This window comes from Burkholderia cepacia complex sp. TUM26381 (genome assembly GCF_057439935.1).
In genome coordinates, this window is sequence record NZ_CM172008.1 from 513,263 (window position 1) to 570,933 (window position 57,671).

Here is a 57,671-nt window from a genome sequence, read left to right on the forward strand (position 1 = left end):
TTGACCTGCTCGATATCGCGAAACTGCGCGGCCGGATGCGTATCCGGCAGCCGCGCCGGGCCGCCGAACAGCTTCTCGCGCAGCGTACCCGGCGCATAGGCGGTCGGATACACGCCGCGCCGCTGCAGCTCCGGAACGAGGTGGCGCACGACATCCTCGAAGGTTTCATGCGCGACCGCATACGCGAGATTGAAGCCGTCCACGTCGGTCGCGGCCACCCATTCCTGCAGGATGTCCGCGACGGTTGCGGCCGACCCGACGAACACCGGGCCCATCCCGCCGATGCCGCCCCAGGTCGCCAGCGCCTCGATCGTCCACGCGGTGTCGCCGCCCGACAGGTGCTCGACCGCCGACACGATCGCATTCGTCTCGACGCGCCGCACCGGATCGGCCGGCGCATACTGGCCGAAGTCGATGCCGGTCCAGCCCGACATGAATACCAGCGAGCCGTCGTACGACACATAGCGGCGGTACTCGTCGAACTTGGCCTGCGCTTTCTCGTCGGTTTCGTCGACGATCACCGTGACGAGGTTGTAGATCAGCACGCCGGCCGGATCGCGTCCGGCGGCAGCGGCCTGCGCGCGCACGTCGGCCACGTAGCGCGCGAGCTGGTCGCGGGTCGGCGCGGCGACGAACACGCATTCGGCGTGCCGCGCGGCGAACGCCTTGCCGGGGCCGGACGCACCGGCCTGGAACAGCACCGGCGTGCGCTGCGGCGACGGCTCGCACAGGTGATAGCCGGGCACGTCGAAGAAGCGGCCCTTGTGGCCGATCTCGTGCACCTTCTCGGGATGCGTGAACACGCGGCCGTCCCGATCGCGCACCACCGCGCCATCTTCCCAGCTGCCTTCGAACAGCTTGTACAGCACCTCGACGTATTCGGCCGCGACCGCATAGCGGTCATCGTGCGTGCGCAGGCCGTGATCGCCGACGTTCTTCGCACCGCTCTCCAGGTACGACGTGACGATGTTCCATGCGAGCCGGCCCTTCGTGTGATGGTCGGCCGTCGACAACCGGCGCGCGAACGTGTACGGGTGTTCGAACGTCGTCGACGCGGTGATGCCGATGCCGAGATGCTCGGTCGCCATTGCGATCGGCGCGGCGAGCTGCAGCGGATCGTTGACCGGAATCTGCGCGGCCTGGTGCAGCGCGTGATAGTTGCTGCCCTTGTAGACGTCGTAGTAGCCGATCACGTCCGCGATGAAGATCGCGTCGAAGATCCCGCGTTCGAGCACGCGGGCGAGGTCGGTCCAGTAGTCGAGATCCTTGTACTGCCACGAGCGGTCGCGCGGATGCGCCCACAGGCCCGGCGACTGGTGGCCGACGCAGTTCATCTCGAACGCGTTGAAGCGGATGGGCTTGCTCATCGCGCGACTCCGGCTTCCGTTTCCACGTCGGCGCCCGCACCGTTGCCGACGCGCCAGACGAACGGCGGCGTGCGGCCGTTGATGACCCAGTCGCCGACGATCCGCGCCTTGTAGACGAGCGGATTGTGCGACGACACCGTGCGCGCGTTGCGCCAGTGACGGTCGAGCGCGGTCGTGGTGCGGGTCGCGGATGCGCCGAGCGCGTCGAACAGGCGCGTCGCCGCGCGCAGCACGAGTTCGGACACGACGAGCTGGCTCTGCGCGGATTCGATCTCGGCCGCGACGTTCGCCGCGTGCTCGGCTGCGTCGTCGCCGCCGAAGCGCGCCTCGTACGCGAGCTGAAGCGGCTGCGCGGCGCGCAGCGCGAGCGCGTCGGCCGCGTACGCCCACGACGCGATTTCGCCGATCACCTGCTGCAGCTGCGCGTCGTCGCCCGCCCGCGCCGCGTTGCCGTGGCTGTACACGCGCGTGCGGCTGCGCACGAGCTCGCCCGCGTCGCGCACGATCGCATGGCCGATGCCCGCCAGCGTGGCGACGTGGAACAGCTGGTAGAACGCGGTCTGGTACTTGAAGCGGCGCGCGAAGTCGATCACGTTGCCGGCGTCGACGGCCGCATCCTCGAAACGCGTCGTGCCGCTGCCGGTCGTCGTCTGGCCGAAGCCGTCCCAGTCGTCCTCGCGGATCACGCCGGGCTGCGCGGTCGCGACGGCCACGATCACGTCGCTGCCGTCGTGCGCGCGCTGCGCGAACACGTCGATCCAGTCGGCGAACAGGCTGCCCGTGCTGTAGAACTTCCGGCCGTTCAGCACGAACCGGCCGTTCTGTTCCGATACCTTCGTGACGGTCTGGCCGAGCGGCACGTCGCCGGCCTCCGACCAGGCATTGCCGACGAGCTGGCCGCTCGCGAAGCGGTCGAACCAGGTCGTGCGTTGCGGCCCGGCCGGCGCATTCAGCCAGTCCTCGACGAACGCGAAATGCCCGCGCAACGCCTGCGGCAGATTGGAATCGGCGGTGGCGAGTTCGGTCAGCAGCCGGAACAGCTGCGGCAGCGACGCAGCGGCGCCGCCGGCGCTTGCGGGCAGCCGCACCGCGCCGAAGCCCGCCGCTTTCAGCCAGCCGATCGCCTCGTGCGGCAGTTCGCGGCGGCGTTCGCGTTCGGCGGTGCCGGCGGCGATGCGCTCGAAGATCGGCCGAAACCGGCTCGCGAGCGTGTCGTAGTCGGTGCCGGTGGAAAGGTCGGGGGCTGCGTGCGTCGAAGTCATGCGGGGTTCCTCGAAGAGCGGGGCCGATTGCGCCGGGAGGCCAGTATAGGAAGCGCGACGCGAGCGTTCCAATAACGGATTCGCAGATGGTTATCGCCGCTGCGTATTACCGGAACCGGGCGGGGACGCATCGACGTTCGTACGTCGATTGCGACGCACAAGCGCGGCATCGCGTGTGAAGATCGACAGGTCGTTTGTTATCCAAAGGAATATCGATCCGAGAATCGCTCGGTTTTAGCGCTCGCGCCGCGCTGTTAGATTGAACGCTTTCGTCATTCGACAGGAGGGGCAGATGTCAGACACGAGCGCCACGATTCAGGAGCGTCCGGCCGATGCAGCGCATCGCGCGGCCCACGTGATCGCCGACGACGCACAGGCGATCGCGGCCGTGCACGCACTCGCGCAACGGCTCGCGGAAGGCGCGGCCGAACGCGATCGCACGCGCCGCCTGCCGCGCGACGAAATCGAATGGTTTTCGCAGTCGGGACTGTGGGCGATCACGGTGCCGAAGGCGTACGGCGGGGCAGGCGTGTCGCATGTGACGCTGACCGAAGTCATCAAGATCGTCGCGGCGGCCGATCCGTCGCTCGGGCAGCTGCCGCAGAATCATTTCGGGCTGGTCGACGTAATCACGCTGACCGGCACCGACGCGCAAAAGCGTCACTTCTTCGCGGAAGTGCTGAGCGGCAAGCGCTTCGGCAACGGGTTCTCGGAGAAGGGCACGAAACACGTACTCGATCTGAAGACACGCGTGCGCCGCGACGGCGACGACTATCGGGTAGACGGCACCAAGTTCTACTCGACCGGCGCGCTGTTCGCGCACTACGTGCCGGTGCTGGGCCTCGACGACGCGCACCAGGCATGGCTCGCATACGTGCCGCAGCCGACTCCGGGGCTGGCCGTGATCGACGACTGGTCGGGATTCGGGCAACGCACGACCGCGAGCGGCACGGTCGTGCTCGATGCGGTACGCGTTCCGGCGTCGCACGTGCTGCCCGCGCAGCGCGTGTCGGACGTGCCGACGCTCAACGGCCCGCTGTCGCAGATCATCCAGGCGGCGATCGACGCAGGCATCGCGAAGGCGGCCATCGACGACACGCTGGCGTTCGTGCGTACCCGCACACGGCCGTGGGTCGACAGCGGCGTCGAGCGGGCCACGGACGATCCGCTGACGATTCGCGAGATCGGTCATCTGCATATCCAGCTGCATGCGGCCGAGGCGCTGCTCGAACGTGCGGCGCGCACGCTCGACGAAATCGCGGCGCGCGGCAACGTGACCGAAGACGATGTCGCGCGTGCGTCCGTCGCGGTCGGCGAAGCAAAGGTGCTGACGACCGAGGTCGCGCTGCTCGCGGGCGAAAAGCTGTTCGAGCTGGCCGGCACGCAATCGACGCTCGCCGAGCACAATCTCGACCGGCATTGGCGCAACGCGCGCACGCATACGCTGCACGATCCGGTGCGCTGGAAATATCACCTCGTCGGCAACTACTACCTGAACGGCGTGCGCCCGGCACGCCATGCGTGGAATTGAGCCGCGCGCGGCCGGCGGGCCGTCCGGCCGCCGCGCATCGCGCTAGCGGCCGGACGCCAGCAGCGCCCGGGCCAATAGCCGCGCGAATCCGTCGAGCGCGAAGCCCAGCGCGCCGATGACGACGATGACCGCCATCAGTTCGGAATACGCGAGCCGGTCGCGCGTGTCGAGGATCAGGTACCCGAGGCCCGCGCTGACGCCCAGCATCTCGGCCGGCACCAGCACGATCCACAGGATGCCGATCGCGAGCCGGATGCCGTTGAGCAGCGGTCCCGCGATGGCAGGCAGCACGATGTGGATCAGGAGCTCGCGGCGGGTGGCCGCAAGGCTTGCGCCGAGCTGCAGCCATCGCCGGTCGATCTGGGTCACGCCAGCGGCCGTGCTCATCAGGACCGGCCACAACGCGGCGAACCCGAGCAGGAAGTAGATCGCACGGTCGCCGATGCCGAACGACATCACGGCGAGCGGCATCCACGACAGCGGCGACACCATGCGCAGGAACTGGAACGTCGGCGACAGCATGCGCTCGATCCATTGCACGCGGCCGATCAGCAGCCCGAGCGGCACGCCGGCCAGCAGCGCGGCGCCAAGCCCGACGCCGATGCGCCGCAGGCTGACGAGCGCGTGCTCGAGCAGGTGATCGTCCGCGCACAGCGACCGCAGGCTCGCAAACGCGCTGTCCGGCGCGAACTGCCGGCCGAGCGAGCCGGGCTCGGTCAATGCGTGGATCGCGGCCCACCAGACGGCGACGGTCGCGACGAGGCCGGCCACGCCGAGCCATCCGGCGGCCATGCGCGCCGGGGAACGGAAGCCGCGGGCCGCGCGCGTTTGGCGGGCGGACGAACGGCGGGTGGCAAGCGCATCAGACAACGATGATCTCCTCCCGCCGGAAGGCGGCCGGCTGACCGAACGCCGCGAGCCCGCCGACCGCATCGATGCTCTTGCGCACGAACCGGTCGTCGACGAGATCGCGCGCGGCGAACGCCGGGTCGAGCGACGCGAGGAATGCGCCGTCGCCGTCGACCACGGTGCGCTTCAACCGCTGAACGAGCGCCTCGGTGTAGCTCGGGAACGGATACGGCTGGAAGTCGATCCGCTTGCCGCGCCAGTCCGCATGACGGATCGCGCCGCTCGCACGATAGGTGTCGGCCAGCGACGCCGACGGAACCAGCACGCGATCGAGTGCCGCGAGCGTGTGCGGCGTATAGCGGTGCGTGCCGTCCTTCGACAGCAGTTGCGCGGTTTCCTGCGGATGCGAGCGCGCCCACAACTGCGCCTTCACGATCGCGTTGACGACCTTCTGCGACCACGCGGGGCGCTGCGCCAGATCGTTCTCGTGCATGAACACGACGCAGCACGCATGGTTCTGCCAGACGTCGCCGGTGAAGCGCAGGATCTTGCCGATCTTCATCAATTCCGCCGTCGCGTTGAACGGCTCGGCGACGATATACCCGGCGATCTGGCGCGCGGCGAGCGCGGGCAGCATGTCCGATGGCGCCATCACGACCAGGTTGACCTCGTTCGGCCCGGGCGTGCCGCGCCGCTTGAGCACGGGGACGAGCCCCTGCTGACGGAGCATGTCCTGCAGCACGACGTTGTGGATCGAGTACCAGAACGGGATCGCGACGGTCTTGCCGCCGAGATCGCGCAGCGAATCGACGCCGGGCGCGACCGTCAGCCCGGAGCCGTTCACGTGGTTCCATGCGACGACCTTTGCCGGCGCGCGGCTGCCATAGCGCGCCCAGAGCGTCATCGGCGACAGCAGGTGCACGACGTTGACCTGGCCGGACAGGAACGCTTCGACGAGCTGCGCCCAGCTGCGCAACAGCTTCGGTGGCTCGACGTTCAGCCCTTCGGATGCGAAGAGGCCGTTGTTGTGGGCCACCAGCAGCGGCGCTGCGTCGGTGATCGGCAGATAGCCGATGCGAACGGGCGCATCGGGATCCGTTGCGGCATGCGCGTTCGCCATGGACAGCAGCGGGGCGGCGCCGGCCGCGGTGAACAGGGTCGCAAGCTTCAGCCATTCGCGGCGCGACATCGGTATCTGGCACATGGGAGGCGGGACAGGTCAGTGAGCGGGGTGGAGTTCGGACGCGTGCGGGCGCTTCATGCCGGCCTGCAACGCCTTCAGGATGTCGATGCGCATCGTGCCGAGTTCGCTGACGAACGCGTCGCGCGGATGCGGAAGATCGACCTGCCAGGCATCGATGAAACGGCCTTGCGTGCCGAGCAGCACGATGCGGTCGGCCACGAGCAGCGCTTCGTCGATGTCGTGGGTCACGAGTACCGTCGCGCAGCGCGTCGTCGCGACGATGCCCGCCAGCAGCTGTTGCATCGCGGCGCGCGTGACTTCGTCGAGGGCGGAGAACGGCTCGTCGAGCAGCAAGGCCTGCGGTTGACGCGCCAGTGCGCGCGCGAGCGCCGCGCGCTGCGCCATGCCGCCGGAAAGCTGGGCCGGGCGTAGCGCTGCGGCGGCTTCGAGCCCGACCGCGCGCAGGGCCGACCGGACGCGTTCGCGTTGCTGATCGCGCGTGAGGCGATCCTGATGCTCGAACGCGAGCCCGAACGCGACGTTCCGTTCGGTCGACAGCCACGGCAGCAGGCAGGGATCCTGAAACGCGATCGCGATCTTCGGATGCGGACCCTGCAGCATCGCGCCGTTGACCGACACGGTGCCCGATTGCGGCCGCTCGAGGCCGGCCAGCGCGCGCAGGAGGCTCGACTTGCCGGTGCCGCTCGGGCCGATCAGCGCGACGATTTCGCCCGGAGCGACCGACAGCGAGACATCGGCAAGCACGATCGTGGGCGACGGCTCGCCGTAGCCGAGCGTCAGGTGGCGGGCGTCCAGCAGCGGCGGCGTCATGCGGCGATGCTCCGCGACTGCGCCGCGAGTTGCGCCTTCAACTGCACCACGCTGGGCGTGACGATCGGAATGAACGCCGCTTCGCGCCAGCGTCGATCGAAACCGAGCCCGGCATCGCGCAGATAGCCGCGGCCACCGCTCGCCTCGAGTTCGAGGTTCACGGCGGTCGCCACCAGCGTCGCGAGCGTGATGCGCAGCTCGAACAGGCGATGGGGGTGCATGCGCAGGCTGCCGTCGGCAAGGCCGCTCGAGAGCTGCGCGCATGCGGCGGCCAGCCCGGCCGCGCACGATTCGACTTCTGCGCCCAGGATGCCGCGCGACGTCTTCGCCGCACGCTGCGCTTCGGCCAGCGCGCGACGCGCAAGCCCGATCGAGAGCCCGCACTGCAAACCCAGGAACGCCGGTCGCACCGCCGGCAGGAAAGTTCGCGCATCCGGATGGATCAGCCACGCGGCATCGGTCGGCACGTCCTCGAGACGCAACGCGGCGGTGTTGCTGCCGCGCAGCGCGATCAGGTCGAGATCCGTGCTGCGGGCCAGCCCGGGCGCGTCATGCGGGATCGCGACGATCGCGGACGGGCGGCCATCGGGAAACGCGACGGCGGCCGCCACCACGAACTGCTCCGCGCGCAGGTTCGTCACCCAGGCCATCCTGCCGGTCAGCCGCCAGTCGCCGGCCGCTTCCGCGTGCTGCGTGGCGTCGATCTGCAGCGATTCGATCCCGCACAGATACTTCATCGCGTTCGACAGGCCGCTGGCACCGGCGCAACTGCCGTCGAGCAGCGCCGGCAGCCAGCGCTCGCGCAGCGCGGTATTGGGGCTTTGCAGCAGATACTCGATGAAGCTGCGCTGGCCCCACAGAACGAAGGCTGCCGCCAGCGAATGCTCGGCCACCGCGGCGATGCCCGCAATGGCGTCCGCGGTACTGCCGCCGGCGCCGCCGAGGCTCGCCGGCACGCCGCTTCGGAACAGCCCCGCGGCCGCGAGGCGCGGCACGACTTCGGCTTTCAGGTCGGCGCTCGTGTCGAGCGGCGTGGCGTTCGCGTCGAGCCAGTCGACGAACGACGCGTCGAGTGCGGGCGCCGTCAGGCGAGCTGTGTCCGGGGTTCCCATCGGTATGCCGCCAGTTCGGGGTTGAGTTCGTTGCGCGCGAGGTTGTTCGCGAAGTTGCACAGCGTTGCGAGGCTGACGCCCAGCACCACCTCGAGCGCGTTCGCTTCGGTGAAGCCGGCGGCAACGAAGGCGTCGAGCGCGTCGTCGGCAACGGCGCCGCGCGTCGCGATCACCGCACGCGTGAATTCGGCGACGGCATCCAGCCGCGCATCGGCGACCGGCTCACCGTCGCGCAACGCGTTCACGTCCGCGCGATCGACATGCGCCTTTTTCAGCGCCGCCGCGGTGTGGCCGGCCACGCAGAACGCGCAGCCGTGGACGGCGGCCGCGGTGATCTGAACCGCTTCGCGCTCGGCAAACGTGAGGCCCGCGCGGCTGTTGATCTCCGAGACGGTCAGATAGGTTTCGAGGGCGACCGGCGCATTCGCGAGCGAGCGCACCAGGTTCGGCAGGAAGCCGTTCGCACGCAGCGATTTCTCCAGGAACGGCTGGCTCGGCGCGGGGGCCGTTTCGATGGCAGGCAAGGGCAGGCGGCTCACAGGATTCTCCGGAAGGGCAGTGAGAACATTGTCGAGGCGGCGTCGCCACCGGACAATGCGCGAACATCCGCGATTCCTGTGCGTTCGTCCCGCGGGGCGGCGGTGCGCCGTCCGGTTAGTGGAGGCGCGCCGCAGCGTGCGACGCGTTGTCGCGATCGCGACGCCATGCGCCGGGCTGCATGCCCATCGTGCGCTTGAATGCATGCGCGAATGCCGACTCCGACCGATAGCCGACGATTTCGCCTGCACGCGAAATCGGCAAGCCCTGCTGCAACAGGTCTGCCGCGAGCCTCATCCGCACCATCGTGACGAACTGCATCGGCGGATGTCCCGACGCTTCGCTGAAGTGCTTGCAGAACGCGGTGCGCGACATGTTGGCGAGCGCGGCCATCGACTCGGTGGTCCACGCGTCGCCGGGCGCGTCGACGATCGCGGCCAGGAGCGTGCCGAAGCCGGTCCGCTGCATCAGCGATGCGAGCCCGCTGGTCACGGTATCGTGCCCGGCGGCGTCCCGTACCGCATAGAACAGCAGCAGTTCGACCAGCTTGTCGATCAGCGGCGATGGCGCGTCGACGCCATGACGGCCTTCGGCGCGTATCAGGTCGAACAGGCCGTGGATGCCGCGATGGGCGTCGTCGCCGCGCCGCACGATCAGGTACTCCGGGAGGAGCGACACGATTGCGCGCGAGACGGTGGAGTGGAATTCGATGAAGCCGCAGGCAAGCCCGACACTGCCGTCGACCGACGGGTCGAGCGTCTGCATCGTTCCGCGTCGCTCGATCCGGCCGTCACCGGCGACGGTGCAGGCGTTCGGATTGACCGGGCTCGGCGACAACCCGTGCGGCACGTCGCGCAGCAGGAACACGGCTTCGCCTTCGGCAACCGGGACGCTGGCGCGCCCGTCGGCGAAGTGAAGCCACGCCGATCCATGCAGGATGACGTGGAAGCTTGCCTTGGCACGGCCGGCGGTCGACGCCTGCCAGTCGCCGCAGTACTGGCCGACGTGAAAGAGCTGGCTTCTGGGCGCCAGGCTGGACAGCAGCCAATGGACGACCTTGTCTGTTTGCGCGGACATTCCGATGCTGGAAGGAGGTTGACGCGCCCATGCTACGGGCTGCGTCGCGCCGCTCAAACCAACGATTCGTAAAAAGCTTTTTCCTGGCGTGGCGAAGGGATCCCCGCGTACGCGTAACGCCTACGACTCCCGGCGAACGCGTGCGAGCCCCTCGCGGAACGTCGTCACCGCGAACCCGGCCGGACGGTTGGCCCTCGCGCGGGGCCCCGGACCAGTCTCTTCCGCAGCCGGCCGTGACACGCCCGTCATGTGAAGCCGGAAACGCGCGGGGCGTTCTGCCGTTCGAGCGTTGGGTAGCGCACGCGTTGCCATTTCGCTCCCGCCTTTCCGTATCGCGACACCCCGCCGTGCAGCAACGCCCCGGCGGTCGCTCGCATTTCGGAACGCATCTTCGTGTTCGGCTCGTTCCTTGACGCAACGCTGGCGGATCATGTGCCTGCGGCTTCCCGGCATCGTTGTCCCGGCATGGCCAAGCGGCCTGTCGAACGGCAATACGCTACGTCGTTCAATGCCGTGAATCAACGCGTGGCGCGATCGCCTCGACACGCCGGAATCTCGGGCGGCGCCCGCATACGCTGCCTGAAAAATCCATCCCGTCCATGGAATCGACATTGTCAATGTTCATGCAGGAGGCCGGCATCCCGTCGTTGACCCAGGAACGGTATCTGCTGGAAGCGCGAGGGCGCGGCGCAGGCCGACACTGGCATGTGGACGATGAAGCGCTGATCCGTGCATACCGATACGCGTCGAATACCGCGCCGAAAACAGCCGAGAGCCACGCGAGCCTGCTGCGCCAGTTGGGTCATTGGTTGCGCGCCAACCCCGAGGCCGACGGCAGGCCGCGCCCGACCTTGTCGGTGTTGTGCGCCGAATTGATCGAGTCGCACCGGCCGGCGCGCAAAAATCCGCATGTCCAGGCGTTCCGCGAAGCGGTGGGAAGGCGCAGCAGTACGGGTAAAAATACGCCCAGTGCACTGGATGCGCTGGTTCGCGGCGATACCGCGCGGAAACGGCAGCCGGTCCAGAGCGACGACGAAGCATTGATCCGGCGCTATCAGCAGACCTCGGCCACGCTTCGCAGGACGGCGCTGACGCATGCGAGCCTGCTGCGCCGACTGGCGATCTGGCTACGCAGCCATCCGGAAGAGAGCGGGCAGCCGCGGCCGACACTCGCCGAACTGCGCAGCATGCTGTTCCGTTCAGGACAAGCGGCCCGCGCGAATCGCCATCTCCAGGCTTTTCGCGATGCGGTGGGACCGCAGAGCAGCGCCGGCCAGAACGTGGCCAGCGCACTGAATGCCCTGGTGCACGGCAATACGACGCGAAAGTCGCGGCGGGCCCGGGTCGACGCAGAAGCATCCGTCAAAGCGCGTCGAATGGCCTCGGTTCCCGCTCCGTAGGCGGCCCGGCGTCGTGCGCGCCAGCTGCGTCGCGTGGCTGGATGCTCACGCGTGATCGTGCCGCAAGATGTCCAGGTAAATCGCACCAAAGGTTTCGATGTCTTCAACCAGGGTTGCCCGCGCCGTATCGCCATCGTCACTCTCCAGCGCCGCGATGATTCGGTCATGTTGTGCCGCGCCGAAATCGTGTCCGCGTTTGGCGGGACTGGCGGTCATCGCACGTTCGATGCTCGACAGGTACGGGCCGCTCTGCTGCCAGAGATTTTCGATGATCTGCAGCAACGCAGGCGATTCCGCACCGCGATAGATGCCGAAGTGGAAGGCCTGGTTCGCCTCCATGACGGTCGGATGATCGCGCTTCTTCGCTGCAGCCTTGAGCCGGGTGTTGGCGGCCTTGACATCCCGCAGCGCATCGCCGCCGATCCGCTTGGCGGAGAGATAGGCGGCATACCCTTCCGCCGCGACGCGCGCCTCGATCAAGGCCTGATACTGACCGAGCGTGAGCAGCGGCACGCGAACCTGCCGGTTCGGCAAGGTTTCCAGCGCACCTTCGCTCACCAGTCTGGAGACGGCATCCCGCACCGGCATCATGCTCACGCCGAGCGTGCCGGCGAGGTACCGCAGGGTCAACGACTGGCCCATCTCGAACTGACCTTGCCGCAGTGCCTGGCTCAACTGTCGATAGACCTTGTCATACAGGGTCTCGCGCTCGACAGGTTCAAGAAGGCCGGGGCGATCCGCCTTGGCGACGCCACGCTCGGATGCAGGCAAATCGCGGATTTCCGCCACCTTCTTGTCGTTCATACGAATCCTCGTTCGTGATGCGTGATGCCAGATATTTTATCACGCAGATCTGGCGCCGATCGCGCCGCCCGGCCCGTGCCCGTTGCGGCGGCGCGTGGATGAACCGCGGCCCGGCTCCGGCTGGGCGGCAGGTTTCGGCTTGCGCTTTCGGAGACCTGAGCCTATGATTTGTTATATGTTATCACAGATAACAAAAGAGGTGCGCTGCAAAGCGCCGGACTGGAATCGAGCCTGCTCATTTAAGTGGATGGAGCCATGAGAATCGCTGTCGACACTGGAGGTACTTTCACGGACCTGATCGTCGAATACGACGACGGTCAACTGAGAATGGCAAAGGCGCCGACGACGCCTGGCAAGCCATTGGAAGGGGTGCATGCCGCGCTGCAGGTGGCGGCGCAGGACGGCGGTTTCACGGTGGAACAGTTGTTGGCGCGCACCAGCATGTTCATCTATGGCACGACGCACGCGCTGAACGCAGTCGTGACCGGGCGGACGGCCCGAACTGCCTTTCTCACGACGGAAGGCCACCCGGACATCCTGGTGCTCAGGGAGGGCGGACGGCCCGACGTATTCGATTATTCGCTGTCGACGCCGGCCCCCTATATTCCACGGTCGCTCACCTGGCAGGTCGCCGAGCGCATGCTCGCGGATGGCTCGGTCGGCACGCCGCTGGATGAAGCGAAGTTGCTGGCCTCGATCGAGGAGATGAAGGCCGCCCGGATCGAAGCCGTCGCCGTGTGCCTGCTTTGGTCGAACGTCAACCACCGCCACGAGGAGCGGATCGGCGAACTGCTCGCGGCCCATCTGCCGTCGGTTCCCGTGTCGCTTTCGCACCGTGTGTCGCCGACGATCCGCGAGTATCGGCGCGCGTCCGCAACGGCGATCGACGCGTCCCTGAAGCCTTCCATGATCAAGCATCTGGAAGGGTTGCGACACTTCCTGCGCGAGGCAGGGCTCAAGGGACGGTTGCTCGTGCTGACTTCCCGGGGCGGCATCCTGGACATCGCCGACGCCGCGGCAATGCCGATCCAGATGCTCAATTCGGGGCCGGCGATGGCACCCATTTCCGGCCGCTATTTCGCGTCGGTCGACGAGCCCAGCGAATTCGCCATCGTCGCGGATACGGGCGGCACCACGTATGACGTGAGCCTGGTGAGACGGGGCAGAATTCCGGTGACGCGCGAGACGCACATCGAATCGCCGAGCGGATCGCACATTACCGGGTTTCCGTCGGTCGACATCAAGAGTGTCGGTGCGGGCGGCGGTTCGATCGCGTGGGTGGACGATGGCGGGATGCTGCATGTCGGTCCGCAAAGTGCGGGGGCCGAACCCGGCCCGGCCGCCTACGACAACGGCGGCGATCTTCCGACCGTCACCGACGCCTGCGTGGCCCTGGGTTATCTCGATCCCGACTTCTTCCTTGGCGGGCGGCGCAAGCTGAATGTCGATGCGTCGGTGAAGGCGATCCGGGCGCATGTCGCGGAACCGCTCGGCAGAACCGTCGAGGAAGCGGCCAGCGCGATCATCCAGATCGCAACGGAAAACATGGTCCAGGCGATCGAAACGATCACCGTCAATCAAGGCGTCGATCCGAAGGACGCGGTCCTGATCGGCGGGGGCGGCGCAGCAGGGCTCAACTCTGCGTGGATCGCCCGGCGCCTCGGCGCAAAGAGCCTGCTCATTCCGCAACTGGGCGCCGCGCTATCGGCGTGCGGCGCATTGATGTCCGACCTCACCGCGCAGTATCGCCGCACGTTCTTCACGCGGACCGATCGCTTCGATTTTTCCGGCGCGGGACACGTGCTCGAAGACCTGAACGGCGACTGCCGGCGATTCCTCGATCAAGCCGGGACCGAAGGCGCGACCGAGTTCCTGGTCGAGGCGCGCTACCCGGATCAGGTCTGGGAAATCGAGGTGCCCGTTACCCCGGACGTCTTTACGCACGCTGACGGCATCAAGGTGTTCGAAGCCGCTTTCCATCGTGCGCACGAGGAGCTTTTCGGCATCCAGGACGACACGTCGCCGGTCGAGATCGTCGGCTGGTGTGCAACGGTTTCCGTGCGGGTGCGCGGTGCATCCGAGCCATGCGTCGGCCATGCCGGCGATAGCGCGGGCGAGCCGGCGGTGCGGGTCCGCCGCGCGTATTTCCCGGATACCGGCTACATCGATACGGCGGTGCACCGGCTCGGCGACATCGGCGTGCAACACCGCATCAGCGGACCTGCCATCGTCGAATCCCCCTTTACGACCATCGTGGTGCCGCCTGGCGCCGAGGCAAGCCGGACGCCGTCCGGAAGCCTGGTGATGACCGACGTTGAATGAGAGGACCACGGACCATGACTGAAAACACGACCAAAGGCCGCCGCGACGGCGTCAAGCTGGCGCTCGTCAACAACCGGCTCCAGGGCATTGCCAGAAAGATGTCGAATACGCTGGCCCGAACCGGCCGCTCAGGCGTGCTCAACATTGCACGTGATTTTTCCTGCTGCATCGTGTCCGCCGACGACGAACTCGTCGCGGCGGCCGAGAGCCTGCCCATTCACGTGCTGTCCGGGCCGGACCTGATGTCGAAGTCGATGAAGGAACTGCACCCGGGCTTTCTGCCGGGGGATGTGTTCCTCCACAACTCGCCGTATCACGGGTGCTCGCATCCTGCGGACCATACGCTGCTCGCGCCCGTGTTCGACGGCGACGGCAAGCACCGGTTCACCATCCTGGTCAAGGCGCACCAGGCGGATTGCGGCAATTCCCAGCCGACGACCTACATGGGGACTGCGCGCGACGTGTATGAAGAGGGCGCGCTGATTTTCCCGTGCGTCCAGGTGCAACGACAGTATGAACGTGTCTCCGACGTGATCCGCATGTGCGAACTGCGGATTCGCGTGCCGGAGCAATGGCGGGGGGATTTTCTCGCGATGCTCGGGTCCGTTCGCATCGGCGAGCAGGAACTGCTTGCGTTGGGACAGGATCTTGGGTGGGACGCACTCGAGGCCCTGACGAAGGATTACCTCGACTACAGCGAAGAGCGCATGATCGCCGCGCTGCGCCAGCTGCCGCGCGCCAGTGCGGAGCGCTCGTCGACGCACGATCCGATCCCGGGCACGCCGCCCGACGGGATCACCGTCAAGGTGACGGTCCGGATCGATCCTGACGACGCCCGTGTCCACGTCGATCTGACCGACAACGACGATTGCTACCCGTGCGGGCTCAATCTGTCGGAGTCCTGCGCGCGGACCGCCGCGATGATCGGCATTTTCAACAGTATCGACGCGACGATTCCAAAGAATGCCGGCGCGTTCCGCCGCATCGATGTCCAGCTGCGTGAAGGATGCGTCGTCGGTGTGCCGCGTCATCCGACCTCATGTTCGGTCGCGACGACGAACCTCGCGGACCGTGTCACGGGCCCGGTTCAGGTCGCGATGGCGGACATCTCCGCGAGCATTGGCGCCGCCGAATGCGGTCCGTTCCAGCCGCCGTCGGTCGGCGTGCTCTCCGGGGTGCGCGGAGACACCGGGGATGCGTATGTCAATCAGGTGTTTCTGGGTTTCACCGGCGGCGGCGCCGGGCCGCGCGCCGACGCGTGGCAATTGATGCTGCATGCCGGCAACGGCGGCCAATGCCTGCTCGACAGCGTGGAGCTGGACGAATTGCGCATGCCGGTGATCGTGACCAGACGGCAATTCGTGATCGACAGCGAGGGCGCGGGGCAGTATCGCGGCGCGTCGAGCCTCGTGACCGAATTCGGCCCGCTGTCCGGCAAGATGACGGTTGCGTATGTCGCGGATGGTTCCGTCAATCCGGCCCAGGGCGCCCGCGGCGGCGGTGCGGGCGGCGCGACGTCGCAGGTTCTGATCGACAAGGACGGGCAGTGCCATGACATTCCCGTGGCGGGACATGTCGATCTGGTTCCGGGCGAGACCATCCGCTCGGTATGCGCGGGCGGTGGAGGATACGGGGTACCGAAAACCCGAGCCGTCGCGGCCGTGATCGACGACGTGCGCGAGCGCTGGATTTCGCGTGAGCGCGCGTTGTCGGTCTACGGCGTCGACGTTCATGCGGATGCCAGTGGCGGGGTGGCTGTCGAGGTCCGGAAATGAGCCGGGGAACCGACGCCGGCTACGCCTTCGACAAGACGATGACCGAAGCCATGCCGGCCGTGCATGACGAGGTGGCTTGCGACATCGTGCGCGCCGTTTATTCGATCGAACCGCGTTCGCTCAGGAGACTCACCGGCGAGCGCGATCTCAATTACCTGGTGGAGGACGCGGAAGCGCGCCGGTACGTGCTCAAAATTACGCACCCGTCCGAGCTTGCGCAGGTGACGGAACTCGTCACGAAGGCCCTGCGTCACATCGAGGCGACCGACTCGTCGATTCCGGTTCCCACGGTGTTGTCGACCAACACCGGGGCCGACGCCGGCTGGTTTTGCCTCCATGACGGCCGGATGGCGCCCGTGCGATTGTTCAGTTTCCTTCAGGGAACGCCGCTGCACCAGATCGAGGTCGACCGATTCTGCCGGCGCTCGATCGGGCAAACGCACGCCAGGATCGGACGTGCCCTTGCCGATTTCGCGTACCCGGCGCCCGATCGCGACCTGCTGTGGGATCTGAAGCGCATGGACCGGGTCAGGGGGCTGCTGGAATACATCGACGGTCCGGATCGGCAGCGATTGGCCATCGAGTCCTTCGAGCGCTTTCAAGCGGGCATCGAACCGCTGTCGGGTGCGCTACGGGAACAGTACATCCACAATGACCTGAATCCGTACAACGTGCTGGTCGATCCTGCGACCCACGGCGTGTCCGGCGTCATCGATTTCGGGGATATCGTCAAGGCCCCGTTGATCAACGACCTGGCGACCGCGGCTTCGTATTTCATCGCGGACGCCGACGATCCGCTGGCGCCCGTTGTCGAACTGGTGGCTGCCTACCACGGCGAGATGCCGCTGGACACGGTGGAGCTTCACGCACTCTTTCCGCTGATCCTCGCGCGACTGGTCATGACCGTCGCCATCACGGAATGGCGCGCGTCGCTGCATCCGTCGAACAGCGCCTACATTTTGCGAAACAACGCCAATGCATGGATCGGTCTGAAGCGCCTGGCGCGAATCTCCGATGCACAGGCGAACACACGTTTCCAGGCCATTCGCGATCTTCGCGGTTAGCCTCAACCCTATCGTGGGAAGTTCAATGGATACAACCGATTCGATTGCGCGTCGCCAGAACAATCTCGGCCCGGCTTATCGCCTGTTCTACGATGAACCCGTCCATGCCAAAAGCGCCGAGGGGGTGTGGATTGTCGATGTGGACGGAAAGCGCTACCTGGACGTGTACAACAACGTGCCGTCGGTCGGGCATGCGCATCCCGGCGTCGTGGCGGCGATCTCCAGCCAGATGGCCGTGCTGGCGACGCATACCCGCTATGTGGAAGAGCGGATACTCGAGTATTCGGATCGCCTGCTCGCGCTGTTTCCGGCGGCGCTCGACAAGGTGATGTTCACCTGCACCGGCAGCGAGGCGAACGATCTTGCGTTGCGCGTTGCACGTGCGGCAACGAACGGAACGGGCATCATCGTGACGAAGCTGGCGTATCACGGCGTCACCAGCTCGATCGCCGAGATCTCTCCGTCGTTCGGCGCAGGCGTACCGCTCGGCCAGCATGTGCGCACCGTCCCGGCCCCCGACACCTACCGGACCTACTCGGCCGGGCAAGTCGCTTCCGCGTTTGCCGAAAGCGTTGCCGCGGCGGTCGCCGACATGAGGCGGCACGGTATTCAGCCTGCCGCGCTGATCGTCGACACGATTTTCAGCAGCGACGGCATTTTCGGCGATCCGGCCGGCTTTCTGGGCCCGGCGGTCGATCTGATCCGTCGCGAGGGCGGAATTTTCATCGCCGATGAAGTTCAAGCCGGCTTTGGCCGTACCGGATCCGCGATGTGGGGTTTCGAGCGCCACGGTGTCGTTCCGGACATCGTCACGCTCGGGAAGCCGATGGGAAACGGGTATCCGGTTGCCGGCATCGTCGCACGGACGCCGCTGATCGACGCGTTCGCCGGACGGACCCGATACTTCAACACGTTTGGCGGCAATCCGGTGGCAAGCGCTGCGGGCCTTGCGGTACTGAATGCGATCCGGGACGAAGGGCTGATGCTCAACGTGCAAAGCACGGGACACTATTTCCGGTCGAAGCTGCTCGAGCTTCAGGACGCGTGCCCGCTGATCGGGGACATTCGTGGCGCAGGTTTCTTCCTCGGGGTCGAACTCGTGAAGGACCGGCAATCCAAAGCGCCATTGAGCGACGACACGCCGAAGGTGGTGAATGGCATGCGCAGGAAAGGCATCCTGATCAGTGCCACCGGGCCGTACGGAAACGTTCTCAAGTTGAGACCGCAACTGATTTTTCAACCGGACCACGTCGATCTGTTCATGACGAACCTCGAAGCGGTTTTGTCAGACGTAACGCGCTCGCTCGCCTGATATTCCGGGTTCCACGTTCGGCGCCCGGACGGCGGCAATCCGGTCAACAGGGACGGCAGCCACCGCCCGGAGCCGGCACCGCCGACGCTTCCGGGGCGCCAACGGAACATCATCTTGATATGTGATAACAGACCCGCTATCATGAATCGAAATTTACGTATCCGTAAATTCAGGCGTGACCCTCGCGAAGCGCCAGCGGATGCCTGGGGGGAAAGGGCCTCGGGGCGCCAGTTCAAGGGGATACCGGTCGCAGGTGTCGGCACCGTCGGCAAGCGACCCGCAAGAAACAGAATCAATGAAGACGGTTGGTCGTATCTGGGTTAGTCAAATCAATCATGGAGAGAGACAGAAGATGGATGCGAAGAACGTAGCACCCGGTCGTTACGAGAAGAATGGCTGGGTTCAATGGCCGGGGCAGCCCGAGCTGAGTTTTCAGTTTGCGCGCACGCTGGGTGCCGCGCAGGAAGGGGCCAGCCTGATCAGCGAGTGCTTTCTCGCGGCATCGCGGATGGCGCCGGGCGATACCGAGAGCTGGTATCGCGAATGGCAAGCCCTCGCACGGACGAGCGAGACCCGTGCGAACGAGGCGTTTGAATTGAAGCGCTTTCGTACGGCGAGCAGCAACTGGCTGCGCGCGGCCAACTACTATCGTTCGTCGGAGTTCTATCTCGGGCATGACGACCCGCGACGCACCGACACCTTCGAAAGCGTGGAGCGCTGCTCGAAGCGTTATCTGGCGGGTCTCACGCCTGCCGGCGAAGTCGTCAAGGTTCCGTACGAGAACGGGGCGCACCTGGATGCCTATTTCATCCCGTGTGCAGGCAGCGACGTTCGTTCGCCGGTCGTAATCGCTTTCGGCGGGCTCGACGAGTACAAGGACGAACTCCTTCACGAGATGCCCAAGCACGCGCTTCCCCGCGGCATGTCGTTGCTGCTGGTCGATCTGCCCGGGCAAGGCGGAACGCTGCGCAGGCAGAAAATCGTCAACCGCCCGGATACGCAGGTTCCGGTCGGCGCATGTGTCGACTATTTGCTGACGCGTGCGGACGTCGATTCGACCCGGATCGGGCTGTACGGTGCCAGCGTCGGGGGTGTCTACGCGGCGCTGGCCGCAGCGGCCGAGAAGCGGGTCGCTGCCGTGGTGTCGGATTCGGTGATGTTCGACATGTCGTCGCTGTTCGCCGAGTGGCTCGACTTCCCCGACAAGCTGATCTGGGGCCACCTGAAATGGGTCTTCGGATGCTCGACACCGGAAGCGGTGGTTCAGCGGGCCAAAGTGTTCTCGTTGAGCGGCGTCATCGACAACATCAGCGTGCCGTATCTTGTCCTGCAGGGAACCGAGGACTGGCTCGGCCTCGAGACGGCGACCGATACCTACGACTATGCGAAAAAGAGCGGTGTAAACGCCGAACTCAAGCTTTTTTATCCGGAAGAAACCGGCGCGGCGCATTGCCAGATCGACAATCCGACGCTCGGTCAGGAATTTGTCTGCGACTGGCTGGCCGAGAAGCTCGGTGTCGATCAGGCAAGCGCGCGGGCCCGATACCCGGCACTGGCCTGAGTCCGGTGCATCGGCGCGGATCGATCGTCTGATCAACATTTTGTTGTCCTGAACAGGAGTAGGTTGATGAAACTGAAGGGAAAGGTAGCGCTCGTGACGGGCGGGTCTCAAGGCATCGGCGAAGCGGTCGCCCGAGCCTTGTCGCAAGAAGGCGCGATCGTCGCCGTCGTGGCGTCGAGCAGCGTCGAGAAAGCCGTGGCCGTCGCGAGGACGCTGGGCGCCGCGGAGGGCAGGGCGAAAGGCTATGCCGCGGATGTTCGCGATGCGGATGCGATGACGCAACTGGCGAAGGAGATCGTCGCGGATTTCGGCCGGATCGACATTCTCGTGAATTGCGCGGGCGTGTTCGTGCCGACACCGATCGAGTCCGACGACAAGACCAACATGAACAACACCGTCGACATCAACGTCAAGGGAACGTGGAACGCCATCAGCGCCGTCGTGCCGGAGATGAAGCGCAACCAATACGGCAAGATCGTGAACATTGCGTCCGTATGCGGGGTCATGGGATTCGGCTCCTTTGCGGCCTACTGTGCGACGAAGGCAGCCGTCATCATGCTGACCAAGACACTGGTGTTCGAGCTGGCGCCACACGGCATCAACATCAATGCGATCGGGCCGGGGAATACCGCCACGCCGATCAACGAATATATCCGCAAGGATCCGGAGTACGCATCGGTCCTCAAGGAGATCGTGGATCAGACGCCCAGCGGGAATGCCTACTCGTCACCGGAAGACATCGCGCAAATCGCGCTGTTCCTCGTGTCCGACGCCGCGCGCGCGATGCACGGCAGTTTCGTTCTTGCGGACGAAGGGTATTCTGCCGGGGCGGATTTCACGTCGGACTGACCGGACGCATCGACGGGCGTCGGCGCGCATTGCATCGTCGCTGTCGAGATTTCGCACAAGAATCCGGAAACGATCATGAAATGAGAAATCTGCGACATATGTTTCGGAGTCCATCATTTGTGATCGTTATCGCCTCGTCGGCGCCCGTGTCGACCAGGCGATGGCAGCGCGAGTTGAAATGGCGTCCGGCATGGACCGATCGCACCTGCGTTCTCCGGCAGGCCCGGCAGTTTCGTACGACCTTGTTCCGGTCCACTGCCAGGCCTGCCGGGAACCTACTCAGAAAGACCGTTCCGTCATGCAGATTGCATGGAAGCGCTTCGTGCTTCGCAAAGGGAACCGTCGCACCATTCAGGAGGAGACTCGATGAACTCGACCTTTGACGAATTCAAGCGGAACTGGCTACTGGTCGTGGTCGCCATGTTCGGATGCGGGCTGGGGATTTCTTCTCTGCCCCTCTATACATCGGGCGTTTTTTTCCCGTACATGACGAACGATCTCGGATGGACCCGTAGCGAACTGTCCTTCGCGGTATTGCTCTCCACGCTGATGCTGGCCGTTGCGTCACCCACCGCCGGGCTGCTGATGGACCGATTCGGTGTGGCCAGGATCACGGCCTGCTCGCTCGTGATGGCTGCGGCCTTGTTTGCGGTGCTTGGGCTGCATCGCTTTTCGCTGGCGCAGTTTTATGCGATCCAGCTCGCTATCGCCGCGTTGGGGGCAGGGGCCGCCCCGGTTGCGTACACACGGCTGGTGGTCCATCAGTTCGAGGCGACCAAAGGGCTTGCCCTCGGCATCACCCTGCTGGGACCGAGCCTGGTTGCAACCTTTGCGCCGCTCCTCGTCGCCACGGTCATTTCCACGCATGACTGGCAGGCTGGGTATCTGACGCTCGCTGCGCTGACAGCGGCCATGCTGCCGTTACTCGGTGCGCTGTTGCTCGTGCAGCCGGCGGCACTCCGCGCGTCGAAATCGACCGCGGTTGCCCCGGACGACAGCCTGTTCAATGCGACCGAGCGGCGCGCGATCTTCTCGCGGTTGATGCTCGGGCTCGGATGCTACTCGCTCGCGGTGGGCGGCATGCTCGTGCATTTGACGCCGATGCTGGTCGATGGCGGGATGACCACCGTCAATGCCGCGAAGATTGCCGGACTCGTCGGGATTTCCGGCATAGCGGGCCGACTGCTCGGGGGCTGGAGCGCCGACCGCATCTTCGGTCCGTATATCCTGGGCACGATTGCGGTAGTCGCCGCGACTGGCTATGCCGCACTCGCGACGTTCGGCATCCCGGCAGCGCCTTTTTCCGCGATCGCGGTAGGCTTCGCGCTCGGCACCGAGGGCGACCTGCTGGGATACCTGGTATCCCGTTACTTTGGAAAGCGGTCGTATGGCAGGGTATTCGGGTGGATCTTCGGCGCATTCATCGCATGCCTGGGCCTCAGCCCGATGATCATGGCGTTTCTCCATGCGCGATCGGGATCGTACAGCGTGCCGCTTTGGGTCGACTCGGTCCTGCTGGTTGTTTCCGCCCTCGTGCTCGTCAGGCTTCCGAAGTATCGCCGTAGCCGGCACGACATGCCCGGTGACGAAAGCAGCCCGCAGGGGAGGCCCGCGACGTATCCGGAGGGGCCTCAAAAGACGGATTTTTTCGTGCGCTGAAGGGGGGATTGATCGTTGCCGAATTCAGGGCGACCGGGTGTGGAAAGACTGTTGAGCAGATCAACACGAAAATCATCCACTTCCGCAGGTGTGTCATTCGACCTCTGCATGAGGCGCTGGCCGCACCACGTCGGTTCGCAAGCGTCCAAGTATCTTCGCGGTTCTGAAAGCATGTTGGCTGAATGGCAAGAACAATTATCGTTTTTTGCGGAAGATTTTGCTCCGCAAGTGCGAGGCCAAGATGGAATTCAAGACGAACCGATTGCGCGTTTTCGGCGTGGTCCCGCGGCAGGCCGCACAGCTTTGTGCGTCGCTGCTCAAAGACGACGAGGTGGCTGCTCTTGTCCCCTGGATGAATGGCAAAGACGCAAAGGAAGCGGGGCAGGAGACTTTGCGTATCGAGCTTTTATGCGGGGCCGGCAGCTTGAACGTCTGGGCAATTCAAAGACTTGAAGATCAAGTTCTGGTGGGCGCTGTCATGGAGACACCGTCGCTGGTGGGCAGCCGTGTCGAGGCGATCCTTGGCCGTCAGTACTGGAATCTCGGATACTCGGATGAAGCCATCGCACCGATCCTCGAATGGATAGCGTCATAGGGTTGAGCGATTCGGGCGAATGACCAGGTCGGCGCGCGCGACGACAAGCGCATCGCGAATCAGGTGATTGTGTCGCGACCTTCCTCCGCCTTCCGCGACGGTACGATTTGCTCCCGGGTAGCCGAGATCCGGCGCCACAGCAGCGATGCACGTTGTTGCCGGGCTTCGTGCGCTGCGTGCTCGAGCGCGGCGTGCACATGCTCGGCGGGCAGGCCCGCGTGGTGCTGGATGACCGCATACACACGCCACGCCTCGGGCATCAACCACCTGCGTCCGCCGGCCGACAGATTGGCGATCATCTGCTCGAACTGAGGGACCAGCATCGAAACGTCCACCTTGCTCAACACCAATCCGCGAAACCGTTCCAGCACGACCAGATCGACGATGGTCGTATGACCGCGGGCCAGATTGCCCAGCGCCAGTCGAGTCAGCTTGCACGCTTCGTCGTGTGTCTCGTCGATTGCGTGCGTCCACTGCAGGAAACTGCACCCGACGCTCGTCCAGCCTTGCAAGCCGTTGCGTTGCGCGATTTCCAGCAGCAACCGGGCCTGCTGTGCGACACGCTGCGTGTTGCCTTCCAGCAGGAACAGGACGCAAGCCATCATCGCGGCAGCGCAACGCGCGATCGGATCGGAGGGGTGTCGTGCGTCCTGCAACGCGCGCAACAACAGCGGATGCGCAATCGTATGCGCGCCGGTCAGCCACAGCGACATGGCCAGCGCGTTGTCCGACACCACGGCGACATAGTCGGGCGTGCCGGTTTCCGGCCACTGGCGATCGGGCCGTTCGCCAACCGGCGGCGCATGTCCGTCCGGTGGAGCAAACAGGCGGATGGCCTCGTCGTGCCGGCCATCGAAGGTCAGCAGCGCACCGTGCAGCAGCGCAAAGCCCTGATGTGACGACGAACTGGCACATTCATGCAAGATCCGCGCCCGCACCTGCATCAGGAGTTCGGGCGAATCGTCATTGAAACCGGCTTCGAGCGAGCGCATCAACAACAGCGATAGCGCGAGCACGCGGTTGTCGTCGTCGGCGCAGGCCGTGGCGAGTTCATAGACACGCCACCACGATGCAACGACCTCCGCTGTCGACGTGGCGTGCTGCATGGACTGCGCCACGGACAGATACAGCAGCATGTGGTCGCGGATCTTGAGGACCGGGCGCGACAGATCGTGCTCCAGCACACGGCGAATCCATGTCAGCCATTCCCTGGCGAGACGCGCGCCGATCCAGATCGCTCCCGAATGTTGCAGCAGCTGGATGGCGATCCGCGGATAACCGGCGTTGCCTGAAAAACCGAGTGCGCGTCGCAGGTCGGCAAGCGTCGGCGCGCTGTCGCGGCGCTTGTCGGCAGGCCTGCCATCCCGCCCGGACGGCGGGCTGATTTTCCGGACGACCCATTTGGCATGACGCGCGGACAGGTCTGCATGGTCGAAACGATGCGTCAGGATCCCACGGATGAATCGCCGCACCGGCCGGGGGACTTCGAAGTGGCCGCCAGGATCGGCGGACGGGCCTGCATCGACCAGGCCGGCGTCGATCAGGTTCGCCACGATCGCGGGCAGCCGGTCTTCCGTATCCCCGGTGCCCGTTTCTTCCGGTCGGATCGAGACGGCACATGCGTCGGCCAGGTCGAACGGTCCGCCGATCAGACTGACGCAACACAATACGTGCTGCGCAGCGGTGTCGAGCGCGCCGTAGGCCAGTGCGACCACGGACGACACCAGCGTAGCCGGTTCCGGTGCAATCTCATGACTTCCCGTTCGATGCTGCATGAGCCGGCGCCACCGCGCGTTCCAGTCCTCGGCCGCGCTGTCGAGCGTCGTGCGACCGCGCACCGCGCGTGCGATCTGTCGTGCCGCCAACGCGAGTGCAAGCGGATTGCCGCTCAACGCGCGGGAGATCGATTCCAGCGTCGCGTCGAGCGGCCTGTCGCGCGTGCGATCCGGCGTTGCGTCGACGCGCCCGGCGCTCGGCCGTCCCCCGTTCGATTCGAGTTGCGCGACGAGCAGTCGGCAGGCATCCGACAGGGGCGTGTCCGCCGTGTCGAGCGCCGCAGCGGATGCCGGTCGCCCGCCGAAGCGCAGCGGCGCCACTGGCAGCACACGCTCTTCGGCGATGAACAACGGTGCTTCCGCGCATACGATCACGCACACCTCGGTCACGCTCAGCCATGTCTCGACGAGACTGGCGACCTCCTGCGCGAGATGATCGCAATGATCGATGACCAGCAGCATGCGGCGATTCGTCAAGTGCTCGATGAGCCCGCCCGGTCCCGACGACGCATGCGACGACACGGGCAGGATTTTTGCCGCAATGACATCCGGGACGAGTTCGGGCAGTGTCAGGTCGGCGAGCTCGACGTAGGCGACACCATCGGGGAACAATGCCGAGGTGCACAGCGCTGCCTCGCGAGCGAGCCGGGTTTTTCCATTGCCGCCCGGGCTGGTCAACGTAATCAGGCGATGCTTCGGCGCCAGCATCAACAACTCGGAGAGTTCCGCATCGCGCCCGATCAACGGCCGATGCTCGATATCATCGTCGAGCAAACCCGCGACACGCTCGTCGTGCCTGCCGGCATCGCGCATGTCGTGCCATTCGCATCTCGGCGGATCGACTGCCGCGCGCCTGCCGTCGGGACCGGCCCACTCGTCGCGAATGTCGCACCACTCGGCGGCGAAGCGATAGCCGCGGCGCGGCACGGTCTCGATCACGTCCCGATCGTCGCCCAGCACGTTGCGCAGTTGCGATACCAGCGCCTGAACGCTATTGGCCGACACGGATGAACCCGGCCAGACATGCTGCTGCAGTTGTTCGATCGAGACGATCCTGCCGCCCGCGTCGATCAATGCGATCAGCAATTCGGTGGCCCGTTCGTTGGATGCGAGCGCTTTTCCCTCCGCCCACAAGCGGCGGGACTTGCGCCCGATGGCAAAACGGCCGAACAGCGTGAAATGCTCATCGGAAGGAAGCTGCGCTCGGGCATCCTGCAGGGGCATGGCTTGTTCTCGATATTTACGGATAGGTAAATCCAGGGTTGCCGAATCGCGACGCCGAGCTTCTTCAACCTTTCGTTACTGAATAGTGAACCCCGACCATCGAGGCTGAACTGGCAACAATTCAACCCGGAATTTACATATATGCAAATCAAGGTGTTTAAAAAAACCGTGGCCGTGAAGATACCGCGGTTTCGTCATGCAATTGTGAATTCAGTGTACGTCCTTTGTCGTGTTGCGACAAGCCTCGTCCGCGGGGGCGGCGATGCGGTATATTCAGTTCACTCATCCGTCTATTCAATTTACTCATCCGCAACGTTTTTCAACTCCGATGAACGGCAATGAACAAGAAGACCCGCGTCGCCTCCATCACTTCGGCACTGTCGATCAAGCCGCCGCGCCGCGGCCGCCAGCAAGTACCCGCCGACAAGATCGGCCAGCGGTTGCGCGCGCTGCGCCAGTCGCGGGACCTGACGCTGAATGAGGCAAGCCGGCTGACCGGTGTTCCTGCCGCGACGTTTTCGCGTATCGAGACGAACAAGATGTCGCCGACCTTCGGCATGCTGCTCCGGATCATCGAAGGGATGGGGTTCGACTGGAGCGAGGTGCTGACCGTCCAGCCACGCAAGGTCACCACGCTGAGCGTCTGTCACGCAGAAGACATCGTCACGACGCGAATCGCCAACATTCCGTATGAATACGCACTGCTGCACCGCGACAGTTCGACCGGGATGATCACGTTGCGCATGCAGGTCGAGGCACGTACGCTCGACGAGGCAGGGGGGCTCGCCACGCACGACAGCGAGGAATTTTGCTATGTGCTGTCAGGCGAACTGGAACTGCATTTCGAACAAGGGGAGCCGACGCGGTTGCGGGCGGGCGAAAGTGCATTGTTTTCGTCGCATCGGCCGCATGCATACGTGGCGCCGGCCGGCGCGACGCTGCTCGTGGTGCTGACCCCTTCCGGATACGCGCAACAGAAACCCGTTTCACCGTAGCGCGTCCTGGCATGTCCGCAACGCCGGACGTCGTCGTGCGCGGACGCTCGCGGCAGGTCGTGGAATATGGAAAAGTACCGGTCAGCGCCGATTTCGTCACCAACCGGCAGGTCGGCGCAACACGTGAGCAACCGGCTCGGAACGGGCATGTGTTCCACGCGACAATGCCTGTTCCAGGGTGCCGGTCCGGCCAGCGCGCGGTTGCCGGCGCGGTCGTTCACTGGTTCGCGTCCCGCGAGTACCACTCGTTTGGCTAATTCCCGTTCATCTCGATGAGCGGGAACGGGGTCGATTCATCGCTTGACGAATGGATCGATATCGTCATCTTTTGCGTCCCGATTTGAAGATTTCTCGAAAGAAAATGTTTCATTTCCTTTGAATGGTCCGGAGATTTCCACATTCGCAGTACTTCTGCGAAATGCGTATTCATGGTAATTGACGACCCACATCGCAATATGTTTTTTATCTTCCTCAATTTCATTTCTTCCGAAATACTCGGGAATCAATTGCGATAGGCGATCTCGGCGCTCCTCGTCCTTGTCCTTGATTGCTTCCCGTTCCAGCAGGATATCTTCGTGAGGCGCCGTTACCTGCCCGCTCGACGAGCGTCGCGGCGGCATCGCTTGACTCAGTCGTTGCAGTCGAATCGAAGGTGCCGGATTTGCCGGAGCGTGATCTGCGGCATGCTTGCCAGTCGGAGATTCGGCTGACTGGATTCCCGCTCGGCGCGGTTCTTCGCGAAGCCCCGTTGCCTGTTCGCCCCTCGAGTGTCGCGGTGCCCTCATCCGGCTCAGCTGCTGCAACTGAACCGGTGGTGTTGGACTGGAAGGGACCGTGTCATTGACACGTTCACCAAGCGGATTGTCGGTGTGGGGCAAGTCACGCTCGCCCGGCTCACGGCTAATGGTGCATCCCATCGAGCGCTCCATGTGGATTGCAATTTGGCACCCGCCAGATTACCGGTCAGGCGCGGTGCGATCTGTTCGGCTTGCGAAGCGTTGGACGATGATGCGAAGACATGCCGTGCCGTCCTCAATGACGTTGTCCGGTGCTGGCCAGCAGATGTCGATGCAACTTGGCGGGCATCGACGACGCGAAGGGATCAAGTGATCCGGAGGGTTTTGCCGGCGTGGCGAAGTCACGGCGACGCACGCGAAGCGTAAAAATCCGGCATGATCGAACGAGGTGTATCCGAACGTTTCGCACCGGGAGTGCAGCGTTCGATGTCACGCGAGAGGTGTTTGCATCGCGCTCCACCCGGCGCGAATTCATGTGCTTCGCGCCCCCGATGGTATTTTCGCGTTCGGGACCGCGCGGTTGCCGCGGAACCGCGACCCTATCGACCTCTGCAGCGCATGTCCGTGCGGGGTCCGTTGCAGACAGGCTCAATTTTTCCCGCCTCGTGACATTCGTTGGCTGAACGGGCGCCGCCAAGCGGTCGCGCGTCAGCGTCGCGTCATCCATCCCCGTCCCGACGTCAACGTATCGGGCCGTCGGCCGGTACTTGGCGAAGGGGGGGGCATCGACAGCGCGCTGGATCCGGAACCGCGCCGCATTGACCACGCTCGCGGCGTATCGGCAGGCAAGCGGGAGCGGGGCGACCGGCGTTCGACGACCCCGCGCTTCGTCGACATCAAGACGCCGAGTCTGCATGCGGCGTCAGGATCTTCGGCGATCGGTACCGGCGTCGATCGCGAGGCATGGCTCGAAGGCGCATACAACCATGCAGGATCGCTTCCCGTACCCAACGGACGCGTCGATCGAGGGCTTGCCGAAACGGTGAAGATCGATGAGTGGTCGGGCGATCGGGCGATCCACATGATCGGACCCATTCCGTGGTTCCGTACAAGCATCGACGCGCGCCTCTCGACTCTTCGCGCGGCGACACAGGCATTCTGGAGACGTCATGACGAACATCGCAAAATCCGGCGGATTCAAGCCACCGGTTACGAGTGAATCGGGATCCGATGAGCGCTGCATTCAAAAGACACGTCAACAGCCGCAGGATGCCGAGCATTCTGCCCGGCATCCCACGCTATCGATACTGCCTCGCAAACCGGAGGCGGGCACCCGGGCCGGCGACGACGGCATTGCCACGCTACCGCGCATCAGCTCCCTGCGGTTCGCACAACCGGAGCGAGAGCTGGATCCCGTCCTGACCTACGACCGCACGCCACCGCCGGAAGACCAGCCGGGTAGCGCGGAACATTTCCGGTACTTCCGGACCACCAGCGACTTGAGCGCCCTTCCGGCGCACTTCAATCGGGAAGGACTTGACGACTTGCGACTATCGGGAAGCGAGACGATCTCGACGACCGGGCAGGTTGAACGTATCGCGCGATCCGCGAACATTCAGAATCGGGATCAATTGCATATCGTCGATGTCCGCCAGGAATCACACGTCGTAGCCGGCCGCTACGCACTGACGTTGCGCGGCCTGAAAGACTGGGCCAACGTCGGCCTTTCGCACGAGGAAGCGTTGCAGCGCGAAGCCGACTGGATCGGCGACCTTCGTCGAAGCGAGCATCTGACGATCCATAGCGCGGAAGACATGAAGTCGGGCGTCAGGCCGATGAGGTCGGTCACGCTCCATCGTCCGGAGATCGTCAGCGAGCAGGCGCTCGTCGAACGCACCGGGGCAAACTATGCCCGTCTGACGGTCACCGACCACCTGCGGCCGGGCAACGATGCCGTCGACCGGTTCGTCGATATCGTCCGTCAGATGCCGTCCGGCGCAGCATTGCATGTGCATTGCAAGGGTGGCAGAGGGCGCACGACCACGTTCATGGCGATCTATGACATGTTGCGCAACGCTCGACGGGTGTCGGCAGACGGCATCATCGACCGGCAAGGGGAGCTGGGTCACTATCAATTGAGAAAGATCGATGGGCAGAACGCCGTCTTTCGACAGGATCGATTGTCGTTCCTCTATGCGTTCCATGAGTACGCGAGACAAAACCCGGACGGACAGCCGCAAACCTGGAGCGCATGGCTCGCGTCGCGTCCGGGCGCCGGCGCCAGAGCTACCGATGGCGTGCCGGCTGCCAGGGATTGATCGCCGCGGCATGGTCAGGTAATCGGCGGCACGTCGAGAGAGACAGTGGAATCGTGACTGTCGATGCCCTCCACCTCGCGATGGACTGACATGCCCTGGGGCAAGGCAGACAGGCGCGGGTCGACGCAACGCAAGCCAGATCGGCAAAACGGGGCGTCGCCGCGCTGAACCGTGCAGGTCCGGCCCCGTCCGTTCCATTCCGGACAACGCCACGCGCCGCGTCGACGCGCCACATTGCCCGAGCGACCGGCCTCCGCTTCGCCACGGCGCACGCTGCTTCGCGTTCACCCGCCACCCACGGCAGCGGGAACCTACGATGTGTCATCAAGCAGTCATACATGGCGCCGGCGAGCGGTGTTGTGCCGGTTCCCCGCCTTGCCGCTGGAGCACAAAGATGAAGCTAACGAGCATGATGGCGCGGATCAGGCGTACCGATGCCGACGAGGGGCACGGGGTGCCGCAGCGGTTACAGGAGGCCGGGCAACGCGCTCAAGCCAGCACGTCGATTCCGGGGGCGCTGCGCAATCTCGTCGACACGGCGACGGCACGCAGGCAGGCCGCCGCCGCGCGCGGCATGAGCGACGGCGAGTTGAACGCGATGCTTGAAAATCCGGGGTTGAATGGGCGTGGCGTACGTACGGCCTATCGCGAAGCGCTCGCGCGGAACAACGCCACGAGAACGCGCGACGCAGCTCGGCAGTCCGTCGACGTGACGGCGGCGGAAAACGAGCCCGTCCACGCAATCGAACTCGAGGTGCTGGCGGCGCCCGGGACGGAAACGCCGCCGCCGGCCGTCGCGCGCCCTGACGGTGCCGTCATTCATCCCGACTCCGGCGCACTCGATGCAACCCGTCTGCAGCAGACCGTGAATGCGCTCGTGGCTGCGCTGCCCGACATCCCGGCTGACATCGCGAACGGGCACCCGCGCGTCGCGGCATTGCGCAACCGTCTCGCGCAGCAACTCTCGGAGATCGGCAATGCCGCCGAAGCCACTCGCGCGCATCCGGAGCGGCAGCATCTTGCTGTCCGCGATGGTTTTGCCAGGGCGGCGGACACGTCGCGCAAGCTGGCGCGTGACCTTGACTCCAGCGCCGTGAAGCGCAATGCCGGCGACGGAGGGGCCGCGTCCGCACGCGAGTACGACCTGTTTTCGGCCCTGATGACGGAGCTGAAGCGCACCCACTTGAGCGCGGCGGCGCCGGATCTGATGGCGCATTACACCGGCCGGGAAGCCGAGCGGCTCGAACGTGTGGCGCATGGCATCGGCCAGGGCGTATCGGGCCCGAACGTGGTCACGAGTACGGGCGCGAGCCTCGGCTATTCGAACGGCATCGGCAACGTCACCGGCAGTGCCTCGGGCGGCCATACCGTGTTCTCCGATGACGATCGCGACGTCCTCTTCTTTCCGTCGGCCGGCGCCACCGTCCAGGGCGGCGTCGGCACCGAAATATCGGGTTGGGCCGCGCGCATCAATGGCCAGGCCTCGTACTCGGGCGGCGGCACCTATTTCGAGCACGCCGACCTGAAAGACTTGCTGGCGCTGGTTGCGAACCGGGACGCGAATCGCTCGACGATCACGTCTGCCGGTCCGAATACGCGCAAGCTCGAACATGGCCGGCAGCGCATCATGGCGGCGGTGTCGCAGCTTTTCGGTCGCAACTACGTGTCCGAACCCGGTCGGCCGTACTTCCTGGCGGATAAAAAACTCGAAAAGGGCTTCAACGGCGTGAAGCTCGCGCTTCTCGCGACGGAGCTCGACGAGGCACTGCACCGCAATGACGACGCACTGCGATTCGACGAGATCATCCAGGCCGCCTATCCGGCTGTCGGCGACGTCGTGCGGCAGCGCGTTGCAGACCGCGAGCGGCTTCCCCTTGCCACCCGCAGGGACGTGCCGGTTTCCGTTGCGTACGCGGACCGGGCGGTGGCGTTTCGCAACGCGACGCTCGGCGTCGACGCGCGCCTGGGCCGGTCGACGGGCGACAGCGAGAATATCGGCGCAAAGGGTGCTTTCGATTTGCTTGCGCGCGGCGAACTGATGCAGTTCTTCGTTGAATCGGCCAGCGCACCGCACCAGATTCTCGACCTGTCGCATTACAAGGACCTGAAGGCGACGCTTGCCGTGCACCGGCAGCTCGACGCGCTGTGCAGCGACGTCCCGCCGGCAGCACTCGAGCTGTACGGGATGACGCGCGAGCGGCTGCAAGGCGAGCACGGTACGGACCCGCTACCGGCTGCCCTGGCTCACGACGAGGCGCTCTACGGCGATGAGGCGTCGATTCCGTCGCAATTCCACGACGTGATCCGTCACCCGACCGCCGCGCACCTCGAGCGCGCCGGTGCCGAGGCAGAAGCGCTGCAGCAGCTCTATCTGACCTTTATCGAGGACGCCGCGACGGTGCTGGCACGTGGCGACCGCTTTCTGCCGCGCGCCGCGACCGAGCGGCTCGAAGCGGAGCGCGGCCACGCATTTGCACGGATCAACGACGAGATCTGGCACGGCCGCTATCCCGAGGCGGACGCGCTTGCCCATCCGGACACATTCGTGTCCGCGAGCTACGCGAGCATCAGCCTGGCGTTGGGCGCGGTGGGGACGCATATCGGGATCGCAAAGGAACGCCTGTCGCTCGACGCCAGCGAGAACAACCGGGCCGCGGTCACGCGGGCGGACGGCAGCTATGCCCGGACCCGGGAGCTGCTGGACAATGTTTATCTGCCGATGAAGCACTACGACGTGCAGAAGAACGGCCCGCTCGAGGAACAGGGGAAGTGGCAACGCTGGCATGGGGTGGTGCGCGGTACCGCGGCGGGCGGCGCGACGATCAACGCGATGGGGGCGCTGCTCGGTCACTGGAACAAGTCCCTCGGTCCAGTCGACGTCACGAACGAAACGGGCAGCTTGACCCTGAGTGCGGAAGCGAAATTCCTCTATGCGGACCATCAGATCAATCCGATCCGGGCCGGCAAGTTCTGGCAGATCACGCTCACGGCGAACGGCGGCAAGCCGCTGGCCGGCGCGGCGCTCGGGATGGCAGTGCGAAAGGCGCTCAACCAGCTGAATGAAGCGCTCGCCACGGAAGAACCGAAAGTCGACAGCGCCGAGATCGCACGCCAGATGCAAGGGCTCGTGTTCGACGCGTCGGAAGGCAGCACGATCGTGATGAAGTTCCGGCAGCCGCCGGAGTTGAGTGCGAAGTCGACCCATTTGCAGTACGTGCGCGTGCTCCACAACCAGAATGCCGGCTTGAATGAATCGTTGACCATACCGACCCCTGCTGGCCTGTTCACGCCGGGTATTTCGCATGCCGATTCATCACAGGGATTCGTCGGCGAGATCATGGGCTCGGATCTCAGCTATCTGATCCTTCAGCACCCGAGACTCGCCGCCGTGCTCGACCATCCGGATGCAGCGACACCCGAGGGATTGAAGGCGCGCTTCGATGCGAATCCACGGGTACGAAACGGCTACTTCGCCACGCCGTCGACCGTCGTGGATACGATCGAACGCTACGCGGTCTTTCTCGACGCGAAGGCGCAGGCGACGCGCCACGGCACGCGCATCGAGGACGCGCCGAAGGTGAACGAGTTCTTCCGCATGCTCGCGTCGGAGCCGTTCAGCCGCGTGGCAGACCATGCACGGCGGACGCAGCTGAATGCGCCCGGCGCGGCGGCGAACGGGGGGTGGCCGTCTCCTGATTCGGACGCGTCGTGGGCGGACGACGTGGATCTGACCGGCATCGACCTTGCGGCGGCGAGGGCGCGCCTCGCCGCGGCGGGGTCAATCGATGAACGCACGACCTATCTGTGCGGAGAAGGGCGGCCGCTCCTCGATGCGTACGCGAAGATCGTCGGCAACATGCGCGAGATCAATGCGGGCACGCTGTTCCACGCCGAGCCACGCCCCCACGGATTCCGCACCGTGTTGCGCGATACGATCAAGCCGCTGCGCGAGAGCGCCGCGATTCGGACGGCGCCTCGTCGCGACACGCAGCACGACGTGACCGACCCGCCACCCGCACGGTTGCCCCCCGTCGACGATACGGCGTCCGTGTCGTCGGTCGCCAGGACGGAAACGCCGGCCGGAACGGACACGTCATCGGTGCCGCAGACGGACACCCGGGCAACGGCACGCGACGAGCCGGAGCAGTTTGTCCGCGACTTCGGTTACCTGGGCGGAATCATCCGGGCCTGAGGGACGAGCGTGGCGCATCCGGGGCTCGCTCGCGCCGCGCCGGACAGGCGCGGCCAGGCGGGATCCGAGGTCGATCGAAGCGGTCAATCTGCGGACGGCATGAAGATCGACTGTCCAGACACGATTGGCGTTCAAGCGAACGCCATCGGCAGAATTTGCGAATGTCCACACCGGCGTGCGCCGCGACCGTTACGGCATCAACCGATCCAGCAGCGGCGAGCGGAGGATCCGGTGCGGGTCGTAGCGTTCGAGCGTCGCGCACGCCGTATCCCACGTGCTCGACGCCGGCTGCCCTTCACGAGCCTGTTCTCCGATGCCATACCGCAATCCGTCACATTCCCGAACCGATCGGACCGGCAAGCCTGCCGCTGCAACTGTCTCTGCAGGCGTTGCCCAGCGTGTATCGAGCGGCGCTGAGTGAGCCGGGCGGGACGCAGCGCCGACCAACGACGCGTCGCCACCGCCCGGAGAGAGGTGCCTAGACTAGCGTGTGACTTCCGCTTCCTCCATTTTGAGTATCACCGTCCCGTCCGTTGCATTCGCAGGCATGACTGCCCGCCGCGTGCGCAGCTTCTCCTGCCCCAACTGCACTTGGAGATCCTCCATCAGAACCTCGCCGTTTGGCCGCACATTGATGGACTTTGCCGAATAGCGCGTGACGCCGCTCACTTTTGCAACGACATTCCCGCGATATCGAGCCGTGGACCCGTTGTAGTCGGAGTAATCGGAGCGAACCTCAACCTGGGGCGCAGCGTCTCCAGCTTGTTGGCCGCCGGCGAAAGGGGGGGCGGCGGCTTTCTGAGCGGCCCAGGCACTGCTGCCGAATGCCCCGATCAGGGCGACGGTGACGATTTTCCACACCGCAGATTGCCCTTTCGACGGAGAAAATGGTTTCAGAATCACGACGTGCTCCAAATAAAAGACAAGGGGATACCCAATGGCGGACCATTAAGCGTGCATTACCTGCCGCTCGCGCAATGGCAAAGAGCAGGCACGAACTTCAAAATGCGCAATCGAGGGTCGATGTCCGTAGTCACAGAGGATTTGTCTCCACGCCACACCGGTGTAAAGGAGCGCATATACGTGGCTATACGGTCAGTACGTCGACGCTGGTCATCGACGACGGACGGATCAGCGCCGGCATCCGTGATCAACATGTCCAGTTATTCGACGCGAGCGCATGCAGGCCGTGACGCGCCGTGACGAGCGACATACCGAAACGCTCGGACAGTTCGTCGACGGCGACCTTCTCGCGCTCGCGAATCAACTCGCGGATCAGACGGCGCCGCGCTTCGACAAGCAAGGGCGCGTGATCAACGGCGGACGACGGAGGCACTCTTTGATCGGGCATGGACATTTCGGCAGGGCGGAAGGCTGAATTGATATCCAAAACCCTGGCTGGAACCGGGCACGCGTCATGCCGAAGGGGCGAGCGGCCGACCTCCAAGGTGCACCGCATGAATGACGGTGCCGAGATGAGGCGCCAGATGCAGCGGTACAAGCACGACTTGTGCGTTGAAATACCAAAAGCAGTACGAACGACTGACCGGACGTTGCGGACCCCTGGACCGAATGACAGTCGAACAGCGGCAGCGAACAGAGTGCGATCCCGATCACGCCGAGCGTGCCCGTGCGTTCGCGCGGCAGCAAAAATGACAAAGCGATCGTCAGCACCGGTGACAGCGACACGATTGGAAACACGAGATACCGCGATCCCGATTCGTCTGCGCGGATCAACCCCATCTGTACGCCTCTGCCGACCGGAGTGCCCGAGCGCCATCCGCCCGGGCGGCATCATCGTGAGTGCCCGGATCACGTAGATCAGCGTGTCCGGGAAACCCCGCTCGGCACGCAACCCCGTGAATGCGCGCAACGCACCCTGCAGCGTCGTGACGCATGTGTGAACTGGCCGGTTGATTTGCATGGTTCGCATAATTCGAAAGTGATGATGTGTATCGAAATCTTTTGTTTTGTCGCGGAACGTGTTGCCGAGATACGAAACAATCACACAGAGGCACACAATTTCATTGCCATCAGCTTGATCGAGAGCCCGGGAATCCATGATACTTCGTTTTCTTTCGTTATTGCAGAGCGTCTAAAACGAAAGAACTCGAAGATTCAATGGGATTACCGACCTGCGCGACATGGGCCGCTTGGCGCGGCCGGGCAGCGTCGGGGGCTATCGATGTGCGGCGGCCACACGCCGGACGGTTGACACGCAGTTCTCTTTCATGAGGAACAGCGGATGAACACTTGTCTTTTCTTTCGATTTTCTCGGTCTGCCTGGGTCGCCTGGCTTGTCGAGAGGCCCTGCCGCGTCGTGTCGGCGCGCCGTGCCATTGCGGAGTGTGGCCATGACCGCGCGACGCAGGATTCCGTGGTGGTCGGCAGCCGCCCGATCCTGGTCGACGTCGGCGGGCGCGATGCACGCGGTGAACCGCTTCGATACGAACGAGACGCTTGAATGGCTGACCGGTTCGATTCCGGCGAAATCCAAGAATGGCCCGATGCTCGATAAACGGCCGGCTCATCAGGCCGACCGCTTCGCGATTGTCGACGCCGCGCATTGCGCTTCGGGCATGCGTCGCTAAGGCGCGCGGATCCTCTCGATGCCTGACCGGGGCAGGCCGCACGGCAACCGTTCGTCGTCGTGGCGTATGGGGGCGCCACGGCGCCCGGGAGCCTGCATGCCACTCGCCGTTCGATCGCCGGTTCCGCAGCGCGTATCCGATTTTTAACGTGTATCACCCGAGTCATCCAGATTCACCGAGCAATCCGCGTATCCGCCAGATGGCGACCCTGCACCTTTTCAATGTCAACCCGGAGATTCACCCGATGAAAATCGCACGTTCCCTGTCCGTTGTCGCCGTGATGCTGCTGTCCATCGCGAGTTTGCAAGGCTGTGGAGATGGCGCCTCCAGCGCCCCGTCCGCGCAGGCTCTGGCGGCCCAGAGTCATGTGGCCGCTGCGGCGCCTGCGTCCGCCAAGGTCCGCTGGGTGCCGGTGGCCTCCGATACCTGGCAATGGCAACTCAGAGGCACGATCAATACTTCGTATGACGTGTCGATCTACGATATCGATCTGTTCGACGTCGATCCCGCGACCATTGCCAGTCTGAAAAATGCGGGGCGCAAGGTCGTCTGCTACTTCTCCGCCGGAAGTTCGGAGAGCTGGCGTTCCGACTTTGCAAAGTTCGAGGCATCGGACATGGGTAAAAAGATGGAAGGATGGAAACGGGAAAACTGGTTGGACATCCGCTCCGAAAATGTCCGGAAGATCATGCAGGCACGTCTCGATCGCGCCGTGGAAAAAGGTTGCGACGGCGTGGAACCTGACAATGTCGACGGCTATGCGAACAAGACAGGATTCCCGCTGACATCCGATGACCAATACGCATACAACGAGTTCCTCGCGTCGGAAGCGCATCTGCGCAATCTGGCGGTCGCTCTCAAGAATGATGTCGACCAACTGAATCGACTCGAGCCGTCGTTCGATTTCGCGGTCAACGAGCAATGCAACGAACATGGCGAATGCGGGAAGTATTCGGTATTTACGTCTAAGAACAAGCCGGTTCTGAATGCGGAGTACGCGAGTCAGTATCACACTCCGGATGGGCAGCGCACGCTTTGCGACGCCGCGAGCGCGAACAATCTGCGCACGATGGTGCTGGCGCTGGAGCTGAACGACACGTACCGGTTCAGTTGCGACAAATGATGCTGGTGTATCGCGGAAATGCCCGGGAGGCGGCTCAGTGCCAGATGCGTTGCGAGTGTGCGTCACCGTATCGCGGCGCACTCCGTTTCCGGGTTTGCGTGGCCGTCGTATCGAAGCGCCATTCGCCTCTCTACGCCCGAAGTCGGCAAGGGTGACCACGCGCGCAGGCGGGGCGGGTCTCCATGTCGATGGGCTGGCGGGCGGGTGCGCAGTATGCGGTCGGGGCAGGGACCGCCGACGCGTCGTTCAGCGTGGGTCAATATTGCCTTGAGCGCGAGTCGACGTTCTCGCTGACGCCTTCCCATCGCAGCCGATCTGCATTCAATCGAAACCGACGCGCCTGAAAGAGCACCCGACCTGCTGCGCCCCTCTGTCCCGATGCCGTTTGTGATCGTCATCAGGGCAGGGGGGACTTCCGTAAAGGCGCGTTCGACGCCGGATTGGATCCGAATCGTGCGGCACTGCCGGCGTTGCTCGGCGGTGCAATCGCGGATGGCAGCGCCAGCCCGCCATCCCGTTTTCGGCGGCCCGGACAGCGCTGCGGGAATGGCGTCGCGAAGCGCCCGTCAGCCGTGGCGATGAAGGTCGCCTAGCCGGACACGATCGGCGTTCCAGCGAACGCCGCCAGCAGAATCCACGACCTTCAACACCGGCGTGCGCCGCGACCGTTACGGCATCAACCGATCCAGCAGCGGCGAGCGGAAGATCCGGTGCGGGTCGTAGCGTTCGAGCGTCGCGCGCGCCGTATCCCACGTGCTCGACGACGGCTGCCCTTCACGTTGCAGGTTCGGAATCGTGGTGGTGAGCATCGTGTCGTCTTGCCAGGCAGCCGTATCGGTATAGCCCCAACCCTTCGACCATTCGGGGCGCAGCGTCGCATACGAACCGGTGTAGTTCGCGAGCATCCATTGCTCGATCTCGCGATAGAAGCGATCGGCGGACGGCGTGCCCGGTAACGTCAGAATATCGAACCACACGGCCACGTCCCACTCCGGCCGGTCGGGGCGCGGCTTGAGTGCGGACAGGCTGGGCACGGCCGCGCCGGCGCCGGCATCGGCCGGCTTGTCGAGACCGGTGATGCGGATCTCGACGGGACCGTTCATCGGATACTCGCCGCGCGCCTTGTACGTGTCGACGCGGTTCTGATAGAACTGCACGAACTCGCTGATCACGCGCTGCACATCGGCGCGCCGCGCCAGTACCGCGTAGCCGTTCGCGGTCACGCGCAGCGTCGTCGGTCGAATGTACTGCAGCACGGTGCGCGACCAGCCCCAGATATCCCCGCTGAGCGTGAGCGCGAGACCGGCGGCCGTGATGGCCAATTGCGTCTGGCCGAACAGCGGCGTCAATGCGCCTTCGCCGCCGATCACGATCCGCTTGACGAGATCCGAGATGGACTGCGAGATCGAATCGGAGAACGGATAGTTGTACGGCTGCGTGACGGCGCGCGACAGGAACGGCTTGCTGGGCGTGGGCGTCCAGACCTTGAGCCACGGGCTGGACGTAAACGGAAACCAGATGGCTTCCACCCGGCCCGCGCGATCGAGAAACGACGTGATCGTGCGGCCCGACGTGCCGGCCGGCGCAAACAGTTCGGAGGCCGGAATGTCGACGTAGCTCTGGCAGCGCAGGCGCTGGTTGGGGCCTGCCGTCAGCGTGACTTCGACGACGAACGCCCGCCCGATGTGCGCGAGGAACGCGCCGATCTCGGGATCGCTGCGTTCGAACCGGCGCAGCACGTATTGCTGCCGGGCCGGATCGTACACGACCGCGGTGAGCGCGACCACGAGGTTGCTCAGCGAGCCGTAGGTGTGTCCCGGTTGCAAGGTTTCACCGACCGCCGGCACGGCAGTGCCGTGCGCATCGATCGCGAGCGCACCGCCGAGCGTGATGTCGCCCGGCGCAGGCGCGGCAATCACGCCGAGGCCATACTGTTCGAGCGTCGCGAGCAACGACTCCAGCGAGATGCCCGTTTGGGCGGTGACGCGCGCCGGACGTGCCGACGTGTCGACCGAGACGGCCGTCAGCGATTTCGTCGTATCGAGCAGCACCACGTTCGCGGCGCCGGCGCCCGGATCCAGCGTGAGCGGCGACCAGTTGTGCATGTAGCCGCGCGGGCGGATCCGGTAGCCGTTCGCGCGCGCCCAGTTGACCGCCGCGACGACATCGTCGGCCGAGCGCGGCGCGGCGGTCCATACGTCCTGCACGGCGATTTCACCGCTCCAGTTCTGGAACGCCTGCTTGTAAAGCGGGATGTCGGCCGGGAAGCCGGGCGGCGTCGCGTCGGCGGTTCGCGCATTCGCCGCAATCTGGTAGAGCGGCGTCCAGCCGGTGACGACGCCTGCGGCCGCGAGCTTCGCCATGTCGGCGAGGAAAGCGCGGCGCGACGCTGGTTCGTCTCGGAAGTCTTGACTCATGGTGTGCTCCAGTTTTTTCGGAATGGTTTTGACGATCGGAAAGACGACAGATAACGCGGTGATACCGGGATACGGCAATACGAGCAGCAGCGATGCGAGGTAAAGCGTTGGCCGGTCAGGATTGAAAAGACGACCGGTTCGGCGATGCGCGGACGCGCATCATCGCGCGCCTCTGGAAGTCAATCCAGAAGCCGTCCGGTTTCTTTTTCAACCGGCCGCCCGCCTGCCCTGCCGGCAGGCGAGTAGGGAATTCGACTGAATATCGCGTGACGAAGCGCTAGCCGCGACGATCAATAAAGGGAGATTGCACGTGAATATTTATTCTCATGTTTCACATTTTTAAATAAAGTCACCCGCAATTCATGATCGGTTGATGATTCACCCCTTGCATCGCCGAAAGGGTATCAATCTGTTCGATGAGTGACAAGCGGTGAAATGAATTGGCGGCATCGTATCTAATGTTTCCGTTTTGTGACTGGCAACGGTTTTGTTAATTATGAATCTTTTGCGACGGCTTTATTTATCGGCGCCTGCCAGATTTATCAGGGATGATTTTTATAGAAAAAAGGCGTATTGGCGGCGGGGCAATTGGACCCGCGACGACAGCCACGCTGCGCCATCGCGCAGGCGCAATCGATCGTCGAACGAGTCGAAACGATGATCGGGAAAGCTATGTTCGATACCAAAGCCACGGGAGAGAACAAGGAAGCCTGGACGAGATCCCCCTAGACTTCTCTCGAACGACGTTTCGCAAACAGAAACGGAAAAGATTATTCCCGTGCGCAACGCATGACGGGATTGTTGCAAAATTTCGCAATGAATAGCGGCTAATTCCGCCATCGAAAACTGGCATATCAATCGGATTCCGTTCTGCGGAGCGAAACGACTGAAGATAAACATCCAATCGACTGCAAATATCTTAAATCGTCGCTATCATACGCAGCTGGGGTATTCGGCATCAAATCAATCAAAGGAATCGTTTCGCCTTTTTGTCGCGTTTCCTTCAGTAAACACGCCAGGAGCGCGCCTTTATTCAGCAACGCTCAATGACCGAAATGAATTATTCAGCTTATGGCGGGGATCGCCAGCAATCGTCAATCCCTGCGCCGCCGTCCTCAAGCACGCACAACAAGGAGAGTCAGATGGTCGCAATCTTCGCGAAGCTCGGGAAGGTGATTTCGAGCGCCGGCAGCGAGCGCTTCGCATCCGACATGCATGCCTTGCTGGCCGGATCGATTCCGCTCGCCACCACCCGGATGACGGAATGGACGCTCGACGAGCCGGCTGGCGAAGTGGTTCACGTGGAATCGCTCGGCGCGTTCGGTGCGACGCGCGACGACGGACGCGGCGGCGCGCCCGTCGTGCACGGCGAGCGGGAACCGGCGCCGCATCCGCTGCGAAACCGGATCGTGGCCGCCTGCGACCGGCAGCTCATTCACGTCGATCCGCTGATGCGGCGCGGCCACGGCGGCGAGGTCGCGCCGCAGCGCGGGGCGAGCGCGGGATTCCAGTGCCACCTCGTGTCGCGCAAGGCGAATCGCCGCTACGTGATTTCGTTGCATCGCACGGCGTCGCACGACGACTTCTCGTTGCAGGAGATGGCGTTCCTGAGGAATTTCGCCGATACGCTGCTGCCGCTCGTCGAGTGGCATGCGTCGACGCGGCGGCAGGGCGCGCGCGAATCCGGGGCGCCGGGCGGTGGGGTGGCGGGCGTGCCCGGTGTCGAGGCGCTGCGCCACGAGTTCGAGTCGCGGCTTGCGCGCGCCTCGGTCGTGTTGTCGGCGCGCGAAAGCGAAGTGTGCCTCGGCCTGCTCGCGGGCAAGATGCTGCGCGAAATGGCCGGCGAGCTCGGCGTCAAGGAGAGTACGGTCGAAACGTACATCAAGCGCGCCGCGGTGAAGCTCGGCATCAGCGGCCGGCACGGGCTCACGAAATGGATGATCGACGATTGCGTGCCGCTCACATCGGCGGCATGACGCTGGTTTCTTTCGCGAATCGGATCGCGGCCCCGGCTTCGGCTGTTTCATCGACCTTTTGTTCAACGCCGTCGGAAGACTCCTGACGAAGTGTTGAAGCGGCGCGTGCGCGCGAAGCGCGCCGACATGATCCGAACATCGTGCCGCTCCCCCGTCTGTCGCGGATATCCGGGACAAACCGACGAAGCACCGGCCATCGAATCCGGTGCGGCGCGCGGCACCGCGGGCCAGAGCGCCGCATCCGGCGCTTGATGCGGTCGCCGGCCCGGGCGATCCGCCGCCCGTTAAAAACGGGATCGTCACATGACGAAGCGGCATCGTCCGGACGCCCGCTCGTTGCATCGACGGTTCGGCAACTGCGCGCGCGAACACCCGCATCGCATCGTTGCCGCCGCCGATGAAACCCGGCGGCCCGGGGCATCGGTCATCCTGCCATGTCGGCGCTGGCGGGACACCGGGCCGAGTCCGAGAAGATGCGGCCGCTATCCAGGCGAATGACCCGGCCGGCCAGCCTGAAATACTGATCGTCATGGGTCACGATGATCACGCATTTCCCCCGCGATTGCAGATCGGGCACCAGCACTTCGTAGAAGAATTTCTTGAAAACCGGATCCTGGTCGGCAGCCCACTCGTCCAGGATATAAATCGGGCGATCCTCGATGTAGGCGCAGAGTAACGCCAGTCTCTTGCGCTGCCCCGTCGACAAGGCCCTGGTCGTCGAGTAAGTCTTGTCATGAATCTCGATCTTGCCCGCCAGCTTCAGGGTTTCGAGGTATTCCTGCGCAAGCTCGATGCTCGCACTTTCATGGTCCGGCCCGATGATGCGATTGAACAGATGGAAATCGGTAAATACGGCGGAAAACAGATTCCGGTACCGCTCGCGCGCATCGTCGTCGATGACTTTTCCGTCCAGGGCAATATGGCCTTCGGTTGGCACATAGAGGCCGCTGAGCACCTTCGCCAGCGTGCTTTTGCCGCTGCCGTTTCCACCGATCACATAGACCAGCTCGCCGGCGTGAATCGTCAGGTTGACGGGGCCCAGGACGAAGTCGACCGACGACGCGTTGTCACGGTAGGTCATCTTGACGTCGCGCAACTCGATACGCTGCCATGACCGGATCGGCGCGGATTCCCCCATGCCGGGCGACGGCGGCTTGCCGAATGAATCCGGCGTGTCGTCGATCAGGAAACCGAATTCCGCCAGTCGGGCGAGGGCGGTCTTGCCCTCGGCCACGATCGGCAGAATGTTGATCAGCATGGTCAGCGGCCCCATCATGTAGAGCACGGCCAGGATGCTCGCCGTGAGTACGGCGGGGTCCACGACGCCGAGAGACGGCACGCCGAACAGCAGGAATCCGAGCAGGACCGCCACGGTGACCTGGCCGATGCTGTCGCCGGTCATGAACCAGAAGCGTTCGATGTAGTTGTAGCCCGCCACGCGCCGCGACGATACTTCGATCGCCGCCTTGGTGAACCAGCGTCGCCGGGCCCGGTTGAGCTTGAGCTCCTTGATGCCGAACACGAGGCTGTGCGTGTATTCGTTGAACTGGACGAACTCGTCGCGCACCCGTTCCGTGAAATTGGCCGCCTTTCGATAGAAAAACAGGTAGAGCACCAGGCCGACGATCGTCAGCGTGAGCGTCGACACAAACACGATCCACGACAGATAGGCGAGATACGCAACGCTGCACATCAGGACGACGGATTGAACCAGGATCGTCGGTATGGTGAGCAGGGTCTGGCTCAGTTGCGGAATGTCTTGCGTCAGCATCGTCAGCACATGCGGCGCGCCGCGCCGGTCGATGTCTTCCAGCGGCGTCGCCAGGATGCGCTTGCACAGGTTGACGCGCAATCGCGTCATGATCTTCATGCACGCGTAGGACGGCATCGCGGCAGCGCCGCTCCGGCAGATCACCGCGACGACGTTCACCGCGATGAAGAGCATCAACAGCATCGGCCGATCGTCCTGGTCGTGAAGCACCCGGCTGATCAGGCCGACGCCCGCGATCGACGCCACGCCGCTGATGAGGCCCGTCAGGACCGTGCCCAGGGTCAACCAGGGATGACTGCGCCACATCAGGGTGACGGCTGAGTGCCACGGCGGCGATTTGCTTTGCGCGGAGTCCATGAGTCGCTTTTCGGAGAGGCGTGAAAACGGGAAGGGCTCAGTTGACCAGGTGACTGAGTTCGATGGTGTGTGCCGCCGATCTCAATCTCGACGACGCCTCGTGCCTTCCGAGAAACGTGATGCTTTCGACGATTTCCAGCGGCGAATCGGAAAACAGGATGCAGCACTTCAGCAGGCGCTGCGCACGGTCCCAGCCGACGTTCATGGAATCGGCCACGCCCTGCAACGCGGCCTCGACCGACGCGGCCGTCCAGCTGTCGTTCCGGATCAGCTGCGACTCGATCAGCCGAAGAAATTTCAGGAGCGTGCGGGGATTGCTTTCGATGCTGTACATGAGGATGTAATCGATCCGCAGTTTCTTCGTGATCAACGGAAAAATCAGGTCGATCACGCCGGCGGTCGATTCGCATTTCCCGTAAGCCAGCGAAATCGCCTCGCCGAGCTTGCGGTCCCGGTGAAGCGCATCCAGCGCGGCCTGTACGAACGCCGCCTCATGGTCAACGGTAGTGATTTGCATGATGTTCAATGGCCTGTCGAGTGATGGATTGCGGCGAGCGTGGACCGCAGGCGTTACCAGCCATCCGGAATGGGCATGGAATAGGTCAGCGGCTTTTCCGGCATGACTTCGTCCATGATGTCGGAGTAGCCGGACTCCTGGCCGACCAGATTGGGCTCGAAGCAGTAGCAGTTGAACGTCTTCTGCAGGACGAGGTTGTTGCGGTCGTTGATGGCCGGCGGATGCTCGTTGATCGCGATGAACGCGTCGTAAAGCGAGTTCCTGACGACGTACGCATGCGCGGTCAGCGTCTCCACGGTCTTGACGACGTTCGGCGCGACGGGAATGGGCGGCGCGAAGTGATACGCGCCCAGAAACAGCATGTGCCAGTCGTCCGGCACCTGCGCGATGAAGTCGGGGAAGCGCGCGGCGAAATCGGCGGCGAAGAACGCGTCGTCCTCGAAGATCAGGACTTCGCTCGCGCCGGCGGCCTTGGCCTGTTGCACGGCGGCGAGATGGCTCATCGTGCAGCCGTAGTCCTGCGGACGCATGTGGCTCAAGGATTCCGGAACGCTCACGAGTCTTGCATCGACCGCGGGCAGCCGTTCCACCGTGAGGATGTTCTGCTCGGCGAATTTGCGCTGCATCGCCTCCCAGCGATCGGGACGCCGGTCCAGGTTGATGCAGACCTTGCGGGCGAAAGTGTTGTCGATCGTCGGCGTTGATTTCATGAGGGCTTTTTTTCAAGGAACTGATTGACATGGGCAGCGAGGACACCGGCATGCGGATCGAGCAGCATGGTCAGGTGGTCGCCGGGGACGTCCGTCACCTCGACGGGAAGCGCCGAGAAGCGTGACCACCCCCAGGCCGGGTCCAGGCGAAGCTGCGCGATCTCGGGCGACGGATCGTAGTCGCCGGGATCGCGCTCGGTACTGCGGAACAACGCGATCGGCACGGGCAGCGGGGAGGCTTGCGGCACGTAGTGCGACTTGAAGTTGGCCTGATAGACGCGCAGGTAGGCGCGCAGGCGGTCGGGTCCGGCGTCCGCGAACCAGCTGCCGCGGGCGCCGATCCGGTCGAGGATCAGGCCGGCCTGGCCGTCGGGATCGAGCGGGACGAGATCGTCTTGCGTCACCTGCAGGTCGGTCCCGAGGAAGGTGCCGATTTCGTGAGCGATCGCGACCAGCCAGTCGGTGTCGTCCCAGTCCCGCCAGTAGGTGGCGGCCGGGCAGTCGATGGGTGCGGACGCATCGAAGATCGCCAGCAGCTTCACGACGGCGCCCTTGGCGACGAGCTGCCGGCTCATTTCGAGCGCCACCTGCGCGCCGAACGAGTGGCCGGCCAGGTAGTAGGGGCCCGCGCCCACCAGCGGCCAGATGCGTTCGATGTGGCGGGCCGCGATGTCTTCCACGCGGGTGAGCGGCAGGCAGGCGCCGTCGAGGCCGAGCGCTTCCAGCCCGTGAATCGCGTGGGCGCCGCTCAGGCGGTTCGCGAGCGGGTGGAAGTAGACCACGTTCCCGCCGGCGCCCGGCAGGAGGAACAGCGGCGCGGCGGGACCGCCGTCGCGGATCGGCACGAGTCCGCCGGCGTGCGCGGACGGTTCCTGCGTGGCCAGCGCCGCCGCCAGCTTCTCGATCGTCGGGTTCTCGAAGAGACAGGAAATCGGCAGCCGGCGATCGAACGCCTTCTCGACATTGGCCATCAGCTGGATCGCGATGATCGAGTGACCGCCGAGATCGAAATAGTTGTCGCTGACCGTGATGTCGTTTCGCTTGAAGATCCGCTGCCAGATCTCCAGCAACGTGCTTTCGTGCGCCGTCGGCGCGACGGCGCGGGCCGCCGTAACCGGACCGGCGGCGGGCTGGACGGCAGGGGCGGCCACGCCGCGCGGCGCGCCCGGCTGGCCACCGGCAGCCGGCGCATCGGCGAGCTGGCCGGTCGGCTGGTCAGGCTCGGCGGCGAATCGCTCCAGCATTGCGCGGAGGGTGTCCAGCATCTGCCGCACCACGTCGGGCGCGACGCGGTGTGCGTCGTGCGAAATTTCGAAGCCGACGCGCTCGTTCGGGTGCACGGTCAGGGTCAGCGGGTAATTCGATTCCGCGAAGGCGCGGGTGTCGAGGATCTCGATGTCGTCCGGCCCGAGATCGGGAGCAGCGGCAACCGGGAAGTTCTCGAACACCAACAGGCTGTCGAACAGGCTGTCGCGGGCGGGCAGTTCGCTCCACGACTGGATATCGACCAGCGAACTGTACGAATGCGGCTCCATGGCCGTCTGGGCTGCATGGATCTCCGCCAGCCATGCGGTGAAGGGGCGCTCCGGCGCGATGCGCAAGCGCAACGGCAGCGTGTTGATGAACAGCCCCGCGACCGACTCGACGCCGTCGAGCATCGGCGGGCGACCGGACACGGTGACGCCGAAGACGACGTCGTCCGTGCCGGCGTGGCGCCGCAGTACCAATGCCCAGACAGCGCGTACCAGGACGTTGAGGGTGACGCGATGGGTGCGCATGAGCGCTTGCAGCCGCGCGGCCAGGGTCTCATCGAGCAGGAACTGCTGTGTCCGGCGCGTAGCCTGCCGCGCGGCGTCGCCGGCGGCCTGCCGGGCCGGACCGGCCGCGATCGGCGTGGCGGCATGGAACCCCGCCAGTTCGGCGCGCCACCAGGTCTCGTCGGCCGAGCGCGGATGGCGCGCGAGCCAGTCGATGTACGTGCGGTATCCCGGCGCCGATGCAGTCACCGCGGGCGCGCCGGTGCGGACGAGCGACAGGTAGTCGTCGAACACTTCCTTCATCAGGATGGCGGTGCTCCAGCCGTCGAGAACGATGTGGTGTGCGCTCCAGCAGAAGCGATGGCGCGTGTCCGTTTCCTGGATCAGCGTGCAGCGGAACAACGGCGCGCGCTGAAGATCGAAGCCGCGCCGCCGGTCATCGGCGAGGAAGGCGTCGAAGTCCTGCGCACGGCGGGACGCATCGCGGGATCGCCAGTCGAGGAATGTCCACGGCAGGTCGACCGCGTGCAGCACGGTCTGGACGGGCTGATCGCGATCGGCCCACGCGAACGCGGTGCGCAGCACGGGATGGCGCGCGAGCGCATTGCCCCACGCTTGCCGGAGCGCCGGCACCTGGAGCGGGCCGCGGACGACGAAGCTGAACTGCTGGAAATAGGCGGCGGGATCCAGGTCGTACAGCGAATGGAACAGAATGCCCTGCTGCAGCGAAGAGAGCGGGTAGCTGTCCTCGATGTTGTCCCATGCGGCGTCCTGGACCGACGCCGCGAAGTCGAGCAAGCGGTCCTTGAAGTGCGCGGCCAGGTTCTCGACCGTCTGCCGCCGGTGCAGCCGCTCGCCGTAGCGCCAGTCCACCTGCAGCCTGCCGTCGACCACGGCGGCGACGATCTCGAACGCATGCGTGCGCTGCGACCGCTCGGCACGCAGCGAACCGAGGTCCTCGGCCGCCGGGCGCCAGCCTTCGGATTGCTGCAACACGGTGTCGAGCCGCCCGTGATAGTTGAAGAGGATATCGGCGCTCGGCAGCGCGGCGAGGCTGTCGCGCACGGCGTCGTCGGGGCTCAGGTAGCGGAGCAGCGAATAGCTGAAGCCTTCGGCCGGAATCTCGCGCAACTGCTGCCGTGCGGCACGCAGCGCTTCCTCAGGCGTGTGCCAAGCGTCGGCCTCGAGCACGACGGGGTAGATGGAGGTGAACCAGCCCACCGTCCGGGTGAGGTCGAGCGGCGCATCCGACACGTGGCGGCCGTGACTTTCGAGATCGATCCGGGTGCGGGCGTTGCCCGTGACCATGCTGCAGGCTTGCGCCAGCGCGGCGAGCAGGACGTCGTTGATGCGGGTGTCGTAGGCCCGCGGCAGCCGGCGCAGCAATGCCGTCGTGGCGGCTTCGTCCAGCTCGAACGACACGGACGCCGCGTCGCCGACCGCGTTGCTGGCCGCACCCGCGGCCGGATAATCGACCGGCATCGGTTCGACGGGCTGCGCGACGAGGGCGTGCCACAGCCGGGCTTCGGCGCCGATGGCCGGCGAACGGCTCAGTTGCTGCAGGTGCATTGCCCATTCGCGGAACGAAGTTGTTTTCTCGGGCAGCGGCTGGCCGTGGTAGGCCGCATGCAGATCCTCGAGGAGCACGCGCCACGATACGCCGTCCACCGCCAGGTGATGGACCGACACGAACAGGCGGGCGAGCGGCTCGTCGGCCACGCAGAAGAGCCGGGCCGCCAGCAGCGGGCCGTGCGTGATGTCGATGTCGCGTTCGGCTTCGGCGGCGGCGGCGCGCATCGCCGCCAGGCGCTCGCCGGCGTCGCCGGCGATCTCCCGCTTCGCGAAGCAGGCGGGCGCCTCGCCGCCGGCGACGACTTCCTGGGTCCAGCGGCCCGCGCTGCGCGAAAAACGCAGGCGCAATGCGTCGTGATGGTCGTGGACTTGCCGGAACGCGTCGGCGAGCCTCGACGCGTCGATATCCGCCGGCACCTGGATCAGGACCGTCTGGTTGTAGTGCGACCGCGCATCGGTCTCCTGCTCGAAGAACCAGTGCTGCACCGGTGTGAGCGGCGCATCGCCCAGCGGGCTGACGCTCGACGCATACGTTGCCCGCTCCTCGGGCGCGGCGGCCAGCTGCGCGATCGTCTGGTACTGGAACAGCTGTTTCGCCGTCACACGAAGTCCGGCGCGATTGGCGCGCGCGATGACCTGAATGCTCAGGATGGAATCGCCGCCCAGTTCGAAGAAGTTGTCGTGGATGCCGACCGAAGGCAGTTGCAGCACGTCTTGCCAGATTGACGCCAGGAGGATTTCCCGGGGCGTGACGGCCGGCGCGTGCGGCCGTGGCGCGTCGATCGTGTCCGCGGGCGCAGGCAACGCCTTGCGGTTGATCTTGCCGTTGGGCAGCATCGGCAAGGACGCCAGCGCGACGAACTGCGACGGCACCATGTAGTCCGCAAGCTTGCCGCCCAGATAGCCGCGAAGATCGGCGAGGTCCGGCGCTGCGGTCGCGACATAGGCGATCAGGAACGTTCGGATGCCTTCCGTTTTCGCGATCACGACACAGTCGTCGACCGACGGATGCGTGCGCAGGGCGGCCTCGATTTCACCGGGCTCGATGCGCAGGCCGCGCAGCTTGATCTGGTGATCGATGCGGCCGAGGAATTCGATGTTGCCGTCGGGGCGGTAGCGCGCGAGATCGCCGGTACGGTAAAGGCGCGCCTGCGGATCGGTCGAGAACGGATCGGCGATGAACTTCTCCGCGCTCAGTTCCGGTTCGCCGTGATAGCCGAGCCCGACCGGCGTGCCGCCGATCAGCAGTTCGCCCGCCACGCCGAGCGGCGTGGGCTGCATCTGCGCGTCCACGATGTAGAGGCGGGTGTTGGCGATGGGCCGGCCGATCGGGACGATGTGGTGCGGGTCGTCGCGCCGGCACGTCCATGCGCTCACGTCGACAGCGGCTTCCGTGGGGCCATAGAGGTTGTACAGCCCGACGTCCAGGCGCTCGAAGCAGCGCTGCTGCAGGTCGTAGGGCAGCGCCTCGCCGCTGCACACGACGCGGCGCAGCGACGTGCAGTGCGCGTCGAGGTCCGGATGGTCGAGGAAGGCACGCAGCATCGACGGCACGAAGTGGATCGTGGTGATCCGCTCGCGCTCGATGAGCGCGGCCAGATAGTCGGTCTCGCGCTGTCCGCCGGGTCGGGCGAACACGAGTCGCGCACCGGTGACGAGCGGCCAGAAGAATTCCCAGACGGAGACGTCGAAGCTGAACGGGGTCTTCTGCAGGACGGCGTCGTCGGCCTCGAGCGAGTAGGCGTGCTGCATCCAGAGGATGCGGTTGGTGATCGCGCGATGGGTGTTGAGCGCGCCCTTGGGGCGGCCGGTGGAACCGGACGTGTAGATCATGTAGGCGAGGTTGTCGCCGTTCAGATCGGGCTCGGGGTTGGCTACCGCGTCGAGATCGAGGCCGAGTTCGTTGGAATCGACGACGATCAGGTCGGCATCGGTATCGGGCAGCGCGGCGCGCAGATGTTGCTGGGTGAGGAGCCAGCGCAACTGCGCGTGCTCGATCATGAAGCGCACGCGCTCGGCGGGATAGTCTGGGTCGACGGGGACGTAAGCGCCGCCGGCCTTGAGGACCGCGAGGAGCGAGACGATCATGTCGAGCGAGCGCTCCAAGGCGACGCCGACGAGGGCGTCGGGCCCGACGCCGAGCGCGATGAGCCGGTGCGCGAGGCGGTTGGCGCGCAGGTTGAGTTCGGCGTAGGAGAGCGTGGCGTCGTCATAGACGGCGGCGACGGCATCGGGCGTGCGCGCGACCTGCTGTTCGAACAGACGGTGCAACGGTTGCGCGGCGGCCTCGCCGAACTCCGTCCCGGTCCGGTTCCACTCGACGGTCAGCAGGTTCCGCTCGGCTTCGCTCGTCAACGCAAGCCCGCCGAGCGGCCGGTCCGGATCGGCGATCACGGCATCGACGAGCGTGCGGAAGTGTTCCGCCATGCGATCGATCGTGGCGGCGTCGAACAGGTCCAGGTTGTATTCCAGCGAGCCCGCCAGGCCGTCGTCGGCATCCTGGATATGGAGCGTGAGGTCGAACTTGGCGGTGTGGGTCTCCACCGCCACCGGCGTCGCCACGAGACCGGGGAAGTTCAACGTCTGGGAGTGCGCTTTCTCGTACGCGAACACGGCCTGGAAAACCGGCGTGCGGCTCAGGTTGCGCTCGAGCTTGAGCGAATCCACGACCTGTTCGAACGGAATCTCCTGGCGGCTATAGCCGTCCAGCGCGACGCGCTTCACGCGCGCCAGCAGTTCGCCGAAGGCCGGATTGCCCGACAGGTCCACGCGCAGCGCGAGCATGTTCGCGAAGAAGCCGATCAGCGGCTCGGTCATGCTGGAGCGCCGATTGGCGATCGGGGAGCCGATGACGAGGTCCTGCTGATGGCTGTACCGCGACAGCAGCAGCGCATACGCGGCGAGCACGACCATGAACGTGCTGGTGCCGGACGCACGTGCGATCGCGCGCAGGCCGTCGGTGCGTTCGCCGTCCAGCCGGAACGGCAGCACCGCGCCGCGGAACTGCTGGATGGCGGGGCGGGGACGGTCGGTGGGCAGCTCGATCAGGTCCGGCGCGTCCGTCAGCGATGCGCTCAGAAGCGCCAGTTCCCGATGCGTATCGGCGGACGCCAGGCGCTCGTGCTGCCACACCGCGTAGTCCGCGTACTGGATGGCCAGCTCCGGCAGCGGCTGGCCTGCATAGAGCGCGGCCAGTTCGCCGATGAGGATGCCTGACGACCACGCATCCGACACGATGTGATGCATCACGACGCCGAAGACGTGCCAATCCGCATGCACGCGATACAGCACGACGCGATAGAGCGGCCCGGCGGCGAGATCGAACGGACGATCGGCTTCCTCTGCGAGCAGCGCGAGCGCTTCGGACTCGCTGGCGACGTCGACGACGTCGAGCGCAACCGGCGCGGGCGGCGCAATGCGCTGGACCCCGAGGCCGTCGATGGCGGGAAACGTCGTGCGCAGGATCTCGTGACGCCGGCTGATCCCGGACACGGCGTCCCGCAGGCGCGGGAGGTCCAGTTCGCCGTCGAAACGCAGCGCGCTCGAGATGTTGTAGGCGGCCGACGGGCCTTCAAGTTGCGCGAGGAACCACAGGCGCTGCTGCGGAAAGGACAGCGGCAGATCGTTCGCGCGCGAGCGGGGCAGGATGTTGCCGGCCGTCGAACCGGCGCGGGGCGACGACGCCTCGATCAGGTCGGACACCGCGCCGATGGTCTGGAGTTCGAAGATCGCGTCGATGCCGATCTCGACGGAGAAGCTGCCCCAGATCCGCGAGACCAGCTGCATGGCCTGCAGCGAATCGCCGCCGTAGTCGAAGAAGCGGCCGGCGAGATCGACGGCCGGGTTGTCGAGCACGTCGCGCCAGATGCGCAACAGTTCGAGCTGGACCGGCGTGGCGTCGGGACTGGCCGCGTCGGGCGCGGCGGCCGGCGCCATGGCCAGCAGCGCCGGGCGATCCAGCTTGCCGTTGGCGTTGAGCGGAAATTCGGCGATCGGGACGATGTCGGACGGGACCATGTAGTCCGGCAGTTTCCCGGCCAGGAACGCCCTGAGGTCCGCCACGTTCAGGCTCGCGGAACCCTTGACGTAGGCCGCCAGCTTGCGCACGCCGTGCGCCGATTCGCGCAGCATGACCGCCGCGCCGACGACCGCCTCGTGCGCGGTGATCGCGGCCTCGATCTCGCCGAGTTCGACACGGTGCCCGCGAATCTTGACCTGGTCGTCGACGCGTCCATAGCACTGGATCCGCCCGTCGGGCAGCCATCGGCCGATGTCGCCGGTGCGATAGATGCGCGCTTCGCCCGGGAACGGATGCTCGACGAATTTCGCGGCGGTGACGTCGGGTCGCAGGTGGTAGCCGCGTGCGAGGCCGGCGCCGGCGAGGCAGATTTCCCCCGGCACGCCAAGCGGGACCGGCCGCAGGGCCTCGTCGAGCATGTACACCCGGGTATTGGCGATGGGCCGGCCGATCAGCACCGCAGCCGGCACGTCCTCGACGCGCTCGACGATGCAGCCGACCGTCGCCTCGGTGGGGCCGTACTCGTTGTAGATTTCGATCGACGGATCGATCTTGCGCAGCGTCGCGATGTGCTGGGGCGTCAGTTCCTCGCCGCCGACGATCACCTTGCGCACGCCGGAGCGTGCCAGGTTCATGTACTCCAGCAGGTGAATGTGGGTCGGCGTGAGCTTGAGGGTGTCGACGCCGCTGCCGGGCTGGAACATCCGGGCCAGGATGGTGTCGATGCTTTCCGACTGCGGATAGATGCGCAGCGTCTTGCCGCGCACCAGCGGGCAGAAGAGGTTGGTCAGCGTGAAATCGAAGCACAGCGAGCTGTACAGGCCGAAACTGCCGGTCGTGCTTTCCGGAAAGTAGTATTCGGCGGCCCACGCGATGTAGTGGGCCAGGTTCCGGTGTTCGAGCAGGCAGCCTTTCGGGCGCCCGGTCGAGCCGGACGTGTAGATCACGTAGGCCAGGTTCGCCGGTTCGGCGCGGCACGGCGGATTGTCCGGCAGCGGCGTCCAGTTGGGGAGCTCCTGGTCCAGCAGCAGCGTCACGCCGGAGAATTCGTACCACTGCGCCAGTTGGCTCGACTGGGTCACCAGCAGCGACAGGCCGGTGTCGCCGAGAATGTGATTGATCCGTTCGGCCGGATAGGCCGGGTCCAGCGGAACGAACGCCGCCCCTGCCTTCAGGATGCCGAGAATCGCGACGATCATCCATTCGGAACGTTCGAGCATGACGCCGACCAGCGATTCCTGCCCGACGCCGTAATGTTCGCGCAACTGATGCGCGAGGCTGTTGGCCCGGGCGTTCAGGTCGGCGTAGGTCATCAGCGCACTGTCGGTGACGAGGGCAGGCGCCGCCGGCGTGCGGGCGACCTGCGCTTCGAACATCTCGACGACCGTCGGATGGCGAGGGCCGGCCGTCGCGGTTTCGTTGAAGGTGGCCAGCCGCCGGCGCGCGTCCGGCGCGCTCGCGTCGATGTCGCCGACCGGCTGGTCGAGGCGTTCGAATGCCTGCAGCACCGTGGCGAGGCTGCTCGCGAAACCGTCCACGACGAACGGCTCGATGGCGCCGGCATGACGAATCTCGATTTCGCCGCGCGCCAGTCGCAGGTGCAACTGCAGGTCGTCGTCCTGTCCCGTCAGCGCGTGGTGCACCCGGTCGTCCGCCAGCGAGACCTTCGTGAGCTGCGCGAGCGCCAGCTCCTTTTCGTTACGCACCAGCGTTTCGAGCGGGAATCGATGCTCGGCATAGCTGTCCTCGACGATCCCGGCCACGCGCGACAGGTAGTCCTCGATGCGCTCCTCGGGGCGGACCTCGATGATCAGCGGAATGGCACCGGCCCGGGTCGACGGGTGCTCGGCAAGCCCTGGCGTGCCGAGCACCGTGACCGGCGTCCGGAAGTATTGCCAGAGCAGGAACGCAATGCCCGCCGCCGTGACGGCGAATTCGGCAAGCTCGCCGTCGCCGATGCGCCGCAGCACGTCGAGCGACGCGGGCGTGAGCGGCACCGTGCGGGACAGCAGGCGCCCCGGTTGCGGGCTCGGCGCGTGCGCGGCGATCCGGTAGGTGCCGGTGACCCGGGACAGGCTTTCGCGCCAGAATCGCGCGGTGTGCGCATAGCGATGGTCGGTGACCAGCACGTTATTGTCTTGCACAGGAAACTCCTCGATACGTTTTGTTCACCTGAAACAACCCGAAGCCGGGCGCATGGCGCCCGCCGTTCGAACGCCGGCCGGCATCACGACTTCTCCTCGAGCACGTCGTCGGCGGTGACTTCGGGCACGCGCTTCAGGCGCAGGCCGACCCGTACGCGCGGGCTGGCGGCGGGCGCATCGCCGGACAGCGGGATGCGATCGACCGGCATGGCCGGATCGCGGCGGAAGACGTCCTGGATCGCGAGCAGTCGATCGCGCATCGCGGCAATGGTCGCGGGGCGGAACAGGTTGGCGTTGTAGATCAACTGAATGCGGTGCCGGCCATCGCTTTCCACGACCTGGAACGACAGGTCGAACTTGGCCGTGGTGTCCGTCTGCGAGCGGTCGGTGATGCGCAGATCCGACTGCGGCGCGGGCATCGAAATGGCATTCGCCTGAATGTCGAAGATCGGGAAGTGGCCGGCCGGGGTGCGAATCTTCAGGTCGTCCAGCAGCGCATCGAACGGATAGGACGCATGCGCCAGCGCGTCCGTGGAGGCTTTCGCCACCGCATCGATCACCGCTTCGACGGTCGCGGACTTCTGCACCGGGACGCGGAGCACGAGGGTGTTGAGGAACACCCCGATCTGCGATTCGAGCTGCTCGCTGTCGCGTCCGGCCGACACGCTGCCGATGACGATGTCCTCGCGCCCCGTGTAGCGGTGCATCAGCACGCAGAACGACGCGAGGAGCACCGTGTAGAGCGACGTGCGGTGCGCGCGTGCCAGCGCCGCGAGGCCCGTCACCTGTGGCTCCGACAGTTCGACTTCCAGCGTCTGCCCGGCATGACCGGGCCGCTCGGGACGCGGGAAATCCGACGCCAGTTGCAGGCGGGGCAGCGGCGATGCCAGTTGCGCGAGCCAGTACGCGCGATGCGCGGCGGCGTGCGGGCCGTCGAGGCTCGCGTTGTGCCACGCGGCGTAGTCGCGATACTGGATCGACAGCGGCGGCAGGTCGTGCCCCGCATACAGGGCTTGCAGGTCGTCGGTCAGCACGCGGATCGACCATGCGTCCGATATCACGTGGTGCATGTTCAACAGCAGCAGGTGCTCCGTCGGCGAGAGCCGGACCAGCTTGACGCGCAAGAGCGGCCCCGACGCGAGATCGAATGGCTGCCCGCTTTCCTCGCGAATCAGCGCATCGATGGCCTGCAGTGCAGCATCGTCGGAGAGATCCATGTGCTCGACCCGGAATCCGGATGCCTCGCGGGTGAGGATGCGTTGCCGCAGCTCGCCTTCGATCATCGCAAACACGGTGCGCAGGCTCTCATGGCGATCGACCAGCGCGTCGAACGCACCGACGAGGCGCGCCGTGTCGATGGCGCCGTCCAGCTGCAGCGCGCCTGCCATGTTGTACGTGGACGGATCCGCGCTGCGGCTGGCGAGCCAGATCCGCTTCTGCGCACGGGACACCGCGTAGGACGGTTGCACCGCAAGCGCCGGGATGGGCGCATCGACATCGAGGCGCTCGGCGGGGCGGGACGCCAGCTTCCGCGCGAGTGCGCGCGGCGACGGCGCCTGGAAGATATCGGCGACCGCGACGTTCAGTTTCAGTTCACGCCGGATCCGGCTGACCATCTGGATCGCTTTGAGGCTTTGGCCGCCATGCTCGAAGAAGTCGTCGTCGACGCCGTTCGGCCGGCGGCCGAGCACCTCGGCGAAGATGCGCAGCAGCGCGGCCTCGACGGGCGTCTGCGGTTCGGCCGGCGCGCCGTCGGGCACCGACGCGGCCTCCGGGAGCGGCAGCGCGGCGCGGTTGATCTTGCCGTTCGGCATGACGGGCAACGCCGGCAGCAGCATCACGGTGTCGGGCACCATATGCGCCGGCAGCGTGTCGCGCAGTGCGTCGCGCAGGCGTTGGGGCGTCCAGCCGGTGCCCGACGCGTAGCCGCACAGGGTCATGTCCGAGTCCGGCGCCCGACGGGCGACCACGACGGCGTTGGAGATGCCTGCGAGCCCCGTCAGCGCGGCTTCGATTTCCCCAAGCTCGATGCGATAGCCGCGGATCTTGACCTGGAAGTCGCGGCGGCCGAAGAAATGGAGCGTGCCGTCGGCCCCGAAGCAGCCGATGTCGCCGGTGCGATACAGGCGCGCGCCCGGTTCCGGACTGAACGGATCGTCGCGGAACACCGCCCGGGTGCGTGCTTCGTCGAACAGGTAGCCGCGTCCGACGCCTGCTCCCCCGATGCAGATCTCGCCTTTGACGCCGGCCGGGCACGGATTCATGTCGGCGTCGACGACGTAGAGGCGCAGGTTCTCGATGGGGCGGCCGATCGGAATCGCCGGCAGATCCGGCGCGCGTTCCATGCTGAAATGCGCGACGGAATCCGACGCTTCGGTCGGCCCGTA

Annotated in this window: 38 protein-coding genes (2 of these 38 running past the window's edge); 17 read left to right on the forward strand and 21 right to left on the reverse strand. The window is 65.3% G+C overall.

The window, feature by feature from the left end:
* Together ACWMMN_RS34485 and ACWMMN_RS34490 are read right to left on the reverse strand one after the other, a co-directional pair.
* Positions 1–1,367, reverse strand: partial view of an LLM class flavin-dependent oxidoreductase gene (locus ACWMMN_RS34485; protein WP_340625967.1) — the 5' portion only. The gene continues 34 nt to the left of window position 1, outside the view; the window shows 1,367 of its 1,401 coding nt (coding positions 1–1,367); it begins with the start codon at positions 1,365–1,367; its stop codon lies beyond the left edge, outside the window.
* Entirely contained in the window at positions 1,364–2,629 is a 1,266-nt protein-coding gene (locus ACWMMN_RS34490) for an acyl-CoA dehydrogenase family protein (protein WP_486424451.1), read from the reverse strand. The genes ACWMMN_RS34485 and ACWMMN_RS34490 overlap by 4 nt, the downstream gene beginning before the upstream one ends.
* A gap of 292 nt (positions 2,630–2,921) precedes the next feature.
* Here ACWMMN_RS34490 and ACWMMN_RS34495 point away from each other — a divergent pair, with 292 nt between their 5' ends.
* Entirely contained in the window at positions 2,922–4,160 is a 1,239-nt protein-coding gene (locus ACWMMN_RS34495) for an SfnB family sulfur acquisition oxidoreductase (protein WP_486424452.1), read from the forward strand.
* 42 nt (positions 4,161–4,202) lie between these two features.
* On the opposite strand, the gene ACWMMN_RS34500 is transcribed toward ACWMMN_RS34495, so the two are convergent.
* The 6 genes from ACWMMN_RS34500 to ACWMMN_RS34525 all read right to left on the reverse strand — a co-directional run bounded on the left by ACWMMN_RS34500 (position 4,203) and on the right by ACWMMN_RS34525 (position 9,749).
* The gene (locus ACWMMN_RS34500) at positions 4,203–5,030 is read right to left on the reverse strand and encodes an ABC transporter permease (RefSeq protein ID WP_340625969.1); all 828 of its coding nucleotides are present in this window, start codon (positions 5,028–5,030) and stop codon (positions 4,203–4,205) included.
* Positions 5,023–6,213, reverse strand: coding sequence for an ABC transporter substrate-binding protein (locus ACWMMN_RS34505; protein WP_059241519.1), 1,191 nt, complete (start codon positions 6,211–6,213; stop codon positions 5,023–5,025). Before ACWMMN_RS34505 ends, ACWMMN_RS34500 begins: the two co-directional genes overlap by 8 nt.
* A 15-nt stretch (positions 6,214–6,228) precedes the next feature.
* On the reverse strand, positions 6,229–7,023 hold the full coding sequence (locus ACWMMN_RS34510) for an ABC transporter ATP-binding protein (protein ID WP_059241521.1): 795 nt from the start codon (positions 7,021–7,023) through the stop codon (positions 6,229–6,231).
* Positions 7,020–8,135, reverse strand: coding sequence for an acyl-CoA dehydrogenase family protein (locus ACWMMN_RS34515; protein ID WP_486424453.1), 1,116 nt, complete (start codon positions 8,133–8,135; stop codon positions 7,020–7,022). Before ACWMMN_RS34515 ends, ACWMMN_RS34510 begins: the two co-directional genes overlap by 4 nt.
* A complete protein-coding gene (locus ACWMMN_RS34520; protein ID WP_059241525.1) occupies positions 8,108–8,674 on the reverse strand; it encodes a carboxymuconolactone decarboxylase family protein in 567 nt (188 codons plus the stop codon). The genes ACWMMN_RS34515 and ACWMMN_RS34520 overlap by 28 nt, the downstream gene beginning before the upstream one ends.
* 115 nt (positions 8,675–8,789) lie before the next feature.
* Entirely contained in the window at positions 8,790–9,749 is a 960-nt protein-coding gene (locus ACWMMN_RS34525; RefSeq protein WP_486424454.1) for an AraC family transcriptional regulator, read from the reverse strand.
* A gap of 617 nt (positions 9,750–10,366) precedes the next feature.
* Here ACWMMN_RS34525 and ACWMMN_RS34530 point away from each other — a divergent pair.
* Entirely contained in the window at positions 10,367–11,149 is a 783-nt protein-coding gene (locus ACWMMN_RS34530; RefSeq protein WP_486424455.1) for a hypothetical protein, read from the forward strand.
* A gap of 45 nt (positions 11,150–11,194) precedes the next feature.
* Here ACWMMN_RS34530 and ACWMMN_RS34535 read toward each other — a convergent pair whose 3' ends face one another.
* Complete coding sequence (locus tag ACWMMN_RS34535) at positions 11,195–11,953, reverse strand: GntR family transcriptional regulator (protein WP_342706320.1); 759 nt, start codon at positions 11,951–11,953, stop codon at positions 11,195–11,197.
* Positions 11,954–12,208: 255 nt separating this feature from the next.
* Here ACWMMN_RS34535 and ACWMMN_RS34540 point away from each other — a divergent pair, with 255 nt between their 5' ends.
* The 8 genes from ACWMMN_RS34540 to ACWMMN_RS34575 all read left to right on the forward strand — a co-directional run bounded on the left by ACWMMN_RS34540 (position 12,209) and on the right by ACWMMN_RS34575 (position 23,090).
* A complete protein-coding gene (locus ACWMMN_RS34540; RefSeq protein WP_174994477.1) occupies positions 12,209–14,275 on the forward strand; it encodes a hydantoinase/oxoprolinase family protein in 2,067 nt (688 codons plus the stop codon).
* A 14-nt stretch (positions 14,276–14,289) separates the two neighbouring features.
* Positions 14,290–16,050 carry a hydantoinase B/oxoprolinase family protein gene (locus ACWMMN_RS34545; protein ID WP_059241534.1) on the forward strand — a complete coding sequence of 587 codons (1,761 nt, stop codon included), beginning with the start codon at positions 14,290–14,292 and terminating at the stop codon, positions 16,048–16,050.
* Positions 16,047–17,114: a phosphotransferase gene (locus tag ACWMMN_RS34550; protein ID WP_174994478.1), complete on the forward strand. Its 1,068-nt coding sequence runs from the start codon at positions 16,047–16,049 to the stop codon at positions 17,112–17,114. Before ACWMMN_RS34545 ends, ACWMMN_RS34550 begins: the two co-directional genes overlap by 4 nt.
* Positions 17,115–17,139: 25 nt before the next feature.
* On the forward strand, positions 17,140–18,426 hold the full coding sequence (locus ACWMMN_RS34555) for an aspartate aminotransferase family protein (protein ID WP_059241538.1): 1,287 nt from the start codon (positions 17,140–17,142) through the stop codon (positions 18,424–18,426).
* 352 nt (positions 18,427–18,778) lie between these two features.
* Positions 18,779–19,987, forward strand: coding sequence for an alpha/beta hydrolase family protein (locus ACWMMN_RS34560; RefSeq protein ID WP_486424456.1), 1,209 nt, complete (start codon positions 18,779–18,781; stop codon positions 19,985–19,987).
* A 66-nt stretch (positions 19,988–20,053) separates the two neighbouring features.
* Entirely contained in the window at positions 20,054–20,836 is a 783-nt protein-coding gene (locus ACWMMN_RS34565) for an SDR family NAD(P)-dependent oxidoreductase (protein WP_059241542.1), read from the forward strand.
* Between the two features lie 366 nt (positions 20,837–21,202).
* The gene (locus ACWMMN_RS34570) at positions 21,203–22,495 is read left to right on the forward strand and encodes an MFS transporter (protein ID WP_486424457.1); all 1,293 of its coding nucleotides are present in this window, start codon (positions 21,203–21,205) and stop codon (positions 22,493–22,495) included.
* A gap of 241 nt (positions 22,496–22,736) precedes the next feature.
* Positions 22,737–23,090, forward strand: coding sequence for a hypothetical protein (locus ACWMMN_RS34575; protein ID WP_155627333.1), 354 nt, complete (start codon positions 22,737–22,739; stop codon positions 23,088–23,090).
* 59 nt (positions 23,091–23,149) lie between these two features.
* Here the strand turns inward: ACWMMN_RS34575 and ACWMMN_RS34580 are convergent, their stop codons facing one another.
* A complete protein-coding gene (locus ACWMMN_RS34580) occupies positions 23,150–26,089 on the reverse strand; it encodes an ATP-binding protein (protein ID WP_486424458.1) in 2,940 nt (979 codons plus the stop codon).
* A gap of 338 nt (positions 26,090–26,427) precedes the next feature.
* Between ACWMMN_RS34580 and ACWMMN_RS34585 the strand changes: the two genes are divergently transcribed.
* On the forward strand, positions 26,428–27,084 hold the full coding sequence (locus ACWMMN_RS34585; protein ID WP_256087337.1) for a helix-turn-helix domain-containing protein: 657 nt from the start codon (positions 26,428–26,430) through the stop codon (positions 27,082–27,084).
* Between the two features lie 293 nt (positions 27,085–27,377).
* On the opposite strand, the gene ACWMMN_RS34590 is transcribed toward ACWMMN_RS34585, so the two are convergent.
* Positions 27,378–28,001 (reverse strand): hypothetical protein, encoded by a 624-nt coding sequence (locus ACWMMN_RS34590; RefSeq protein WP_256087338.1) that lies wholly within the window; start codon positions 27,999–28,001, stop codon positions 27,378–27,380.
* A gap of 355 nt (positions 28,002–28,356) precedes the next feature.
* Between ACWMMN_RS34590 and ACWMMN_RS34595 the strand changes: the two genes are divergently transcribed.
* The 3 genes from ACWMMN_RS34595 (at position 28,357) to ACWMMN_RS34605 (ending at position 34,331) form a co-directional block, all read left to right on the forward strand.
* A complete protein-coding gene (locus tag ACWMMN_RS34595; RefSeq protein WP_486424459.1) occupies positions 28,357–29,040 on the forward strand; it encodes a hypothetical protein in 684 nt (227 codons plus the stop codon).
* Positions 28,991–30,139: a phosphatase domain-containing putative toxin gene (locus tag ACWMMN_RS34600; protein ID WP_174994485.1), complete on the forward strand. Its 1,149-nt coding sequence runs from the start codon at positions 28,991–28,993 to the stop codon at positions 30,137–30,139. Before ACWMMN_RS34595 ends, ACWMMN_RS34600 begins: the two co-directional genes overlap by 50 nt.
* Positions 30,140–30,533: 394 nt before the next feature.
* Positions 30,534–34,331: a hypothetical protein gene (locus ACWMMN_RS34605; RefSeq protein WP_486424460.1), complete on the forward strand. Its 3,798-nt coding sequence runs from the start codon at positions 30,534–30,536 to the stop codon at positions 34,329–34,331.
* A 189-nt stretch (positions 34,332–34,520) separates the two neighbouring features.
* Here the strand turns inward: ACWMMN_RS34605 and ACWMMN_RS34610 are convergent, their stop codons facing one another.
* From ACWMMN_RS34610 to ACWMMN_RS34620, 3 genes are all read right to left on the reverse strand, one after another.
* Positions 34,521–34,778, reverse strand: coding sequence for a cholesterol oxidase substrate-binding domain-containing protein (locus tag ACWMMN_RS34610; protein WP_486424461.1), 258 nt, complete (start codon positions 34,776–34,778; stop codon positions 34,521–34,523).
* Positions 34,779–34,814: 36 nt separating this feature from the next.
* A complete protein-coding gene (locus tag ACWMMN_RS34615; protein WP_155627336.1) occupies positions 34,815–35,234 on the reverse strand; it encodes a hypothetical protein in 420 nt (139 codons plus the stop codon).
* Positions 35,235–35,481: 247 nt separating this feature from the next.
* On the reverse strand, positions 35,482–36,393 hold the full coding sequence (locus ACWMMN_RS34620) for a DeoR family transcriptional regulator (RefSeq protein WP_486424462.1): 912 nt from the start codon (positions 36,391–36,393) through the stop codon (positions 35,482–35,484).
* A gap of 361 nt (positions 36,394–36,754) precedes the next feature.
* Between ACWMMN_RS34620 and ACWMMN_RS34625 the strand changes: the two genes are divergently transcribed.
* Positions 36,755–36,922 carry a hypothetical protein gene (locus tag ACWMMN_RS34625; RefSeq protein WP_486424463.1) on the forward strand — a complete coding sequence of 56 codons (168 nt, stop codon included), beginning with the start codon at positions 36,755–36,757 and terminating at the stop codon, positions 36,920–36,922.
* 199 nt (positions 36,923–37,121) lie between these two features.
* Complete coding sequence (locus ACWMMN_RS34630; RefSeq protein ID WP_486424464.1) at positions 37,122–38,045, forward strand: endo alpha-1,4 polygalactosaminidase; 924 nt, start codon at positions 37,122–37,124, stop codon at positions 38,043–38,045.
* Positions 38,046–38,713: 668 nt separating this feature from the next.
* Here the strand turns inward: ACWMMN_RS34630 and ACWMMN_RS34635 are convergent.
* Both ACWMMN_RS34635 and ACWMMN_RS34640 read right to left on the reverse strand, forming a co-directional pair.
* On the reverse strand, positions 38,714–40,462 hold the full coding sequence (locus ACWMMN_RS34635) for a cholesterol oxidase substrate-binding domain-containing protein (RefSeq protein ID WP_486424465.1): 1,749 nt from the start codon (positions 40,460–40,462) through the stop codon (positions 38,714–38,716).
* Between the two features lie 555 nt (positions 40,463–41,017).
* Positions 41,018–41,362 carry a hypothetical protein gene (locus ACWMMN_RS34640; protein WP_486424466.1) on the reverse strand — a complete coding sequence of 115 codons (345 nt, stop codon included), beginning with the start codon at positions 41,360–41,362 and terminating at the stop codon, positions 41,018–41,020.
* Between the two features lie 242 nt (positions 41,363–41,604).
* Between ACWMMN_RS34640 and ACWMMN_RS34645 the strand changes: the two genes are divergently transcribed.
* Entirely contained in the window at positions 41,605–42,438 is an 834-nt protein-coding gene (locus ACWMMN_RS34645) for a helix-turn-helix transcriptional regulator (RefSeq protein WP_059241563.1), read from the forward strand.
* Positions 42,439–42,862: 424 nt separating this feature from the next.
* Here the strand turns inward: ACWMMN_RS34645 and ACWMMN_RS34650 are convergent, their stop codons facing one another.
* The 5 genes from ACWMMN_RS34650 to ACWMMN_RS34670 form a co-directional block, all read right to left on the reverse strand.
* Positions 42,863–44,566: a cyclic peptide export ABC transporter gene (locus ACWMMN_RS34650; protein ID WP_342706337.1), complete on the reverse strand. Its 1,704-nt coding sequence runs from the start codon at positions 44,564–44,566 to the stop codon at positions 42,863–42,865.
* Between the two features lie 37 nt (positions 44,567–44,603).
* Positions 44,604–45,083, reverse strand: a complete 480-nt coding sequence (locus ACWMMN_RS34655; protein ID WP_059242453.1) for a hypothetical protein — start codon at positions 45,081–45,083, stop codon at positions 44,604–44,606.
* Between the two features lie 53 nt (positions 45,084–45,136).
* Positions 45,137–45,793: a glycosyltransferase family 25 protein gene (locus tag ACWMMN_RS34660; RefSeq protein WP_059241569.1), complete on the reverse strand. Its 657-nt coding sequence runs from the start codon at positions 45,791–45,793 to the stop codon at positions 45,137–45,139.
* Positions 45,790–55,110, reverse strand: coding sequence for an amino acid adenylation domain-containing protein (locus tag ACWMMN_RS34665; protein ID WP_486424467.1), 9,321 nt, complete (start codon positions 55,108–55,110; stop codon positions 45,790–45,792). The genes ACWMMN_RS34660 and ACWMMN_RS34665 overlap by 4 nt, the downstream gene beginning before the upstream one ends.
* A 257-nt stretch (positions 55,111–55,367) precedes the next feature.
* On the reverse strand, positions 55,368–57,671 hold the 3' portion of the coding sequence (locus ACWMMN_RS34670; RefSeq protein WP_486424468.1) for an amino acid adenylation domain-containing protein. It continues 6,783 nt past the right edge of the window; the window shows 2,304 of its 9,087 coding nt (coding positions 6,784–9,087); its start codon lies beyond the right edge, outside the window — the gene reads right to left on this strand; the stop codon is at positions 55,368–55,370.

Bases quoted from the DNA above. Each gene is read 5' to 3' on its own strand.
- ACWMMN_RS34490 (WP_486424451.1), bottom strand. From the start codon at position 2,629: ATGACTTCGACGCACGCAGCCCCCGACCTTTCCACCGGCACCGACTAC.
- ACWMMN_RS34495 (WP_486424452.1), top strand. From the start codon at position 2,922: ATGTCAGACACGAGCGCCACGATTCAGGAGCGTCCGGCCGATGCAGCG.
- ACWMMN_RS34505 (WP_059241519.1), bottom strand. From the start codon at position 6,213: ATGTGCCAGATACCGATGTCGCGCCGCGAATGGCTGAAGCTTGCGACC.
- ACWMMN_RS34510 (WP_059241521.1), bottom strand. From the start codon at position 7,023: ATGACGCCGCCGCTGCTGGACGCCCGCCACCTGACGCTCGGCTACGGC.
- ACWMMN_RS34515 (WP_486424453.1), bottom strand. From the start codon at position 8,135: ATGGGAACCCCGGACACAGCTCGCCTGACGGCGCCCGCACTCGACGCG.
- ACWMMN_RS34525 (WP_486424454.1), bottom strand. From the start codon at position 9,749: ATGTCCGCGCAAACAGACAAGGTCGTCCATTGGCTGCTGTCCAGCCTG.
- ACWMMN_RS34530 (WP_486424455.1), top strand. From the start codon at position 10,367: ATGTTCATGCAGGAGGCCGGCATCCCGTCGTTGACCCAGGAACGGTAT.
- ACWMMN_RS34535 (WP_342706320.1), bottom strand. From the start codon at position 11,953: ATGAACGACAAGAAGGTGGCGGAAATCCGCGATTTGCCTGCATCCGAG.
- ACWMMN_RS34540 (WP_174994477.1), top strand. From the start codon at position 12,209: ATGAGAATCGCTGTCGACACTGGAGGTACTTTCACGGACCTGATCGTC.
- ACWMMN_RS34545 (WP_059241534.1), top strand. From the start codon at position 14,290: ATGACTGAAAACACGACCAAAGGCCGCCGCGACGGCGTCAAGCTGGCG.
- ACWMMN_RS34550 (WP_174994478.1), top strand. From the start codon at position 16,047: ATGAGCCGGGGAACCGACGCCGGCTACGCCTTCGACAAGACGATGACC.
- ACWMMN_RS34555 (WP_059241538.1), top strand. From the start codon at position 17,140: ATGGATACAACCGATTCGATTGCGCGTCGCCAGAACAATCTCGGCCCG.
- ACWMMN_RS34560 (WP_486424456.1), top strand. From the start codon at position 18,779: ATGGATGCGAAGAACGTAGCACCCGGTCGTTACGAGAAGAATGGCTGG.
- ACWMMN_RS34565 (WP_059241542.1), top strand. From the start codon at position 20,054: ATGAAACTGAAGGGAAAGGTAGCGCTCGTGACGGGCGGGTCTCAAGGC.
- ACWMMN_RS34570 (WP_486424457.1), top strand. From the start codon at position 21,203: ATGAACTCGACCTTTGACGAATTCAAGCGGAACTGGCTACTGGTCGTG.
- ACWMMN_RS34575 (WP_155627333.1), top strand. From the start codon at position 22,737: ATGGAATTCAAGACGAACCGATTGCGCGTTTTCGGCGTGGTCCCGCGG.
- ACWMMN_RS34580 (WP_486424458.1), bottom strand. From the start codon at position 26,089: ATGCCCCTGCAGGATGCCCGAGCGCAGCTTCCTTCCGATGAGCATTTC.
- ACWMMN_RS34585 (WP_256087337.1), top strand. From the start codon at position 26,428: ATGAACAAGAAGACCCGCGTCGCCTCCATCACTTCGGCACTGTCGATC.
- ACWMMN_RS34590 (WP_256087338.1), bottom strand. From the start codon at position 28,001: ATGGGATGCACCATTAGCCGTGAGCCGGGCGAGCGTGACTTGCCCCAC.
- ACWMMN_RS34600 (WP_174994485.1), top strand. From the start codon at position 28,991: ATGACGAACATCGCAAAATCCGGCGGATTCAAGCCACCGGTTACGAGT.
- ACWMMN_RS34605 (WP_486424460.1), top strand. From the start codon at position 30,534: ATGAAGCTAACGAGCATGATGGCGCGGATCAGGCGTACCGATGCCGAC.
- ACWMMN_RS34620 (WP_486424462.1), bottom strand. From the start codon at position 36,393: ATGGATTCCCGGGCTCTCGATCAAGCTGATGGCAATGAAATTGTGTGC.
- ACWMMN_RS34625 (WP_486424463.1), top strand. From the start codon at position 36,755: ATGCACGCGGTGAACCGCTTCGATACGAACGAGACGCTTGAATGGCTG.
- ACWMMN_RS34630 (WP_486424464.1), top strand. From the start codon at position 37,122: ATGGCGACCCTGCACCTTTTCAATGTCAACCCGGAGATTCACCCGATG.
- ACWMMN_RS34635 (WP_486424465.1), bottom strand. From the start codon at position 40,462: ATGAGTCAAGACTTCCGAGACGAACCAGCGTCGCGCCGCGCTTTCCTC.
- ACWMMN_RS34640 (WP_486424466.1), bottom strand. From the start codon at position 41,362: ATGTTTATCTTCAGTCGTTTCGCTCCGCAGAACGGAATCCGATTGATA.
- ACWMMN_RS34645 (WP_059241563.1), top strand. From the start codon at position 41,605: ATGGTCGCAATCTTCGCGAAGCTCGGGAAGGTGATTTCGAGCGCCGGC.
- ACWMMN_RS34650 (WP_342706337.1), bottom strand. From the start codon at position 44,566: ATGGACTCCGCGCAAAGCAAATCGCCGCCGTGGCACTCAGCCGTCACC.
- ACWMMN_RS34655 (WP_059242453.1), bottom strand. From the start codon at position 45,083: ATGCAAATCACTACCGTTGACCATGAGGCGGCGTTCGTACAGGCCGCG.
- ACWMMN_RS34660 (WP_059241569.1), bottom strand. From the start codon at position 45,793: ATGAAATCAACGCCGACGATCGACAACACTTTCGCCCGCAAGGTCTGC.